Genomic DNA, 56,417 nt, shown 5'->3' on the forward strand with positions numbered 1-56,417 from the left:
GATCGTCCGCTCGTTGCCGGCCGAGCCGACCGACACCGTGTTCGGCGCGCTCGCAACCGAATGGGCGCCGAGCGCGACCGAGTTGTTGCCGGACGCCGACGCACCGTCGCCGATCGCGACGCTGTTCGCGCCGGACGCGACACTGCCGCTGCCCGCGGCGGTCGAGCCGATGCCGCTCGCCACCGGCGGCGTATAGGTCGACGGGTTGCCCGTGATCCACTGGCCCGACACGGTCTGCCCGGAGTTGTTGCCGTTGTTCCCCGAGTTCGACCCGTTCGTGATGTTCTGGATCGACTGGTTCAACTGCGCAATCGCGCCTTGCAGTTGGCCGACGTTCACCGCGTCCGTCGCCTGCGTGCCCGCCGCGACGTTGGTGATCTGGCGCAGCGATCCTTCGAGGCCGACCGATACCGCGCCGAATGCGGTCGTGAAGCTGCCGCCCGTGATCGGATCGGTGTACGTGCCGGCCGCGCGATTCGCGACCGACCCGGCGCCGAGCGCGACGCCGCCCGCGGCATTGACCGACGCGTTCGCGCCGAGCGCGAGCGAGCGGCCACCCGTCGCTTGCGCGCCGCTGCCGAGCGCGACGTCGCCGGCGACCGCCGGGTTGCCGCTCACGCCCGCCGTCGCGTTCGTGCCTTCGGCGATCGAGTCGTTGCCGTAGGCGAGCGCGGCCGGGCCGACCGCGACGCTGTCCGCGCCCGCCGCCGTCGAATCGGCCAAAGTCGAATTCGCGTGGAAGTACTTGATCCCGCCGCCGTTCACCGCGCTGTCGATCGTGCTCGCAACCGCATACAACTGGCTGCCGTTGACGGCGTCCGTCGACGTCGGCGTGATGCGCCCCGCCGCGACGTTCGTGATCTGGCGTTCGGCGCCGGGCGCGCCGACGCTGACGACGCTCGTCGGATTCGCGCCGGCAAAACCGGACAGCGTCAATTGACCGCCCGACGTCGTCGTGATCGTCGCGCTGCCGGTCGGGTTCGCCGCCGCGACCGCCGCGCCGTTGCCGAGCGCGACCGAGCCGTCGAGTCCCGAGCCGATCCGCACGTTGTTGCCGAGCACGAACGCGTTGTTCGCGTTGATCGTGTTGTTGTTGCCGAACGAATACGAGCCCGTGCCCGTAACTGTCGACGGATCGCCGAACGCGCCGGCGTTCGCGCCCGACACGACGTTGCCCGTGCCGATGCTGATCGACTGGCTGCCCGTCGCCTGCGCGCCGGAACCGACCGCGATTGCGTTGATGCCGCTCGCGCTCGCATAGCCGGACAGTGCGGTCGCGTCGTTGACGCTCGTCGCGCCGCCGATCGCCACCGCGCCCTGCGCGGTTGCTTCGGCGCCGCCGCCCACCGCGACCGCGCCCGCACCCGACGCCTTCGAATACGAGCCGAGCGCATTCGCGTAATAGGCGGACGACGCGGCGCCCTCGCCCAGCGCCACCGCGCCGCTCGCCGTCGCGACCGTGTAACCGCCGAACGCATTCGGCGCGGACACATGCAGCGGATCGCTGTTGTCGCCCTGCGCGAGCGCGCCCGCGCCGATCGCGATCGTGCCGATGTCTTCGCGGCCGGGGATCGACTGCCCCGTGTCCTTCAGCGCCTGCGCGTTCGTGCCGATCGCGATGCTGAAGTCCGGCAGCGCCCGCGCGCTGGCGCCGATCGCGGTGCCGCCGTCGCCGGCCGCTTCCGAATAGGCGCCGAGCGCGGTGCCGATGCGCCCCTGCGCCGTCGCGTGATCGCCGTAGGCCGAGCTGCCCTCGCCGTTCGCATACGCGTAGTTGCCGACCGCCGTGCCGTACAGCAGCGTGCCCGCGCTGAAGGCCGGGTTGTAGAACGCCCACGGGCCGGTATTGCTGCCGGGGCCAGCATAGGCGTTATAGCCCGCCGCATAGCTGACCTGCGCCGCGGCGTCAGTCGCCATCCAGCCCATCGCCGCGCTCACCGACAGCGACATCAGGCCGAGCTTCACCCACGACGGGCGCGACCGGCGGGAAGCCGCAACATGTGCGGCGACGCCAGGCGCCGCCCTGGCGACTCGCGTCGTCGAACCCTTGGCATTCGATCCGGAAAATTCGGAAACCGCAATCAATTGGCCTCGCACCCGACTCCAGACAACATTGTAGATTTTGTTCACTCAATATCCCCTGTGATTTCAATTCGCACGGGCCGTCAGCAGGGTCATTTCCGAGTGCGCAGTCCGCAGGACGTCGCCGTCGAATACGAAATCATGCATTGCGATTAAATGTCAAAATCATTTATACGATTTCCGGGACATCAATCGCGAACCCCAATCACGCCTCGCAGGCAGGGATATTAATAACTTTCCACCTTGGCAAACCTCAAATACTCAAAAACAGTAATCCATCGAACACTGACGAAAGAATGTGAAAAATGTAATCCAGACAACATTGCCTGAAATGCAATATAAGCGGATTCCTATTCATCAATAAATTTTTTAAACCGGCCATTAATAAATCCAGAAAACACGACTTATCGAATGCGCGCGGAGACACGCCGATGGCCAGCCGGCGCGGAACCGCCGGACGCATCGGCCGGCGTGCTCGATGCCGCCGTCCGGCCGCTTTCGGATGCACGCGCAAAAAAGCCCGGAATATCCGGGCTTTTTCTGCTGCACTACTGCCAAACGTTGCGAAAGCGCCGCGCTATGCCTCGAGTTTTTCGAGCACCTGCCCTTTCGTCTCGATGCCGACGAAGTGCACGGTCAGCGCAGCAATGAGCGGCACCACCGCGAGCAAGTAGAACGCCGGGCTCAGATCGCCGCCGACGATCGCGCGCGGCACCGCCATCGGCGCGACGAACGACGCGATCTTCAGCCACGCGCTGCCGAGTCCGCAGCCGGCCGCGCGGATGCTCGTCGGATACTGCTCGGGCGTGTACACATAGGACGTGATGAAGCCCGACGCCATCAGGCCGAGAGCGAACGAGCAGAACGTCGCGACCACGTACACCGACGACGCGTGAAAGAGCCCCGCGAACACGAGCGACAGCGCGCAAAGCACGAACGACCATACGATCACCGGCTTGCGGCCGACCACGTCGACGGCAAGCGCCGACACGAGCGAGCCCACGACGCCCATCACCGAGCCGATCACCGCAAGGTTCAACGCGAGCTGCAGCGGCGCGTGATAGAAGTTCTTGTAAATCGTCGGCAGCCAGGTCGACAGCCCGTACTGGATGAATCCACACGTCGCCCACAGCGTCGCGACCGCGAGCGTGCGCTTCAGATACGCGGGCCCGAACAGGTCGATCATCCGGCGCTTCGGATGGCTGCGCACGAGCGCGTCGAACTCGCTCGCATGCGCGACGGGCGGCAGCGGCTCCTTCGCCGCGGATTCGAACGCATGCAGCGCGTGCCCCGCTTCGTCGAGCCGCCCGCGCGACGCGAGCCAGCGCGGCGATTCCGGCACGAGCCGCGCAAGCACGAGCGCGAGCACGAGCGGCATCCCGCCGATGAAATACATCACCTCCCAGCCGAAGCGCGGCACGAGCCATGCGCCGAGCGCCATCGACGCGAGCAGGCCGATCGGAAACACGATCTCGTACAGCAGCACGAAGCGCCCGCGGCCGTGCGCGCGCGTGATTTCGTTGATGTAGGTCGCGGCGACCGGCAGCTCGCCGCCGAGGCCAAGCCCCTGCACGATCCGCAGCAGCACGAATGCTTCGAACGTCGAAGCGAATCCGCACGCGATGCTCGTCACGCCGATCACGGCCGAGCTCCACGCGATCGCGCGCACGCGGCCGTGCTTCTCCGCAAGCGCCGGGAACAGGAACGCACCGAGCAACTGGCCGATCGCGCCGGACGCGATCAGCATCCCGACCTGATTCGGCGACAGCCCCCACTTGTGGATCAGGAGCGGCAGCGTCGCCGCGATCGTGATCACGTCGAAGCCGTCGAAGAAGGTCGCGGCGCCGATCAGCACGCGTGCGCGGATCTGCATCGCGTTCGCGGGCAGCCGCTCGAGGCGCGCGATGATCGCGCCGGGTGTCGCGGCGCTCGCCGCCGTGTCGGCCGCGGGCGCGCCCGCGATCGCGGTTTCCAGTGTGCTCATGCGTGGGTTCTCCTCCATGTCGTCGTTCTCGTGGTCAGGCAAGCGCCTTCGTCGCGTCCGTCAGCGCGGCGACGTCGATTGCGCGCCCCTGATTCATCCATTTGCGCGCGAGCTTCAGGTCGCGCGCCGAGTTGATCGCGATCACGCCGCGCAGCGCGCCGTCCGTCACGAAGAACAGCGTCGCGCGTTTCGCGGCGATGTCGCCGCGCACGACGCGCTGCGCGTCGGCGGGCAGATCGCCGAGGATCTGCAGGTTCACGTCGTATTGATCGGACCAGAACCACGGAATCTCCGCATACGGCGCACGCACGCCAAGCACCGCCTTCGCGGCCGCGATTGCCTGGTTCTGCGCGTTCGCCCACGATTCGAGCCGCACGCGGCGCTTGAGCCACGCGTTCGGATGGTTCGCGACGTCGCCGCACGCGAAGATCGCCGGATCGCTCGTCGCTCCGTATTCGTCGACGACGATGCCGTCGTCGACGTGCAAGCCCGCTTCGGTCGCGAGCGACGTATTGAGCGCGAGGCCGACTCCCGCGACCGCGAAATCCGCGTCGACGGTCGCGCCGCCGGCGAGCGTCGCGCGTACGCGATTCGCGTCGTCCGGATGCGCGCCGAGCGACGCGAGCGACGCGTTCAGCCGCACGTCGACGCCGTTCGCGCGATGCAGATCGAGCAGGAAATCGGACACCTCGCCCGGCACCGAGCGCGCGCAAAGCCGCGGCGCACCCTCCACGACGACCGCGTCTACGCCGAGCTTGCGCGCGGTGGCCGCGACTTCCAGCCCGATCCAGCCGCCGCCGATCACGAGCACGCGGCGGCTCGCGCGCAGCCGCTCGCCGAGCGCGACTGCCTCGTCGAGCGTGCGCAGGTAGTGAAGATGAGGCGTCCCGACGATCGCATCCGGCAGACGTCGCGACGCGCCGCCCGTCGCGATCACGAGCCGGTCGTATTCGATCTCTCGGCCCGATGCGGTGCGCACGATGCGCCGCGCGCGATCGATCGACGCCGCGCGTTCGGGCTGCCACGCTTCGATGCCGAGCGCGCCGAATTCGTCCGGCTGCACGACGCGCACGGTCGAGATGTCGGCATCGCCCGCGAGCACCGCCTTCGACAGCGGAGGCCGCTCGTACGGCGGATGCGCTTCGTCCGCGATCATCACGATGCGTCCGGCGAAGCCCTCGCCGCGCAGCGTCTTCACCACCCAGCCCGCCGCCTGCCCGCCGCCGATCACGACGACGGTGCGCGGCGCGGCACCCGCGTCGGCGTTCGCATGCTCAGTCATCGTTGCGCTCCGTCATGAACCTGCCTTCCGGCGCCTGCGCGTTCTTCTGCCGGCGCGTATTGCCATCTAGGCCGCCGTCGATCGCCCACTCGGCGAACACGGTCGGGCCCGGCTCGAACTCGCGCGGCTGCCACGCGGGCGTCAGCATGTCCTCGTCCGCGTAATACTCGATGAGGCCGCCCGCCGGATTGCGGAAGTACCAGAAGTACGCGGACGACACCGGGTGCCGCCCCGGCCCGAGCTGCGTCTCCCAGCCGCAGCGGCTCACGTGCATCCCGCCGCCGAACACTTCGTGGATGTCGCGCACCGTGAACGCGACGTGGTTCAGGCCGCGCTTGGCCGTAGGCAGCGCGAGCAGGAACAGGTCGTGATGGCCGCCGTGCGGCGCGCAGCGCATGAACGCGCCGCGGCCGGGGTAGCGATCCGACGTCTCGAAGCCGAGCAGCTCGTGATAGAACGCCTCCTGCTCGGCGAGCCGGTTCGTGAAGAACACGACGTGGCCGACCTCGATCGGCTCCGCATGCTCGTAGATCGCGGCTGGCTGGTCGACGCGCAGCGTCTCGCCCCACACGTTCGGCAGCGAGCCCTTCACGTCGACCTGGCGCCTGCGCGTCACTTCGATGCGGATCGCCATGCCGTTCGGATCGATGCAGCCGATCGCGTCGTCGGTCTCGTAGTGGCCCGGCTGGCCCGCGAGCCGGCCGCGCAGCGCGTCGAGCTCCGCCCGCGCGCCGACGCCCCACGTGACCTCGCGCAACGTCGGGCCTTCCTCGAACGCGGGCGGCAGCGACGGATCGCGCGCGTCGACGACGCGCACCGTGCAGCCATTCATCGTCTCGAAGCTCACGTATGCTTCGCCGCGCGCGACTTCGTTGAGGCCCCAGTCCGCGAAGAAACGGCGGCACGTCGCGAGATCGGTCACGCCGTAGGTAATCTGTTCGATGCCGAGAATGCTCATGCGATGATCCTTTCCGTCAGTTCCGTCAGTTCCGTCAGTTCCGTCAGTTCCGTCAGTTCCGTCAGTTCCGTCAGTTCCGTCAGTTCCGTCAGTTCCGTCAGTTCGCCCACGGCAGCGGCGAATCGTTCAAGCCCCAGTAGAGGCTCTTCTGCTGCATGTACTCGCGAATCCCGAGGCTGCCCTTCTCGCGCCCCATCCCGCTTTCCTTGCGGCCCGAAAACGGCGTCGAGATCGAGAACTGCTTGTACGTGTTGATCCACACGGTGCCCGCGTCGAGCGCGCGCGCGACGCGCCATGCGCGCTTGTAGTCGCGCGTCCAGATGCCGGCCGCAAGCCCGAACACGCTGTCGTTCGCTTCGGCGACGAGCGCCGCCTCGTCGTCGAACGGCAGCGCGACGAGCACCGGCCCGAAGATTTCTTCCCGGCAAATGCGGGCCCGGTTCGACAGGCCGTCGAGAATCGTCGGCAGATAGAAGAAGCCCGCGTCGCGGCCTTCGCCCGTCGGCCGCTCGCCGCCGCACAGCACGCGGCCGCCTTCGTCGCGGCCGAGCGCGACGTAGCGCTCGACCGTGCCGCGATGCTGCGCGGTGATGAGCGGACCCATCTGCGTGCGCTCGCTCGCCGGATCGCCGACGCGCAGCTTGCGCGCCGCGTCGACGAGGCGCGCGACAAACGCGTCGTAGATCGCGCGCTGGACGAACACGCGCGAGCCCGCGATGCACGATTCGCCCGACGAGCTGAAGATCCCGAACAGCACGCCGTTGACCGCGTGATCGAGATCGGCGTCGTCGAACACGATCGTCGGCGACTTGCCGCCCAGCTCGAGCGACAGCGGCATCAGCTTCTCGGCCGCGAGCCGCGCGATCCCGCGGCCGACTTCGGTGCCGCCCGTGAACGACACCTTCTTCACGAGCGGATCGCGCACGAGCGCGTCGCCGATCACCGAGCCCTTGCCCGGCAGCACCGAGATCACGCCGGGCGGCACGCCCGCTTGCTCGCATAGGCGCGCGAGCGCGAGCGACGCGAGCGGCGTCACCTCGGCCGGCTTCAGCACGACCGCGTTGCCCGCCGCGAGCGCGGGGCCGAGCTTCTGCGCGTCGGACGCGATCGGCGAATTCCACGGCGTGATCGCCGCGACGACGCCGAGCGGCTCGTGCACGCTCATCGACAGATAGTCGCCGCGCGATGGCGTCAGCGCGTCGTCAAGCGTCTCCGCGCACGCGGCGAAATAGCGGAACGTGTTCGCCGCGCTCGCGACGAGCGCGCGCGTCTCGCTGATCGGCTTGCCGTTGTCGCGCCGCTGCAACTGCGCGAGCGCCTCGTGATTCGCGTGAATCAGATCGGCGATCCGGTGCAGCACGCCCGCGCGCTGATGCGGCTTCAGGCCCGACCAGTTCGCGCGGCGCCACGCGGCGTCGGCCACCTCGACCGCCTCGCGCGCGTCGGCCGCGTCGGCCATGTGAATCTCGGTGTTGAGCGAGCCGTCGGCCGGATAGAAGTTCGGCGTCGTCGCGCCGCGGCCGCGGCGCCACTCGCCGCCAATCAGGATGTCGCCCGACGGCACGAGCGATGAGTCGAATGCAGTCACGATGGTTGTCCTGACGTTGAGCAGTTCAGATCACGCAGCGCGACGCGCGGTTGCGCAGCGCGCGAATCGCGCTGAACGCCGTCAGCGCGGACGTCTTCGGGTTGTCCGGCAGCGGCTTGCCGCTCATCTCGATCGACATCTCGCCGAACGCGCCGCGCGCGACGATCCGGTGCACGTTGCGCGTAACGGCCGGATCGGCGATCAGGCGCACCTTCGTCGCGTCGAGGCCGACGCCCGCGAGCGCAACCGTCGCCGCGACGTTCGCGTTCTTCGGATAGCGCCGCGCCGCGTCGCGCGCGCTTCCTTCGAAGATCGTCTGCTCGGCCGTCATCGCGCGCAGATCGCAGATCGCCTCGGCCGGCGTGCCGAGCCAGCCGAGCGGCGGCTTGCGGCCGATGTACAGCACCTCGTCGAGGCCGCCCTGCTTCGCGGCCGCGAGCGCGTCGATGCCGCCGATCGCGCCCGACAGCAGCGTGAGCGTCGCGCCGCCTTCGTCGGCCGCGTCCGACAGCGCGCCGAGCAGCGCGAGGTCCGACAGCGCGCCGATCGATGCGACCGCGCAATCCGTGCCCGCCTTCAACAGCGGCACGACGTGGTCGGCAAGCGCGCCGTGCCCCGCGCACTCGAGCGCGAATTGCGGACGGTACGCGAGCGCGTCGACGGAGGACACGACGTCGACGCGCTCGCCGAGCGCGCCGCGCACCGCATCGCACTGATGCTCGGGCACGATCACGTGCGCGACGCGCAGCGCCGCGTCGTGCTCGACCGCGCGATAGACGGCCTCGCCGATCGCGCCGAAGCCGATCATCGCGACGTCGACGGGAGCGTGAGCGTTACGCATACTGGCGCTCCGCGGGCGTGTCCTTCTTGACGGGTGGGCCGGCGAACGCGGTCGCGAACGCGCCGACCGACAGCATGTCGACCTCGACGAGCACCGGGCCTTCGTGCGCGAGCCCTTCGCGAACGATGCGCTGCGCGTCGTCGAGCGACGTGAGTCGGTGATGCGCGAGCTTCAGGCTCGCGCAGAACTGCGCGAAATCCGGCTGATGCAGATCGACGTAGCAGCGGCGGCCGCCGTACTGCGCGTCCTGGATGTTGCGGATCACGCCGTAGCACTGGTCGTTCATCAGCACGATCATCACGTTCGCGTTCTCCTGCACGGCGGTCGCGAGCTCACCGACGTTCACCATCAGGCCGCCGTCGCCGACGAGGCACACCGTCTTCGCCGCCGCGCCCGCCAGCGCCGCGCCGATCGCCATCTGCATCCCCTGGCCGATTCCGCCGCCCAGCGCATGCACGCCCGCGCGCGGCTCGAAGATCCTGAGCAGGCGGTTGCCCCACGTGCTGTTCGAGATCGTCACGTCGCGCACCCAGTTGTAGTCGCGGCCGAGCGCCTGCTGCAGCGTGTCGACGAGGCGCTTGTACGGGCCGAGCCCCTTGCCGACGTCCTCGACGGCCGCCTCGCGCGCGGCCGCGAGATCGCCGGCGAAGCGCGGATCGGCGGCGAGCTTGCCTTCGAGCCGGTCCGCGAGCTCGGCGAGCACGCGCTTCGCGTCGCCGTGCACGAACAGGTCGTTGCGATAGCCGCGGTTGTCGGCGAGCGCGTCGGCATCGACGCGGAACAGCGGGCTCGGCAACGCGAGCTTGTACTTCAGCGTCTCGTTGCCGCGCAGCCGCGAGCCGACGACGACCACCGCGTCGCACGTCTTGTAGAAGCGCTCGACGGCCGCGTGCACGTTGAACGCGCCGAGCGTCGCCGGATGATCCTCGGGCAGCACGCCGCGGCCCTGCACGCTCGTGACCACGCCGAAGCCGAGTGCGACGAGCCGCTCGACTTCCGCGCGTGCGTGCCGCGCGCCGCCGCCGAGCCACAGCAGCGGCCGGCGCGCGCTCGCCAGACGCTCGGCGAGCTGCGCGACGCGCGCGCTGTCGTGCTCGCGTACCGCGACGTGCGGCGGCGCGAGGTCGTCCGGCCACTCGATCTCGGCCGCCTGGATGTCGATCGGAATCTCGACCGACACGGGGCCGCTCGGCGCGGTCATCGCGACACGCACTGCCTCGCGGATCGTCGGCAGCACGGATTCGACCGTGCGCACGCGATACGCGGCTTTCGAAATCGCATTGAGCATCGACAGTTGATCGGGCGCCTCGTGGATGTACGCGAGATCCTGATCGAGGTACGGCGTCTCGATCTGCCCGGTGACGTGCACGAGCGGGGTGCCGGCCGTCAGCGCCTCGACCATCGCGCCCGCCGCGTTGCCCGCCGCGGTGCCCGTGCTCGTGAACGCGACGCCGAGCCCGCCCGACACGCGCGCGAGGCCGTCGGCCATGTTGACGGCGCCCGCCTCGCCGCGCGCGCCGACATAGCGGATCTTGCCGCGCGTGTGGATCGCGTCGAGGATCGGCATGTTGTGAATCGAGATCACGCCGAAGGCGGTCTTCACGCCGCATTGTTCGAGGAAGGCGGCAATCAGCTCGCCGACCGTGGTCGTGGTTTTGTTAGACATGGCGTGCAAAGCCTCCTGATACGTCGATATGGCTGCCCGTCGTGTACGACGACAGATTCGTTGCGAGATAAAAGAGCGCCCACGCGGCCTCGTCGGGCCGGCCGAAGCGCGCAAGCGGAAGGTTCTTCTTCGCGGCGAGCGCGGCCGTCCACGCTTCCCACGATTCGCCCGGCGCGGCCTGCGCGTGGTAGCGCCGCCGCCACTGCCCCGATTCGACGACGCCGATCAGGATCGAGTTGACGCGGATGCGCTCGGGCGCGAGCTCGTTCGCGAGCGATTTGACGAGGCTCAGCACGCCCGCGCGCGCCGACGATGTCGCGACCATGTGCGGCTCCGGCTGCAGCGCGAGCAGCGAATTCACGCAGGTGATCGCCGGCGCGGCCGACGCGCGCAGCAGCGGCAGGAACGCGCGTGTCGGGCGGATGATGCTGAAGTACTTCAGATCGAGTTCGTCGCGCCACGCGTCGTCCGTCGTGTCCGCGAACGTCGACACGCGGCCTTGGCCCGCGTTGTTGACGAGCATGTCGGCGCCGCCGAAGCGCTCGGCCACGGCCTGCGCGAACGCAGTCACGTCGGCTTCGTCGAGCACGTCGCAGCGCGCGGCGAGCACGCGCTCGCTCGGGAACTGCTGCGCGAGCCGCGCATGCGCGCTCGCGAGCCGTTCGTCGCTGCGCCCGCATATCGCGACCGACGCGCCCGCGCGCAGAAAAAGCTCGGCGCAAGCGTAGCCGATGCCGGACGAGCCGCCCGTCACCACGGCGACCTGCCCGCTCAAATCGATCTGGATCATCGCAATCCCAATGCCTTCAAATAGGTGTTTTCGTCGTCGGCCCGGTAGTTGAGCCGCCGCGACAGTCCGTCCGCCGCGCGCACGACCTTCTCGATCAGCCCGTCGGCGACGAGCGCCGCATCGATCTCCGGCCGCGGCACCGTCACCGTGACGACCGCGACGATCCGGCTCGCCTCGTTGCGCACGGGCGCCGTGACGACCGAGATATCGCGCTCGAACGCCGAGTTGCCGATGCCGTAGCCGCGCCGCGCATCGGCGCGAATCACGTCGAAGAGCGCGTCGACAGTCTCGGGCGTCGCCTTCGTCACGCGTTCGAGCTCCCGCTCCGGATACAGCGCGCGCAACTCGGCGAGCGACAGGTCGCCCATCAGCACGTGGCCGTGCGTCGTCGCGTGCGCGGGCAGGCGCGTGCCGACGTTCACCCGCACCGAGCCGAACGCGTGCCCCGCGTTCTGCGCCTTCGCGACGAACACCACGTCGCGGCCGTCGCGAATCACGATGTGCGCCGTGAAGCCCGTCGCATCGCGCAAGCCTTCTATCACCGGCAAGCCGAGATCAGTCAGCTCGAGCGAGCTCAGGTATTCGAAGCCGAGGCGCAACACCGCGACGCCGAGGCGATAATTGCGATCCTTGTCCGCGCGCTCGAGAAAGCCGAGTGACTCGAGCGTCTGCAGCAGACGGAACACCGTCGTGCGCGGAATGCCGAGCCGCTTCGACAGCTCCGGCGCGCCGAGCACCGGCTCGCGCGGCGAGAACTCGGCCAGGACGCGCAGCCCGCGCTCGAGCCCCGGTACTACGTAGTTCGAATCATTCTTCGCGTTGTCGGCGTCTTTCAGCAGCGGTTCGCTCATGTCGCGCCTCGCGATCCGTCGCATTGACGGCAAAAAGCGTCGATCAACGCGCTGTACGCATCGGGCGCTTCAACGTAGCCGGCATGGCCCGCACGGGGAATCACCTGCAGCCCAACACGCGCCGCGCGCGCAATCCGCTCGCATGCGGCGGGCGGCGTGATCGCGTCGTCGCCGCCGACGGCGACCGCGACGCGGCCGCGGTAATGGACGAGATCGGACGCGAGATCCGCGTTCGCGAGCAGATGCGTCGCCTGCGCATAGCCGGCGGGCGCGATGCGCGCCATGTTCCAGTGCACCCACGCGCGCGCCGTGTCGCTCGCATGCGCGGACAACATGTTTGCGCTGCGCTCGTCGGCGAGCCCTTGCGGGCCGAGCGACGCGAGCAGTGCGAGACGGCTGTCGCGCCGCTCGGCCCGCACGTCGGCGGGCGCGCCGCCGTAGCCGCCGGCAGGAGAAATCAGCAGCAATCCCGCAAGCCGCTCGCTCGCGATCCGCGCGAACGCGCCGGCGACGATCGCGCCGAGCGAATGGCCGACGAGCACGCAGCGCTCGATGCGCAGCGCGTCGAGCCACGCGGCGAGCGACGCCGCGTAGTCGGCCGCGACAGGCGAGCCGGCCGCGACGCGTGACGATGCGCCATAGCCTGGCGCGTCCCACGCGAGCGCGCGACGCGTCGCGCCGAGCGCGTCGAGCTGGTGCACCCACGACGCCGCACCCGATCCGATCCCGTGCAGCAGCACGACGGGATCGCGCCCGGCTTGCTCAGTGCGCTCGCCGTACGATTCGCCCGCCTCGCGGTAGCCGATCGTGCCCGCGTCGCCCGCCGCCGCGTGTCGCTCAGCGAAGCGTTCGAGCAGCGCGGCGAAAGGCATCGCGCTCGCGCCGGCTGTCGTCGTGGAAATCGCGCTCATCGTCGTCGTCCGTGCATCAGCGCTTGATCTTCGAGAGCGGCGAATCCGGCGGATACGTCGGCGTGATCGGCTTCGGCGAGCCGAGCATCACGCACATCAGCGCGTCTTCGTCGCCGATGTTGATTTCGGTCCGATAGACGCCCGGCGGCACCGAGATCAGGTCGCGTTCGCCGAGCACCGCCTCCCACGTCTCGCCGTCGCGCTCGCAGATCACCTTCATCCTGCCGCGCAGCACGAAGAAGATTTCCTCGACGTCGATATGAATGTGGCTCGGGCCGACGTTGCCGGCCGGAATCACCATCGTCGAAAACGTGAAGCCGCCCGCGGGCACCGTGTTCGCATCCTTCGCGACGCCCGTGCCGCCCGTGCCCACGTAGCGCATTTGCGCGCGGCGGTATTTCGGATCGAAATCGGCCTGGAATTTCAGCGCGTCCCAGTCGTAACGGCGCGTCTCGAGGCGCGCGACGCGCCCGTCCATCCATTCGCCGAAGCTCTCGCCCGCCGTCTGGTCCCACGATTTACGCTCGATATCGGCGTCCGCCATCGTCATCTCCTTCAAGAGTGCTAAGTGCTAACAATTGGTCAATGCATCACGAAGCCGCCGTTCACGGGCAGCAACTGACCCGTGACGAAACGCGCGGCATCGGACAGCAGGAACAGCGCCGGCCCCGTCACGTCGGCCGGCACTTGCGCGCGCGGCAGTGCGCGGCCCTGCAAGTAGTATTGGCGGCGCTCGGCCGGCACGTATGCGGTCGCCTCGACCTCGGTCAGGCCCGGCGCGATCGCGTTGACCGTCACGCCCTGCTCGCCGAACTCGCGTGCGAGCGTGTGCGTCATCGCGATCACTGCGCCCTTGCTCGCCACGTAAGCGAGCAGCTTCGGCGCGCCCCACAACGCAGTGTCGGACGCGAGATTCACGATCGCGCCGCGGCCCGAGCGCGCGAGATGGCGCAACGCCGCGTTGCACGCGAGCCAGACGCCGCGCACGTTGACGTTCATCACCGCGTCCCACGTGTCGATCGAAAGCTCGGTCGCGCGCTTGCCGCCCGAGTTCGTGATCGCCGCGTTGTTCACGAGGCCGTCGATGCCGCCGAGCACCCGCGCGCCTTCGTCGACGAAAGCGGCGACGCTCGCCGGGTCCGCGAGGTCGAGCGCGACGAAGTGCGCGTCATGGCCCGAGTCGCGCAAGCGCTGCGCGAGCGCGCGGCCTTCGGCTTCGAGCACGTCGCCGAACGCGACTTTCGCGCCCGCCGCGACGAGCGCCTCGACGAACGCCGCGCCGAGCCCGCGCGCGCCGCCCGTGACGAGCACGCGGCGGCCGGCGAGCGCGATCGCCTGCACGGGCGCGCTCATGCGCGCTCCGTCGCGTGGGCCTGCGCCGCGCGATGCGCGCCGAGCGCGGCGAGATGCTCCTGCGCGCGCTGGCGCAGCATCCGCCGCACGCGCGTGATGCCGACGTCGTGCTGATACAGGTATTCGTGATCGCGCGCGTTCGGCGCCATGCTTTCGAGCACGTAGCGGTCTTGCTCGAGCACCGCCCAGTGCAGCCCTTCGAGACGGTTCCGATACAGGAAGCGCCACACGTCGCGCTGCCAGCCCGCAACCTTGCGGGTTCGCCAGAAATAGACCTGGCAGTGGTCGTCGTCGATCGGCGTCGCGAAGCCGACGATGCCGAAGCTGCCGCCCGGGCCGAACTTGCGCTGATACGGAATCGCGAGGCGCAGCCAGATGCAGCCCGTCTCGCCGAGCTCCACCCAGTCGAAGTTCACGTCGCGCTGGTTGACCTTCTCGAACATCAGGCCCGTCTCGGTCTTGTGCACGCGCATGTCGGCCTGCTTGTCGCCTTCGGCCATCGAATGCGACGTCGCGTGCAGATACGCGCCGTGCATCGGGTCCATCACGTTGTCGATCGCATACTGGTAATTGCAGGTCCAGTTCGACACGCAGACGAATTGCGCGTACTCGGGCCCGACGAGTTCGTCGGGCAGCACGAGCGGCGCGGGCTCGCGATGCGCGTCATCGCCGAACCACAGGAAGATCGCGCCCGCGCGCTCCTCGACCGGGTACGACTTCACGCACGACTGCCCTTCGAGCGGACAGTTCGACACGGCCGGCACCTTCGTCACGGTGCCGCCGCCGTTCACTTCGACGCCGTGATACCAGCACGCGACGCGATCGCCGAGATTCCAGCCGAGCGACAGGCGCGCGCCGCGATGCGGACAGCGGTCTTCGAGCGCGTGCACGTTGCCCTGCCGATCGCGCCACAGCACGATCTGTTCGGACAACCGAGTGATGCCGACGGGCGCGCTCGACACCTGCCAGCTCGGCGCGACGGGATACCAGTAGTTGCGGATGCCGCGGTCGAGATACGCGCGCACCGGATCGGCGCCGGGGTTCGTTTGGGCGGAAGACGTCATCTGTTTGCTCCGGAAGCGTTTGAGGGCGGCTGCGTCATTCGGCGAGCGCGGCGAGTTCCGCGCAGAAGCGCTCGGCCGTCCATTCGGCGCCGTCGGGCGCGCGAAAGCCGATGCGGTTCAGGCCCGCGACGACGTCGGCAAGCTCGGCCGCGCCGCCTTCGAACACACGTTCGAGCGCGTCGCCGAGATCGTTCTCGTACTGCGTCGGCTCGGCCTTGCGCGTCTGCCACACGAGATTCGGCATCTGCCCGGGGATCTCGATCTGCCCCTTGCCCGCGACGTTGTTCGGCTGCGGCGCGCGCCACGGCGTGAGGAACGGATTGAAGTTCACGGTCGTCTCGTTCATGTCATTCCACCTTGATCTGGATTTCCTCGCCGGCGAGCCGCACCGCGTACGTCTTCAGTGCGCGGCCGCCCGGCCCTTTCAGGCACTGGCCGGTCCTGATGTCGAACACGGCCTCGTGCAACGGGCACTCGACCGTGCCGTCGTCGACGAAGCCTTGCGTGAGAAGCGCATACGCGTGCGGGCAGACGTTCTCGAGCGCATGCAGCTCGTCGCCGACTCGGTAGATCCCGATCTCCACGCCGTCGGCGCGCTTGAACTCGATCGGCGAATCCTCGGACAACGCGCCGGCGTGTCCGGCGCAAACCCATTGTTCAGACATCTCACACCCTTTCTTCAGGTCGATCCGCTTGTTTGTTCCAAATACGGAACGTCAGTTTATGGATGGTGATTATAGGAGCGTGTTTCGAAGATCAAAATAAAAAGCTGCAACGCCTAGGGAAAATACCGAGACCGCGCTTCCGCCCGATGCGATCCAAGCCACGCGGGATGGGCATGGAGTGGAATTTTCGGGCTTTCCGTCGATCTTTCAATGCGTTATCGGCATGTCGTCGGACGAATCGCGGGCTTCGCGCCCATTCGAAAATTTATTTTGTTCCAGCCGATTTCCACCCCTATACTCGATTCCACCAAAGGTACGAAGTACCATATATGGAACAAAAGAAGACCCAATATTCATACGCGGGAACGCGCGCGATCGGCCGTTTCGCGCACGGGCCACCACCCGCGTCATTTGGAGCAAAGGTCAGGAGATCAGATGGTCAAGCATGCGGTAGCAGCATTGCTCGGCGCGGGCGCCGTCGCCGGCGCGTGGGCGCAGAGCAGCGTCACGCTGTACGGCAGCCTCGACGCCGGCGTCGCGTACGTGAACAACGTCGGCGGCGGCGCGAAGTGGTCGATGATTCAGGGCAACACGCAGCCCGATCGATGGGGATTGAAGGGCGTCGAGGATCTGGGCGGCGGCCTGAAGGCGATCTTCCAGCTCGAAAACGGCTTCTATACGAACAACGGCCAGATGGCGGCGGCGGGCACGATGTGGAACCGCCAGGCGTTCGTCGGCCTGAATTCGGACAGGCTCGGCACGCTGACGCTCGGCCATCAGACGCCGTTCAACTTCGACTGGCTCGACCCGCTGTCGACCGCGTTCCTCGCGCAGAGCTGGTACGCATTCCATCCGGGCAACCTCGACCAGCTCGCGGACACGAGCTCCGTGCCGTTCAACAACTCGGTCAAGTACCGGTCGCCGACCTACGCGGGCTTCACCGTGGGCGCGATGCTCGGCTTCGGCAACACGACGAACTTCTCGAACGGCCGGACGATGAGCTTCGGCGTCAACTACGCGAATGGCCCGCTCAAGGCCGCCGCCGTCTATTCGAACGAGCACGACCAGGCGTTCTCGATGGCGACCGTCGGCGGCATCGCCGGGCCGGGCGGCACGTTCCAGGGCATGCCCGTCGCGAGCTACGTCGCAAAGAAGGCGGAGAACATGGGCGCGGGCCTGTCGTATCGCTTCGGCCCGCTGCTCGTGCACGGCCTCTACACGCACGTGAAGCTGCAGGCGAATGGTCACTCGGACACGTTCCAGAGCTACGACGCCGGCGCGAACTACCAGAGCTCGCCGTTCAACGTGATCGCGGGCGGCGCGGCGAGCTCGACGCTCGCCGGCCGCCGCTGGACGCAGTTCGAGCTCGGCGACACGTATTCGCTGTCCAAGCGCACGCAGCTCTACGCGAACGTGCTGTACGAGCACGCGAGCGGCAACGCGAAGGCGGCGTTCTTCACGGCGGGCGCGTCGAGCACGGCGAATCAGGTGATCTTTCTGGCGGGGATTCACCACTCGTTCTGAGCGCGGCGCGGCGCGAACGCGCGCGCCGCATACCGCGTGCATCGATCGACGCGATCAGAACGCCTTCAGAACAACGCGACCTTGTGCCGCGCATGCGCGGCGGTCGGATCGCTGTCGAGCGGCCGATAGTTCAGGCGCTGCGACAGATCGACGGCCGCGCCGCACACGAGCTCGACGAGCCGCTCCTTTTCTTCGGCGGAGCCGATCTCCGAGCGCGGCACCGTCGCGGTGATTGCCGCGACGATCGAGCCGGAATGGTCGCGCACGGGCGCCGTCACCGCCGAGATCCCACTCTCGAACGCACCCTCGCTGAGCGCGTAGCCGAGACGCGCGTAATGGCGCACGCGCTCGTACAGCGCGTCGACGGTCGCGGGCGTATGCTCGGTGAACGCCTCGAGCCGCTTTTCCGGGTAGAGCTGGCGCATCGCGTCGCGCGTCAGGTCGCCCATCAGCACATGGCCGTGCACGGTCGCGTGCGCGGGCAGCCGCGTGCCCACGTGCACCTTCACCGAGCCGAACATCGGCGCGTTGCTCTGCGCCTTCGCGACGAACACGACGTCGCGGCGATCGCGGATCAGCAGATGCGTCGACAGCCCGGTCGCGTCGCGCAAGCGCTCGAGCACCGGCGCGCCGAGGTCGGTCAATTCGAGCGAGTTCAGATATTCGAAGCCGAGGCGCAGCACGCCGACGCCGAGCCGGAAATGGCGGTCGCCGTTCGCGCGCTCGATGAAGCCGAGCGCTTCGAGCGTCTGCAACAGGCGGAACGTCGTCGTGCGCGGGATGCCGATTCGCTTCGACAGCTCGGGCGCGCTCAACACCGGCTCACGCGCGGAAAATTCGGACAGGATGCGCAACCCGCGCTCGAGCCCGGGAACGAGATACGACGATGCGCCGCCCGCGGCTTCGTCGTCGGCCGCGTCAGGCGCGGCGAGCGCACCGGCCGGGGCGCGGCGCGGCTTGCCCGATGCGGCGCCGGCGGCATGCTTGCCCGCGGCTGTCGTAGTGGTTTTGGCCATGTCGGCTGCAGTGGACGGAAAGAAATCGAATCATAACGCGAAGGCCGCGCGGTTTCGACGCGCGGACGCGGCCCGCCTTCATCCGCGCGGACGCGGCCTCGCGCGGCGCGCGTCCGCGGGCGGCCCGCTCACCCAGCGAAACGTCAGGTTGATCCGCTCGCCCTGCACGGCGGGCTCCTTCGGCACGCGATGCCGCCACTCGCGTTGCGTGCGTCCGCGCATCACGAGCAGGCTGCCGTTCGTCAGCCGATACGCGTGCGCGACACCCGTTTCGTTGTGCCGCAGATCGAACACCCGCGTCGCGCCGAGGCTCAGCGACGCGATCACCGGCTCGGGACCGAGCTCCGGCTCGTCGTCCGCGTGCCAGCCCATGCTGTCGAAGCCATTGCGATAGCGGTTCAGCAGCACGCTGTTGAAGCGCGCGCGGCTCGCCGCCTCGACCATCCGCTTCAGCTCGAGCACGGCGGGCGTCCACGGCGCCGGCTCGTTGCGGATGCCCGAATACACGTAGACCGCGTCCGGCTCGCCCTGCCACGCGGTCAGGCGCGGCAGCGGCAACAGGCCGCGCGGCGTGTGCATCGTGTCCTGCCGCCACGCGACCTCGTCGACGAGGCGCGCATGGAACCGGTCTGCATCGGCGGGCGCGAGCCAGTCCGGACGCCAGTCGACATCGGGTTTCGGCAGGTTGTCGAACAAATCGAACATCATCGGTCAAAATCTCGGCATCCGGCTATCATCGCGGAATGGCGCGAACCGCAACCCGCGATCCGCGCCGCCCTGTTCAAATTCTAGCCGCGCGAACGCCAGACCGTTTGCGCGCTCATCCGGATCCCGACATGACTCTTTCCGATTCCGCTCTCGATCAAATTTTTCGCACCGCGCGCACGCACAACGCCTGGCAGCCGAAGCCCGTCGACGACGCGCTGCTCCATCAACTGATCGAGCTCGTCAAGTGCGGCCCGACGTCGGCGAACTCGAGCCCCGCGCGCTTCGTGTTCGTGAAGTCGCAGGAGGCGAAGGCGAGGCTCAAGCCCGCGCTGTCCGAAGGCAATCTCGCGAAGACGATGGCCGCGCCCGTCACCGTGATCGTCGGGATGGACATGGAATTCCACGAACATCTGCCGAAGCTCTTCCCGCACGCGGACGCGCGCAGTTGGTTCGCCGGCAACGACGCGCTGATCGAAGCGACCGCGTTCCGCAATTCGTCGCTGCAAGGCGCGTACCTGATCGTCGCCGCGCGCGCGCTCGGCCTCGATGCCGGCCCGATGTCCGGCTTCGACCAGGCAACCGTCGACGCCGCGTTCTTCGCCGGCACGTCGATCAAGTCGAACTTCCTCGTGAACCTCGGCTACGGCGATCCCGCCGGACTGTTCCCGCGCAGCCCCCGCTTCTCGTTCGACGAAATCGCGCGCATCGAATAAGCGCGCAACGGCGGCGCGTTCGCGCGCCGCCGCCCCTCGGCTTCCCCCTGTTTCCTTCCGCCCATGCGACGCGTTTCATCGTTTCTGTTGCGCCTGACGATCATCGGCGTGCTGCTGCATGTGTACGTCGGCTTCCGTCTCCTGCCCGACCTCGCGTCGCCCGCCGCCCGCTACGCGGGCGCGCTGTGGCTCGTCGCGTCGTGCCTCCTGATTCCGCCCGGCATGCTGTCGCGCATGTTCGAGCGGCAGCCGCTCGGCGATCGCGTCGCGTGGGCCGGGCTCCTCGCGATGGGTTTCTTCTCGTCGCTGCTCGTGCTCACGCTCGCGCGCGACGTGCTGCTCGCATCGCTCGTCACCATCGACGCGCTCGCGCCCCGCGCGGTGTCGCTCGCGCACTGGCGCACGCAGACGGCGGCCGGCGTGCCGCTCGCGGCGCTCGCGGTGAGCGTCATCGGCTTCGTCAATGCGCGACGCCGCGCGCGCGTCGTCGACGTCGCGGTGCCGATCGACGACCTGCCCGCCGCGCTCGACGGCTTCACGATCGTGCAGATCAGCGACATCCACGTCGGCCCGACGATCAAGCGCGGCTACGTCGAGGCGATCGTCGAGGCGGTCAACCGGCTCGAGCCGGACCTCGTCGCGGTGACGGGCGACGTCGTCGACGGCACCATCGCGCAGCTCGCGGGTCACGCGGCGCCGCTCGGCCGGCTGCGCGCGCGCCACGGCGCGTTCGTCGTGACGGGCAATCACGAGTACTACTCGGGCGCCGACGAATGGATCGCCGAGTTCCGCCGCCTCGGCCTCGAAGTCCTGCTCAACGAGCATCGGACAATCGACCACGGCGACGGCCAGCTCGTGATCGCGGGCGTCACCGACTACTCGGCGGGCCACTTCGACCCCGCGCATCGGAGCGATCCGGGCGCGGCGCTCGCGGGCGCGCCGGTCGACGTGCGCATCCGCGTGCTGCTCGCGCACCAGCCGCGCAGCGCGAGCGCCGCAGCCGACGCGGGCTTCACGCTGCAACTGTCCGGGCACACGCACGGCGGCCAGTTTTTCCCGTGGAATTTCTTCGTGCGACTGCAGCAGCCGTTCACCGCGGGACTCGCGCGGCTCGGCGGCCTGTGGGTCTATACGAGCCGCGGCACCGGCTACTGGGGGCCGCCGAAGCGGCTCGGCGCGCCGTCGGAGATCACGCGCGTGCGGCTCGTGCGCGACGGCGTCCGCCACGCTGAGCGCTGAACGCAACGTCGACGACGAACGCGCGATGCACCCGCGCGTTCGCCGCGGCCGCCCGCGGGTTGACTCGCGCGACGGGTCGCGCCTAGAATGCCCGCCATCCATTCTTTCAGGAACCGTCGTGGACAGTAGCAGCGCAACGTCCGCACGCCGCTTCGCCTGAACGCCTGCCGGCCGATTCGCCGCCGCGCGCGTTCGTCGGAACGCGTGCGATTTCCCGTTTCACACAATCGCATCGATTCGCGCGCTAAAGTGTCGCGCGAGTACGCAGATGCACGCGCGCCCGCAAGGGTCGCCCGCGCCGCCGCCCCCGTCGCGCGGCGCATTCGGCATGGCAGAACACCAATGACCTTCGAATTCGCACTTCGCCTCTTCACCGCGTTCGCCTGCGGGGTCGCCATCGGCCTCGAACGGCAGATCCGCCAGCGCACGGCCGGCTTGCGCACGATCACGCTCGTCGCGAGCGGCGCATGTCTGTTCGTCACGCTCGGCGTCCTGACGGGCAACGGAATCCCCGGCGTCACGCAAATCGCCGCGTACGTCGTCTCCGGCGTCGGCTTTCTCGGCGGCGGCGTCATCATGCGCGACAAGGGCTCGATCCAGGGCATCAACACCGCGGCGACCCTCTGGTGCTCGGCCGCGGTCGGCGTGCTGTCGGGCGCCGGCCACTACCTGCCCGCGCTCGCGGGCACGGGCGTCGTCCTGCTGACGAACACGCTGCTGCGCGGCGTGAGCCAGGCGATCAACGCGACGCCCGTGTCGAACGCCGATCTCGTGCGCGAATATCAGATCATGGTGATCTGCCTCGCATCGGACGAAGTGCACATCCGGACGCTGCTGTCGAACTCGATGTATGCGAAACCGCTGTCGTTCCAGAGCCTGACGAGCGAGGACGTGCCGCGCGAAGCCGATGCGCCCGAGCGCATCAAGGTCACGGCGACGCTGAAGCTGCACCCGAAGGATCAGCAGAAGCTCGAGCAGATCGCGAGCCGGATGAGCATGGAGAAAAGCATCTCGAGCGTGAGCTGGACCGCGAAGGAAGCCGAGCCGATGATGGAGTGACGCATCGCGCGCGGCGCGGCCGCGCCGCTCACGGCGCGTCGACGAGCCCCATCGCGATCGCCTTCACGACGGCCTGCACCTTGTTCGTCGCGCCGAGCTTGTCGAGGACGTTGTTGACGTGGAAGTTCACCGTGCGCTCGGAAATGCCGAGGATCTGGCCGATCTCGCACGCGGTCTTGCCTTCGCCCGTCCAGCACAGCACTTCCCGCTCGCGGTGCGTGAGCGCCACGCCCGATTCGGGCGCGAGCTTCGGCACGAGGAAGCGGCTCATCAGCGAGTGCGACATGTTCGCGAGCCAGTTCGTCTGCAGCGTCAGATGGTTGATCTCGGCGATCGTCAGGCGGTCCGTGTGCCGCGCGATCGTCAGGAGACCGAACACACCGCGCGATGCCCAGCTCGACTGCGCGACGCCCACCGCAAGCCCGTGATCGCGCGCGTCGCTCCACAGCGACGTCGCGTCGCAGGCGCTCGCCTCCGGCCAGACGATCATGTTCGAGCTGAGCGCGCCTTCGCGCACGGTCGGATCGACCTCCAGGTAGTTCATTTCCTGGTAGCGCTCCATCCAGCCGTTCGGATAGGTATCGAAGATCGCGACGACCGGCCTCGAGATCGGCAACGGCACGCGTATGCCATAGCAGCAATATTCGAAGCCGAGCCGCTTCGTATACGCTGCGATCTGTTGGAAGAGCTGCTGCTCGTTCTCCGCGGCGCTAAATTGAAGATAGGCATCTTGCCAGCGCAGTTCCATTCGTTCTCCAGCAGCTTCACGCTGTCATACTTGCTAGGTTTCAGCACGCGCGCGGACTGATACATTCCGCGGCATGAATTCACCATTGCTCCACCGCTTTCGCGGCCCATCCACCGACGGCTACGTGCGCCTTCCCGCGCACGCGTTCGCCGAGCTGCAACTCGTTCACGTATCGTCCGGAATCGATTCCGGACTGCTCGGCGAGCTGCGCGCGAGCGACATCGACGCCCGCATCGCCGGCTACACAGAGTGGGAGCGGCCGTCCGGCATGGGCGCGGCGCACCTCACAGTGGGCTGGGACTGGTACATCGACGGCGCCACGGGCGCATTCGTCATCGCATGGAGCGACGTGCGCAGCAACGTGATGGGCATCGACGACAACGGGCGCGACATCGGCATGGATTCGACGTCGGCCGCGCTGTCGCGCCGGCTCGCCCAGTTGAACTGGCCGTCCGCCGTCGCCGCCGCGATGCTTCGTCGCGGCGATTTTTCACATGCGGGCCCTACCCTGCAGTGATGCGCGTCGGCGCAATCGGTGCATATTGTCCAATTTTCCTCGAACATTGCGGATTGACAAGCAAATTATCGAATCTTTGCAGTCCGGCACTGCCGAAATCCATTCCCCCCTCACCCGCTTCGCTTTCCCGACCCTGTAAGGGTTAACAGTTACCTGTCCTCGGAGCGCGCGATGTAATGCGCCCATTCCAAAGCACACGCACGAGGACGACACCATGCGAACTTTCGTTCATGGCGACGGGCGCCTGCCGAGCGACTTGGCGGCTGATCTGGGCCTTTATCGGCACCGCGTTTTCGTCGAGCAGCTCGGCTGGAAACTGCCGTCGGCGAGCGAAGGGTTCGAGCGGGATCAGTACGATCGCGACGATACCGTCTACGTGTTCGCCCGCGACGACGACGGGGAAATCTGCGGCTGCGCCCGGCTGCTGCCGACGACCCGCCCCTACCTGCTGAAGGAGCTGTTCCCGACCCTGGTCGCGAACGACATGCCGCTGCCGCAGTCCACCGCCGTCTGGGAGCTGTCGCGCTTCGCCGCGAACGCCGAGGACCCGGCCGGAACCGGCAATCCGGCGTGGGCGGTGCGGCCGATGCTCGCCGCCGTCGTCGAGTGCGCGGCGCGGCGCGGCGCGAAGCAACTGATCGGCGTGACGTTTCTCAGCATGGAGCGCCTGTTCCGCCGGATCGGCGTGCACGCGCACCGGGCCGGGCCCGCGCAGCAGATCGACGGGCGCATGGTCGTCGCATGCTGGATCGACCTCGATGCGCAAACGCTCGCCGCGCTCGGTCTCGATCCGCTGCTGGGCGCGCCGCGCGCCGAGGCCGCCTGAGAGCGCGCCTGATCGACGGTCCGCGGAACCGGGCCGTTCGTCATCCAAGGAGACTTCTACACCGTGGACCATTCACCGGTATTTCGCGCGATGCTCCCTACGTTCGATGCCGGCGAAACCCGCATCGCCGTCGCGTTCCCGTCGTTCGCCGAACGCCTGCCGCTCGTGCGGCTCGGCAGACAGGGGCTCGTATTCCGCGCGCGCGGCGCGATGCCGCCCGTCTGCGGACTGCCGCGCTCCGCAACCCTGTATCTCGACGACGAGCCGCTCTGCACGCTGCGGCTCGTGATTCGCGAAGTCGAGCATTGCGACGACGGCGCGCATGATCTGACGATGCAGCCGTCCGCCGCGAACGGCGACGCGCTGCTCTGGCACGCGCTGCGCACGCGATGCCGGCGCGCGCACGCCCCGCTCGCGCAGCGCGCGCCGGGCGAGCGCACGGCAACGGCGGCGCAGGCGGCGAGTCGCCGGCACGACGCCGTGACGCGCTCCGAATCGGGCGCGCCGCATGCGGCCGGCACGGGCATGCGCGTGACGCGCAGCGCCGCGTTTCGCCTCGCGGATCGCGGTGATGCGCTCTTTTTCGCCGATTGGCTCGAATACCACTTCGACGAGTTGCGCGCGCTCGCGCAAGGCCTGTCGCCTCGGCTGCATCTGAACGAGCTCGAGCGGAACCTGGCGGGCGACGAAGTGGACGTGCACTTCGTCTACGACATCGACGGCCATGCGGACCGCCAGATGCTCACCGATTGCGCGCGGCAGGCATGCGACTGGATCGCGGCCGAGGTGCGCCACCGCTTCGATCTGCCGATCGCCGAGCAGCGCTTCGGCGCGCGCAAGCCACGCCGCGCGGCGCGCGCTATTCGTTTTCGTCGAAGTAATAGTGGCCGAACTTGAGCTGCTTCGTGCGAATGTAGCGCTCGTTCTCCTCGCGCACCGGCACGGCAAGCGCAACGCGCTCGCAGACCGGGATGCCATGCCGCGCGAGCGTGTCGAATTTCTTCGGATTGTTGCTCATTAAGCGCACGGACGTGACTTTCAGGATGCGCAGGATCGCGGCGGCGGAATCGTATTCGCGCGCGTCGTCGGGCAGCCCGAGATCGAGGTTCGCCTCGACGGTGTCGCGCCCCTGCTCCTGCAGCGCATACGCGCGGATCTTGTTGCTCAGGCCGATCCCGCGGCCTTCATGCCCGCGCAGATACAGCAATACGCCGCGCGCTTCGGCCGCGATGTAGCGCAGCGCGAGATCGAGCTGCTCGCCGCAATCGCATCGATATGAGCCAAACACGTCGCCCGTCAGGCATTCGGAATGAAGCCGCGTCAGCACCGACGGCTGCTCGGCGACATCACCCATCACGAGCGCCAGGTGCTCGGCATCGCCGCCCGCGACGCGAAACGCATACGACGTGAAGGTGCCGTAGCGGGTAGGAAGCGTCGCGGTGGCGACGAGCGTCACGCACTCGAGCGCGGCGCCGTCGCCGGGTTGCGGCGATTCGGGATGCGAAGACTTCATGGAATGCATCAAACGAAAGAATTAAGGAATGTTCTGGATGGCGAGTGCACGAAGTTTACCGCTAATCTGAGAACTGGACGCACCCGCCCGCGGACGCCGATCTATACTGGATTTTTAACCCGACGCGGCGGCCGCGCGCCGCTTTCCGTGAATCGCCCAGCCAAGGGAGACAGCGTATGAGCCTCACCGTCGCACAGATTCTCAGGTCGAAGCCCGATTCGGGACGCACGATTCACACGATCGAAAAGTCCGATTCCGTCTACAACGCGATCAAGCTGATGGCCGAAAGGAGCATAGGCGCGCTGCTCGTGATGGATGGCGCGAACATTGCCGGCATCGTGACGGAACGCGATTACGCGCGCAAGGTGGTGCTCCTCGACCGTTCGTCGAAAGCAACGCGCGTCGAGGAAATCATGACGGCGAAGGTGCGCTACGTCGAACCGACGCAAACCAGCGACGAGTGCATGGCGCTGATGACAGAGCACCGGATGCGTCACTTGCCCGTCCTCGACGACGGCAAGCTCATTGGTCTCGTGTCGATCGGCGATCTCGTGAAGAGCGTGATTGCCGACCAGCAGTTCACGATCGATCAACTGGAGCATTACATCCACGGAATTCCGGCCGCCGCGCATTTGCAGTAATCGCGCGCCGCGATGTCCATCAAAAAATGCCCAAACGCATCGCGTCTGGGCAAAGCCGCCTGAATGCGGCGACGGAGGTTCGGCTCCCGACCCGCGAGCCCTGCACATCGCGCGGGCTCGCGGTTTATGGAATCGACCTCTTCACGTTTGCTGGCGGACGCCCGGCGGCCCCGGGCGCCCATTCGGCCTGACGGCTCGATTCGGTCAGTTGCCGAAGTAGACCGAATGACCGAACGCCGGCGAAGTCGGCGACTTGCTCGCGCGGCCGCCGGATTCCGACGCGCCGGCCGGCTGGACGCCATAGCCGCTCGTGTCGGCGTGCGTGAGCGTCTGCTGCGCGGGTTGCATCCGTTGCGACGCCGCCTGCACGTTCGCCGGGTACTGGGTGTCGCCCGATTCGGGCTTGTAGCCGTTCTGTTCGAGCTGGACGAGTTCAGACTTCACTTGCTCGCGGGTGAGCGGCTGTTGTTGGTCGGCCTGCGCGAACGACGCAAGCGGCGCGGCGAGGATCGAAGCGGCAACGGCTGCGTAGACGAACGATTTCATGGTTGACCTCCGGAATGTTGTATTTGCGTCGCTCCAGGCATCCTTGCCGGAAGCGATTGATTCCAGTCTAGTCACCGGTATAACAAGGGGAAACCCCTAGTTTGAACATACAGCGTTGCGCCAACGACAAAAATAGCCAATTGCATCTCGACCGAAAGCCCGTTAAAAGCACCATATCGGCAACAATGGAGGAGCGCTTCGCAAAACCGCCTGTCGGCTGTCTGAACGGTCGTTTTGTTGTATATTTGTAAAGTTTATCCCGTCTTTCGCCATTCGTTTTATCGCCTCGCTCATGTGCACGCCGACCTTCCACGCCTTTCTTGCGCACCGCACGCGCGGTTCGCGCGCGGCCGTGGTCGCGGCGGCGGCGCGCTCCCTCCTTCGAAGCACGCTTGCAGCGCCGCTCGCCGCGGCCCGGCGCTTGATCTGACGGCAGCCCCATCCCGGAGCCGCGTCAGCCAGGCTCCGGGCGATCCCGCAGGTTGGCCACGCCACCCAAGCCGATCATTTGGAGACTGTCATGAGAAACAGGATTTACCAACTCACCGAACTCGACGTCGCACGCCTCGAAAAGCATGCGGAACGCAACCCGCGCTATCAGGAAATGCTCGACACGCTGCTCGAGCGCGCCGATATCGTCGAGCCGGACAAGATTCAGGCAAACGTCGTCACGATGAACTCGCAGATCAAGCTGCTCGACGAAAGCGCCGGCCAGGACATGATCTGGACCATCGTCTATCCGGACGCGGCCAATTTCGAGCAAGGCCGGTTGAACGTGTTTTCGCCGGTCGGCATGGCGCTTCTCGGCGCGCGCCGCGGCGAACGGGTGAAAGTGACGCTGCCGGGCGCCGCGGACGCGACGCTGAAGATCGTCGAGATCGTCTATCAACCGGAAGCGAGCGGCAATTACACGTACTGAGCCTGAACGACGGATCGGCTGATGCGGCAGGGTTGGCCGCCGAATGACCGTCAGCCCGCGTCGCCAGCCGCGCCCAAAAAGCGAGGATGCATGCGCAAGCCTCGCTTTTTTGTTTTCGTGCAATGTGCGTCGTGCTGGCACGGCGCATAAAAAAAGGCGCCCGAAGGCGCCTTTTCGAGACTGGACGAGCCAGCCGTCATGCTTAGAAGCGGTGACGCAGACCAACCGTTGCTGCGGTTTGGTTGATCGACGTGCTGAACGGCGTGCTGAGGTCGCCGTTGTAGATCGACGCATTCGCGTTCTTCGACGAACGCTGGTACACAGCTTGTGCGTACACGTCGGTGCGCTTCGACAGCGCGTAGTCGGCCTGGACGCCAACTTGGTTCCAGTGAGCGCTTTCGCCGTTCGCCTTCGCGTTCGTGTACGTGTAAGCAACGCCCAGACCCAGAGCCGGCGTCAGGTTGTACTTCACGTTCGCTTCGTAGTTGTCGGCACGAATGGTCGGCGTGCCGTTTGCCAGGTTGTCGAGACGCGATTGCGTCCAGAGCAGGCCGCCTTGCAGCGGGCCGTAAGCGTAGCTTGCGCCGGCACCGTACACGCGCGAACGGCCCTGGATGCTTGCTGCGTTCGTGCCGCCGATGTTGAAGCCGGTCAGCGGATCCGTTGCGCCCGTGGTGTTCGCGCCAGCGTTGTTAGCTTGCGAGTACGCCGCACCGACCTTCAGGCCTTGGAACTGGTACGAAGCGCCCGCGCTGTATGCACGGTTGTTCGCGAATTGCGAGTTGTTCGAGAACGAGTACGTGCCGCCGAATTGCAGGCCGGCGTAGTTCGCGCTCGTGAACTTGACCGTGTTGTTCACTGCAACGTCGCCGTTCGTGTTCAGGCGGTCGTTGTTGAGCGGGTGCGCGAAGTACGTGCCGCCCCAGGTGCCCGTTGCCGACAGCGGCGACAGGTAGTCTTGGGTTGCGTCGTACTGACGGCCCAGCGTGACGGTGCCATAGTTGCTCGACAGGCCGACGAACGCTTGACGGTTGAACATGCCGCCACCGTTGTTGAAGCGGCCGTTACCGATGTTGAAGCCGCTTTCCAACGTGAAGATCGCCTTCAGGCCGCCACCCAGGTCTTCCGAGCCGCGCAGACCGAAACGGCTTTGGTCGACGCCCGAGCCGACCGACCACAGCGACTTGCCCGAGCCCGACGGCGTCGCGACGTTGCTTTGGTACGTGATTCCCGCGTCGAGCACGCCGTACAGCGTGACGCTGCTTTGCGCGTGTGCGACGGTTGCGAACGATGCAGCAACTGCTGCAACAATCAGAGTCTTGTTCATGCGTGGAGCTCCCTTTTAAAAAAGGTAGGCCTTGCGACCTCGTTTCGATAAACGGTCCGCAACCGCCCGGAAGCGCCATATCGGTTTGCAAGACTACCTGCATGGCCGCGCCCGGATGGTTGCCCGTTCTGGGAACCGTGAGTTTAGGGGTGTACCCTAGGGCCGCCATTCGCGAATAAAGAAATAAGCTTTTCCAGAACTAGAAATAATAGAAATGCAATCCTCTTATAAGTATTTGTTTTGATAGACGTTTTTGACCTCTTGACAGGGTCTTTTTGGTGGGATCGACACGATCATTCTTCTGTGTCAGCGTCTTGACGGTTGCGTATAAACAACAAACAGCTTCGCGCGAACTCAGCGAAATCGGCATTTTTTACTTGTTCGATCGAGACCGCCGCCATGAATACGAAAGACTATCGGCAAACAGCCTCCATAGATTTCTTCCATCCCCACGCTCCACTCGACTGTCGGACGCCGTAACAGCCGTTACAGGATTCGTAACGATGGCCGACCACTCAGGGCGTTAACGTCGAACCTGTGCAGCCATATCAGCTCGCGCCGCTTTCGGCCCATCCTTTGGAGCAACCATGAATCGACGTCATTTTCTCCGCACGCTGTCGCTCGCCGGCGCCTCGCTTGCCGGCGGCCTCGGCTTCGGCCGCGATGCGACGGCTCAGCAGCCGCCCGGGCCGCCGCAATCGCCGCCCGGCTATCGACCGCCGATGCAGCCTCAGCCCGCCCGGCCGCCGTATCCCGGCCACCCGGACCGCCCGCCTCCGCCGCTTCGGCGCGAGCGCCGCCCCGCGCCGCCGCGTCCGCGCGGCTATGTCTGGACGAACGGCTATTGGGGCTGGCGCGGCGGCCGATACGCATGGATACCCGGCCGCTGGATCGCGCAACGCCCTGGCCACCGCTGGGTGCCCGGCTATTGGCAGCAGCGGGGAGGCGCGTGGATCTACATCGACGGACGCTGGAATTGAGCGCGTCGCGCGACGGTCCTTCACGGGCGTCGCTATCGCATCGATTGCCGGATTCAATCACCCCTAGTCAATAGAGTGTTGCTGTTTATATCGTCATTGGTCGATCTAAGCTTCGGGAAACGACGATTCGCGATTGCACCGCGCCGCCCATGACCTTCGATGCCGACGCCATTCACAAAGCGCTTGCCAGCCCCGTCCGCCGTGCGATCCTCGCGTGGCTCAAGGAGCCCGACAAGCATTTCCCCGCAGCGCACGCGGGGCCGTTTCCGCAAGGCGTCTGCGCAGGCCAGATCGACGCGCTGTGCGGATTGTCGCAATCGACCGTGTCCGCGCACCTCGCCACGCTCGAGCGCGCCGGGCTCGTCACGTCGACCCGCGTCGGCCAATGGGCGTTCTTCAAGCGCAACGACGCGGTAATTCAAGCATTTCTCGATTCACTGCAGCGCGGCCTTTGATTCCGCCCACTCGCCGCAAGGGCTTAGCCACACTCGAAGAGGTCCCCTCATATGCCTTCTCTGTTCGATCCGCTGACCATCGGCGACCTGACGCTTCCGAACCGCATCATCATGGCACCGTTGACCCGCGCCCGCGCCGGCGACACGCGCACGCCCAACGCGCTGATGGCGCGGTACTACGCGGAGCGCGCATCCGCCGGGCTCATCATCAGCGAGGCGACGTCGGTCACGCCGCAAGGCGTCGGCTACGCGAGCACGCCGGGCATCTGGTCGCCGGAACAGGTCGACGGCTGGCGGCTCGTGACGGACACCGTCCACGCCGCCGGCGGCCGCATCTTCCTGCAGCTCTGGCACGTCGGCCGCGTGTCGGATCCTGTGTTCCTCGACGGCGCGCTGCCCGTCGCGCCGAGCGCGATCGCACCCGGCGGCCACGTGAGCCTCGTGCGTCCGCAACGGCCCTACGCGACGCCGCGCGCGCTCGAGCTCGACGAAATCCCGGGCGTCGTCGCCGCGTTCCGCCGCGGCGCGGAAAACGCGCGCGCGGCCGGCTTCGACGGCGTCGAGGTGCACGGCGCGAACGGCTATCTGCTCGATCAGTTCCTGCAGGACAGCTCGAACCGCCGCACCGATGCATACGGCGGCTCGATCGAGAATCGCGCGCGCCTCTTGCTCGAAGTGGTCGACGAAGCGATCGACGTCTGGGGCGCGGCGCGCGTCGGCGTGCATCTCGCGCCGCGCGGCGATGCGCATACGATGGGCGATTCAGACCCTGCCGCGACGTTCGGCTACGTCGCGCGCGAACTCGGCCGCCGCCGCATCGCCTTCCTGTTCGCGCGCGAATCGTTCGGCGCCGATTCCATCGGCCCGCAGCTAAAGGCGGCGTTCGGCGGGCCGTTCATCGCGAACGAGCAGTTCACGCTCGACAGCGCTCAGGCGGCGCTCGACGCCGGACAGGCGGATGCGGTCGCATGGGGCAAGCTTTTTATCGCGAATCCGGATCTGCCGCGCCGCTTCGAGCTGAAGGCGCCGCTCAACGAGCCGAATTCCGCCACGTTCTACGCTGAAGGCGAAGCGGGATATACGGACTATCCGGCGCTGGAAAGCGCGGCGTGAGGGGGTGTCGGGACCGGGGCGTTGCCGTTCGGGGGCGGGTCGGTCCCGGGCCTCGGGCCTCGGCGTCCGGCAAACAATGCCAAGTTCCAGCGCCGGCTCAGACGCTATTCGCAGATCACGCGCGCCATGAACACGCGCTGCGATTCGTCGAGCCCGTGCGCGACATGTGCTGCGCGTATCGCCGCCAACGCGGGATCGAGCGTATCGTCGTCGAGATCGACGAAGCCAAGGCGACGATAATACGGCGCATTCCACGGCACCTGCCGGAACGTCGACAGCACGACCTGCCTCGCGCCCGCTGCGCGAGCGCGCGCCACGACGGCCTCGATCAGCGCGGAACCGATCCGCCGCCCCGCGTGCTCGGGCGCCACGTCGATCTCCTCGAGATAGAGACGCGACGCATCGAGCATCCTGTATATCGCAAAGCCGACGATGCGCGCGTCGTCGGCATCCAAGGCATCGAAGGCGACGAGCGCGCGATCGTCGCCGATCCGCTCGCGCAGATCGGCGAGATCGGTCGGCGGGCTCGACGCGATGTGCGGCATGCCGATGCCGTCGAAGCGGCGCGCGGCGGCGGCTTCGACGGCGGCCATCAGCGGCGCTTCGTCGGCGCGGGCGGCACGGATGCGGATCGGGGATGGTTGCGTGGCGGGGTCGTGTGCGGTCACGGTCGAATGGCAATCGGTCGGATGCGAATGCGAGTCGCCGCTACTATAATCAATTCCTCATATCGATCGCCATCGCGAATCGCACCGGGAGAGTCGACATGTCGCTGTCCAGCCTCGCCATCTTCGCCGCCGCACTGCTGATCGCCGCCGGCTCGCCCGGCCCGAGCATCGCTGCGCTGGTCGCGCGCGTACTGACGAACGGATTCCGAGACGTATTGCCGTTCCTCGCGGCGATGTGGCTCGGCGAAGTGATCTGGCTCACGTGCGCGGTAGCCGGGCTCGCGGTGGTCGCGCACACATTCGCGGTCGGCTTTCTCGTGCTGAAGTTCGCGGGGATCGCCTATCTGCTGTTTCTCGCGTGGAAGATGTGGTTCGCGCCTGCCGATGCGCCGTCCGGCAACCTCCCGAGCGGACAGTCGCCGTTGCGCATGTTTCTGGCCGGCCTCGCGGTGACGCTCGGCAACCCGAAGATCATGATCTTCTACGTCGCGCTGCTGCCGACGATGGTCGACCTGTCGCGGGTGGGCGGTGTCGCGTGGCTCGAATTGACGTTGACGCTGCTGGCCGTGTTGATCGCGGTCGACTGCGCATGGGCGTTGCTCGCGGCACGCGCCCGCAAGCTGCTGACGAGCCGCCGCGCGGTGAAGGCAGCCAATCGCGCGAGCGCGGCCGCGATGGCGGGCGCGGCCGTCGCGATCGCAACGCGTTAGCCGGCCCTGCGGCAACGCGGCGCGAACGCGCGGCCGGCCGCATCGGCGGCCGCGCAGCGGCCACCTGTCCGGCGAGCGCCAGCAATCGACGAGCCGGCCCGCGCCCCTGATACGTCGGCAGCGCCGCGACGTTCTCGATTGGCGAGGGTCGTCATTCAGCAGCAGGTCGATCGGCGCGACCGGAGCGTCGTCGAGATCCTCGGCATAGACATTGCGCGGCGCGCGCCGTAACGCAGCCAGGACACTTTGCCCCGCCGAGCAAACGATTCCGGCCTTGCGGCACGTCAGAAATCCACCTTCACCCCCGCTATCACCGCGAGTTGCCGGTTCGAATCGCTGTTCGCCAATACGGGAATCTGCGCGTAATTCGCGGGATTGCCGTTCGAGTCGCTGCCGAGCCCGCGCCCCGACGCGATCTGTCCGATCGCGACCGCATACAGCGCGGTCCGTTTCGACACACTGTAGTTCGCGCCGACGTTCAGTTGATGAAAGCGCGTTGTCCCCCGGCTATCGGCCTTCGCGTTGTTGAAGATGTAAGCAACGCCGCCACGCAGCATCGGCGTGAACGCGTATGTCGCGTTCAGTTCGGCAATGTCGAACCCGATCGACGCTCGCTGCGGATGCGCGGCGGTCGCGAAATACGCGCTGTCGTCGAGGCGGGTGTGCGTATAGGTCAGCGCGACGGTCGCGTCGCCGAGCGCAACCGATCCGCCGACGCCAAACGCCTTCATCGACACCGCATCCTGCAACAGGCAGTACATCGCGCCCGCGTTGCTGCACGCGAAATCGCCGACGTATCCGTTCGCGCCGCCGAGCGCCGCGTCGAGCGGCTGCCGCAGGTTCAGATAGCCGATGCCGAGCGAAATCGGCGCACGGCTGTAGGCGGCGGCGACCGAATAGCCGCGACGCGCGGAGAAATCCCCCGCCTGCCCCCCGAAGCTGAACGTGCCGCCGAACGTCAGCCCCTGGAAATCGGCGCTCGTGAACTTGACCGCGTTGTTGAAGTTCAATGCCGCATTCAGATTGTCGACGTCGCCGAGATGCGAGCCATACGGCGTCGCCCAGCCGTTGCTCGACACGTACGCGCCGAGCGTATCGGTGTACGAATCGTATTGGCGCCCGACGCCGAGCGTGCCGTATGCGTCGTGGCGCAGGCCGATCCACGCCTGGCGGCTGAACGCCGCGCCGCCCTGCAACGCCTGGCCGCTCGCCGACAGGAATTGCTGCTCGAGCGCGAACACCGCCTTCAATCCTCCGCCGAGCGCCTCCGCGCCCTGCAATCCCCACCGCGAAGGCACCAGGTTTCCGCCGCCCATCTGCCACGCATGGCCGCCGCTCACGCCGCCGTCCGCATGCGTGACCTGCTGGTTCGTCGAATAGATGACGCCTGTATCCACCGTGCCGTACAACGTGACGCTGCTTTGCGCGCAAGCAGGCGCGACGGCTGCGCCGGCGACGCCGGCCGCGATCCAGATTCCGACTTTCATGCTCCACCCACTCCCGTCATTGATTTGGATTGCAATCGATCGGCCGAACCACCTCGATCGGCAGCAGTGGAGGAACTCTATCCAGCGAAAATTTTGGCCCTGTATCCCAAATCGGCAAATGCGTCAGCGCCGCGCGCAACGCATTCAGGATCGCGAACGAACCCGTCGCTTCGCGCGTGCGGCGCGCAACGCACGGGCTTCACGGCAGGACATGCGCGATGCCGGCACTCAGGACAGACGGCGCGTCTGTGACGGCAGCTCGCCGAACAGGCCGCGATACTCGCGCGCGAAATAGCCGAGATGCGTGAAGCCCCAGCGCGCCGCGGCCTCGCCGACGCCCAGCGCATCGGCGGACGTCGTGCGCAGCAGACGGCGCACGGCGTTCAGACGGATCGTGCGCAAGTACGTGACGGGCGTCACGTCGGCGACGCGCTGGAAGCTCGTCTGCAGCGTGCGCCGGCTGCAGCGCAGCGCACGGCACAGCTCGAGCACCGTCACGGGCTCTTCGGGGCGCGCCCACAGATAGCGCTCGCAACGTCCGACGATGTCGCTGTACGTCGCGTGCGTGATGTCGCGCCGTTCGTCGCCGACCGCGCCCGCGAGCGCATCGAGGAACACGCCGAGCATCGCGTCGCGAAACATCTTGCGGGTTGCGTCGTATTCGAGCCACGCCGGGTTGCGCTGCGCATCGTCGATATGCGACGACAGGCGCGCGCCGAGTGCCGCGCCCTGCTCGTCCGTCAGCCGGATCACATGCCGCGGCGCGCGATTGTCGCGCGTGCCGAATTCGGCTTCGCACAGCTCGTCGATCATGTCCGGCGCGGCGCTGATGCCGACGAGCCGCATCCCTTCGGGCGTGTGGAACTCGAAGTCCTCGCCGGGGCGCAGCGCGAGCAGCGCGTAGCCGTCGACATGCCGCCGCTGGAACGTCCCGGACAGCGGCGCGAGCACCGGCACCGCAAGCGACGTGCGTCCCTCCGGGGACACGCCCGTCTGCGCGACGCGACGGTTCGTCGTTTCGCGGAAGAAATGGAAATCGTCGTACAAGACCTGCGTGACCGTGCCCTTGAAGCGGCCGGGCGTCATCTGCCGGTAGACCTGCCGCCAGCCGGCGATGGCGAGCCCGTGATCGTGGACGTCTTCGAGCGAACGCGACTGGAACAACATGGATGCCTCCAGAGAATTCCGATGCGGCGCGACGGCCGGAGCCCGCGGCAACGCGGCGCGGCCGCCGGCCGCTCGTGCGGCGTCAATCGCCCGGCGGCAGGCGCGCAAGCGCGGCCTCGAAGCCGGCGAACGCCGCGCGCAGCGCGTCGCGCTGCGTATCGGCAAGACGCACGTAACGCCGAAACGACGGCATCCTGCCGGCCACTTCGCTGCCGCCGAACGGCGCGATGCGCAGCGTCCAGCATGGGCCGCGCGCGACGATCACACAGTATGTCAGATCGAGCGCCGCCAGCGGCGCGCCGAGCGCGGGCGCGGCGAGCAGCGCCGGGACGAGCGCGCCGAATCGCGCGTCGGCATTGCGCTCGACCGCCGCGACGGCCGGCCCGCGACGCACCCAGCCGCTCGCGGCGATCGATGCCAAGCCGTGCGCGTCGGGCCCCGCGAGCGTCCGTTCCAGTTGCACGCTGACCGTATGCAGCAGAAATTGCCGGTCGACGCGCTCGGTCGCACGCAACTCGACGCCGTCGTCGAGCGCCATTCGCGCGGCCCCGCCGTCGTCCGCCGCAGCGAGCGCCGCGCCCAGATCCGCGGCGACGCGCGCGAGCGTCGCGCCGCGCCGATAGCCGGGCGCGGCCTCCGGCGCGAACCGGCGCCGCCATCCGGCCATCGATGCCACCATCGATGCAACGCGGCCGATGGCCGTCGATCGCCCGCTCATCGCACGTGCTCGTTGCGCAGCACCTCTTCGACGGGCACCGGCCGGAACGGATGCTTGCGCTGCACGACCACCGTCCAGAACAGCGCATAGAGCGCAGTGAGCCCGAGCATCGTGCCGAACGGCACGTAGATGTCGCGGCTGTTCATCCCCGGCGGCGCGATGTACCAGATCGCGAGCACGATGCCGACGCTCGACACGATCTGCGGCAGCGGAAACCAGGGCGACCGGTACGGCCGCGGCAGGTCCGGGCGGCGAATCCTGAGCATCACGACGGACAGCGTGACAAGCAGGTACGCGGTGCCCCACGCGCAGGTCGCGGCGAGCACGAGGTGCATGATGCTGTCGAGATCGCCGTGGATGATCCACGCGTGCGCGATCGGCACGACGGCCGCCGCAACGATGCCGACGACAGGCGTGCGAAAGCGCGGATGCAAATACGCGAAGCATTTAGGCAGCGCGCCGTCGACGGCCATGCCATACAGGATCCGCGGCAGTCCGGCCATCAGCGTGTTGATCGTCGCCGCGCCGGCGAACAGGAACGCGACGCCGAACCACACGCGCCCGAACGGGCCGAGCACCTGCAGCGCGAACGCGGGAATCGCGCCGGGCGTATCGAGCAGATGCGTGAGGCCGTCGGCCGTCACCGCGACGTTCGGCACCTGGCGCTTGATCGCCGCGCCGTAGAGAAACATGCAGACCGCAACGCCCGCGAGCCCGAGCGCCATCGCGCGCGGAATCGTCTTGCCAGGCGCCTTCATTTCCGGCGCGAGCGGCGTGACGAACTCGCAGCCGACGAACATGAACATCGCCATCCCGACGAGCGACAGCACGGCGGGCGCCGACGCGCCGGCCTCCGAGCGTCCGAACCAGCCGTCGAGCTGCACGGCGGGCGCGGCCGCGAGCCCGAGCACGCCGAACGTCATCAGCGACAGCCACATGCCGATCGTCAGCACGATCTCGAGCTTGCTGAACACCTTGATGCCGATGATGTTGGTGAACGCGAAGGTCGCGACGAGGCCGACGCCGACGAGCCACGCGCTGTTGTGCCGCTCGAACGCCGCGTTCAGCGATTCGAAGTTGACGAGCGCCATGATGCCGCTCAGGATCGTCTCCGCCGTGCCGGCGAACACGTGGACGAGGAAGTACGCGGAGATCGTGCCCGTGATCGCCCAGAAGCGGCCGAGCCCGCACGACAGGTAGTCGTAGACCGAGCCGGCCGTCGGCAGCATCGCCGCCGCCTCGGAAAACGTCGTCGCCTGCGCCTGCATCATCACGAACGCGATGACCATGGCGACCGCGAACGCCCAGCCGCCCATCCCGAAGCCGGACGTCGCGGTCAGGATCACCGGGCTCGCCATGATGAGGCCGACCGCGCTCGCGAGCGCGGTTGGAAAGCCCACCGCGCCCGCCGCCAGCGCGGGCCGGCCGTTCGCGTCGCCGGGCGGCGTTCCCGCCTGCGCATTCGAATACTCCGACCAATCCGACATCCTCGTCTCCTTTGCGATGCGTCAATGTCGAGAAAATACGGAGGCCAAAATTCCCGCATGTAGCGCAAATCGGCAAAACGGCCGGGGCCGCGCGCATGCCGCCCCGGCCGTCAGCCGTTCCGCAAAAGTTCGTCAGGCATTCGTCAGCGGATCTTCAGCCGCGCGTCATCGGCCGCCCGGAAACGGCGTCGCGTCAAAGCCGGCCTCGAGGCCCGCAACGATCCGGTCGATCTGCTCGCGACGGATCACGAGCGGCGGCGACAGGATGATCTTCGTGCCGACCGGCCGCACCAGCACGCCGTTTTCTCGCGCGACTTCGGCGACCGCGTTCGCGTAGCCCGACATCGGATCGATCGGCGTGCGCGTCGCCTTGTCGGCGACGAGGTCGAGCGCGACCATCAGCCCCTTGCCGCGCACTTCGCCAACCGCGTCGAAGCGCTCGACGAACGGCCGCAGCGCGTCGATCAGATGCGCGCCCTGCTTCGCCGCGTTCGCGGGCAGGTCTTCGCGCAGCACGATGTCGAGGCTCGCGAGCGCCGCCGCGCACGCGACCGGGTGCCCCGAGTACGTGTAGCCGTGCATGATCGCGCCGCTGAAGTCCGCGTTCGACGCGAACGCGTCCTCGATCCGCGCGTTCACCGCGGTCGCGCCAAGCGGCACGTAGCCGGACGAGATGCCTTTCGCGAGGCACATGATGTCGGGCTTCACGCCCCAGCCGCGGCTGCCGAACAGGCTCCCGCTGCGCCCGAAGCCCGTCACGACTTCGTCGGCGATCAACAGCACGCCGTAGCGGTCGCAGACTTCGCGCACGAGCGGCCAGTAGTTCGCGGGCGGCACGATCACGCCGCCCGCGCCCTGGATCGGCTCGGCGATGAATGCGGCGACCGTGTCCGGGCTCTGGAACAGGATCTCGCGCTCGAGCAGCTCCGCGCAGATGCGGCCAAGCGCTTCGGGATCCTGCGTGAACGGGTTGCGGTAGAGCCACGGCGTCTCGACATGGAAGCAGCCTGGCAGGTTCGGTTCGTAGTTGCGCCTGAACACCGTGTTGCCGTTCACCGACGCGCCGCCGAAATGCGTGCCGTGGTAGCCCTGCTTCAGCGAGATGAACTTCGTGCGGTCGGCCTGCCCGCGCACTTTCCAGTACTGGCGCGCGATCTTGAGCGCGGTCTCGACCGAATCCGAGCCGCCCGAGCTGTACAGCACGCGGCGCATGCCTTCGGGCTCCATCATGTCGATCAGCTTCTTCGACAGCTCCTCGGCGCGCGGATGCGTGACGCCGTCGAACAACTGGAAGTATTCGAGCTCGTCGAGCTGGCGCACGATCGCTTCCTTGACCTCGGCGCGATTGTGGCCGACGTTGACGTTCCACAAGCCCGCGACGCCGTCGACGAGCTGACGCCCGCGCTCGTCGTACACGTGGCAGCCGTCGCCGCGCACGATGCGGATCGGCGCGCGGCGCTTCATGTCGTTCGGGTGCAGCATCGGGTGCCAGAAACGGGAATCGTTGTAGCTCATTGCATTGCTCCGGGGAAAAATCGAACGGTCCGCGCGTTCAGTGCGCGATGCAGACGGATTTGGTTTCGGTGAAGCCTTCGATCGCGTATTGGCCGAACTCGCGGCCGATGCCCGATTGCTTGTAGCCGCCGAACGGCATCGACGGATCGAGCGGAATGTGGCAATTGACCCAAACGGTGCCCGCCTCGATCCGCGGCACGAGATCCAACACCGCCTTCAGGTCGTTGCTCCACAGGCTCGCGGCGAGCCCATACGGCGACGCGTTCGCGAGCCGCACCGCGTCGGCCGGATCGTCGAACGGCAGCACGACGACGACCGGCCCGAACACTTCGTCGCGCACGATCGCGCTGTCGTGCGCCGCATCGGCGATCACGGCCGGGCGCACGAAGTAGCCGGGCAGATCGTCGACGCGCGTGCCGCCCGCGAGGAACGTGAGGCCGTCGCGGCGCGCTTCTTCGATGTGCTGCATGACCTTGTCGCGATGGTGCGCGGACACGAGCGGGTTGATCTGCGCGGCCGGGTCGAGCCCCGGGCCGAGCCGCATGGCCGAGGCGACGCCGGCGAGCCCGTCCGCGAGCCGGCGGAACTTGCTGCGGTGCACGTAGATGCGCGACGCGGCCGCGCACACTTGCCCCTGATTGAAGAACGCCCCCGCCGCGACGCCGCCGAGCGCCGCGTCGACGTCGACGTCCTCGAGCATCACGATCGGATTCTTGCCGCCGAGCTCGAGCGAGAAGCGCGTCATGTTCTGCACGGCGGCCGCGCCGACGAGCTTGCCCGTGGCGGTCGAGCCGGTAAACGAGATCTTGCGCACCGATGGATGGCTCGCGAGCGCGGCGCCGCACTCGCGCCCGCCCGTCACGACGTTGAACACCCCCGCCGGCACGCCCGCTTCGAGCGCGAGCTCGGCGAGCCTGAACGCGGTGAGCGGCGTCTCGGGCGACGGCTTGAGCACGACCGTGCAGCCCGCCGCGAGCGCCGGCACGAGCTTCCAGACGGCGATCATCAGCGGAAAATTCCACGGCACGATCGCGGCGACGACGCCGACCGGCTCCTTGCGCGTGTAAGCGGTGTAGCGCGCGCCGGGCGGAAACGGAATCGACACGTCGAGCGTCTGCCCGGTGATCTTCGTCGCCCAGCCCGCCATGTAGCGGACGTATTCGATCGTCGCGCCGACCTCGACGCCGCGCGACACGAGAATCGACTTGCCCTGATTCAGCGTTTCGAGCTGCGCGAGCGCTTCGGCATGCGCTTCGAGCAGGTCGGCGAGCTTCAGCAGGATGCGCTCGCGATCGGCCGGCCGCAGCCCGCTCCATGCGCGCGAGTCGAATGCGCGCTTCGCGCTCGCGACGGCGGCCTCGACGTCGTGCGCATCGGCGTCTGGCACGCGCGAAAGACGCTCGCCGGTGGCGGGATCGAATACGTCGAGCCGGCGCGGCGAATGCGCGGCGCGCATCGCGCCGTCGATGAAGATGCCGAATTCGCGTTCGGTGAACGTGCGCACCGTGTCGGCCACGGCGACGAGGTCGGTCTGTGTCATGTGCGTCTCGTGTTGGGATGTGATCGTTCATGTGATCGCTCGGCCCGCGCCGGACGATGGCGGCGCGGATCGGTCGCACCACTGTAGCGACGCGGTTTCGCGGCGGGTTAGCGCAAATTGGCAGCTTGGCGGGCGGGACCGGCGCGCGGCGGCGTCGCCCGCCCGTCACAGGAACAGCACGCCGACGAGTTCGGTCCGGTTCGACACGCCGAGCTTGCGAAACATCCGCAGCAGATGTGTCTTGACGGTCGGCTGGCCAAGCGCGAGATCGCGCGCGATCGCCTTGTTCGACCGCCCGTCGCGCACGAGCCGCGCGATCTGCTCCTCGCGATGCGTGAGCCGCGCGTCGCACGCGATCCGGCGAATTCCGCGCACCGCGCGCAGCGGCGGCAGCAGCGCGACCTCGACGACCGGCTGGACCGCATGCAGCGCCGCGATCTCGGCCGCCGAGTAGCGGCCGTCGCCCGCCAGACGCAGCAGCGAGAACGCGGCGACCGCCGCGCCGCAGTCGCGCAGCAGCACCTCGACGACATCGGCGACGCCGTGCCGCCGCAGGAAGCCCGTCCAGTACGACGACGCGTCGCGCCGCTCGTCCGGCAACTGCGACGCGAGCGTGACGACCGCGCCCGGCTGCGACGCGCAGCGCGACGGGTGCAGCGGATCGAGCGGCCGGTAACGGCTCACATACGCGCGATGCATCGCGGCCGTCATCCCGAACAGCTCGAAATCGACCGGCTCGCCGCTTGCGTCGATCCGGTAGAACACCGTGGCCGTCGGCCGCGCGAGCGCCTGCAGCGACGTCACGCAGGTTCGCAGCGCGTGCGCATACGACGCGGGATCGGCGTCGGCATCGGGTCTGGCTGGGTCGTGCGTCATGGCGGCGGGCATCTCGATCGCGAGCGGGCGGCCCCGGCAGCGTAGCCGCGCCGCCGACGCCGCGATGAGCCCGAATCGGCAAATCGTGCAGACGCCCATTCAGCCGAACGGCCGATACCGCGACGAACGCGCGGCCCGTACACTCGCTCTGCATCCCCATGCCGGACGCCGATGGACGGCTTCGGCGCGGCAGCCGGCGCGCCGGCTTCCATGCCGGCCCCGCTATCCGGTCGCCGCCGCGGTCTCCGGCAGCGTCGCGCCGCCGTCGACGACGATCGTCTGCCCGGTGATATAGCCCGCCGCGTCGGACGCGAGGAACAGCATCGCGGCCGCGATGTCCTCCGGCTCGCCGAGGCGGCCGAGCGGCACGCCGCGCGCGATCCGCTCGCCGTGCGCCGCATCGCCGAGATTGCCGGCGGCCGGCGTGCGGATCATCCCCGGCTCGACGCCGTTGACGGTCACGTTCCGCTGCGCGAGTTCGAGCGCCGCCGCGCGAATGAAGCCGTTCACGCCGGCCTTCGACGCCGCGTAGTGCGCAAGCCCCGGGTACGCGACGCGCGGCCCCGTCACCGACGACGTCGCGAGCACACGCCCCTGCCCCGCGCGCTCGAACGCCGGCAACGCCGCCTGCGTGAGCCAGAACAACGCGGACAGATTGACGGCGAGCGTGCGCTCGAGCACGTCGGGCGCGATCGCGTCGAACGGCGTCAGCGGGAAGTACGCCGCGTTGTGAACGACGATGTCGAGCCGCCCGGTATCCGCCTCGACCTGCGCCACGAGCGCGAACAGTTCGTCGCGCCGCGCGGCGTCGACCCGGTGCGCACGCACCGTTTGCCCGCCGGCGGTGCCGCGTGCGGCCAGTCGCGCGGCGAACGCGGCGGCCGCGTCGCCCTGCAAGTCTGCGATCGCGACGCTCGCGCCGGCGGCGGCGAACGCATCGGCGATCGCCGCGCCGATGCCTTGCGCGCCGCCCGTCACGAGCGCCGTGCGGCCGCGAAAATCGGCGACGAGCCGGCCGCTCGGCGGCGCCGCGCGCGTCGAACCGGCGCCGTTCATCGCGCGAGCGGATGCACGGTTTCGTTCAGCACCTGGGCATGAGCGCCGATCGGGAAATTCGACAGCGCGCCGAAATCGCCCTCGCGGTAGCCGAAGATCTTGCCGTCCGTCCTGCACCGGTCGAGATCGATCAGCACGACGCCGAGCGTCGGCACGATCTTCTCGCGCCAGACGAACAGGTACAGCGCGTCGGCGAGCTTGAAGCAATGGCAGCGGTCGACGTCCGCGAGCCCGCGCTCGACGCCGGCGAGGCAATGCCACGCGTAGAACTCGTCGTTCAGGTAGATGTGCTCGTAGCACTCGGTCGCGCTGTAGCGGTACATCGTCCGCTTGCCGACCAGCTCGCGCGTCGGCGCGTGCAGCGGGCCGGGCGCGGCCGCGCCCACGATCGCGCCGTGACGGAACGTCGCGTCGACGCCCGTCAACGGCAAGCCGCGGGCGACGCGCGAAAACGAATCGACGCGCACGTCGTCTTCAGCCGGCAGCACGCCTTCGACCGACGTCCAGACGCCCCGCGGCAAATCGAGCACGAGGCTGACCGATGTCGCGCGCCGGGTCGGATCGACGTAGTCGACGAAATAGATGCCGTCGCGCAGTTGCGTCGCGCGGTACGCGGCCTCGCCGCTCGCGCCCCCCGCCGCTTGCCGCTCGCGCCAGCGCAGCGTCGATCGATCGGCGAACGTGTACTCGCGCGTCGCGCCGTCTGTCGCGGCGAGCGCGAGCGTGCGTCCCGCGAGATCGTCGACGGGCGCGAGTATGTGGCTGCCGGGCGCGAAACCTTCGGCCAGCGCGCCGACTTGAATGAAAACCGGATCTGCTCCCATGCTTTCCTCCGATTGGGCGACGGCGCGAACGAGCGCAATCGCGAAACAGGCGTCATGGTGCCCGCGCGCCGGACCGCGCGGTATCGACCGAAAGGTTGAATGGCGTCGGCGAGATCGGACGCGAACGTCCACTCCGCACGGGCGGCGTGGATGCGACGCGGAAAACGCTCCCGCTTACGGCGCGCTCGCGTCGTCGAGCTGCCGGATGTCGTCCGCGTCGAGCTGCAGCCGGATCGCCGCACCGAGCGCGCTCAACTGCTCGATCGACGTCGCGCTCGCGATCGGCGCGGTGATGCTCGGCCGCGCGATCTGCCAGGCGAGCGCGACCGATGTCTGCGTCGAAGCGTGCTTCGCCGCGACCGCATCGAGCGCCGCGAGAATCCGCAAGCCGCGCGGGTTCAGATATTGCTCGACGCGCCCGCCGCGCGCACTCTTCTTCAGGTCCGCCTCGGACCGGTACTTGCCCGACAGGAAGCCGCTCGCGAGCGCGTAATAGGTGACGACGCCGAGCTTCAGCTCGGTCGCCACCGGCTCGAGATCGCGCTCGTATTCCTCGCGGTCGTACAGGTTGTATTCGGGCTGGATCACCTGATACGCGGGCAGGCCGGTGCGCCGGCTCAGTTCAGCCGCCTCGCGCAGCCGCGCGCCGCTGTAGTTCGACGCGCCGATGATCCGCACCTTGCCCTGCTCGATCAGCGTCTGATACGCGCCGAGCGTTTCCTCGAGCGGCGCGGTGTCGGCGAGATCGCGGTGCGAGAAATAGAGATCGATGTAGTCGGTCTGCAGGCGCCGCAGCGAATCGTCGGCGGCCTTCAGGATGTTCTCGCGCGACAGGCCGGCCCGCGCTTCGAGCAGCCCGACCTTCGTCGCGATCACGACCTGGTCGCGCTTGCCCGAGCGCTTGAGCCACTTGCCGATGATCGTCTCCGATTCGCCCCCCTGGTTGCCGGGCGCCCATGCCGAATAGACGTCGGCCGTGTCGATGAAATTGATGCCGGTATCGGCGAGCGCGTCGAGCAACGAGAACGACGTGTTCTCGTCGGCGGTCCAGCCGAACACGTTGCCGCCGAACACGAGCGGCGAAACTTGAATCGCCGAGGTGCCGAGTGAGCGTAGTGCCATCTTTTCTCTCCGTTCGATGATGAGCGTCCGGCCGGCGCGCGTGGCGCGTGGCGCGTGGATTCAATCGTCGATGCTAACGCGCGGCCGGCGCGGCTCAAACCGATTAAACCTGATTTCGAAAGACCCTGCGCCGACCAGGGGCCGGCAAGCTGACGGCGGCCGCCGTCACGCGGCGTCGCCCGCCCACGGCGGCGCCGGCGTGAAGCGCTCGACGAGCGCGTCCACCGTCACGCGCACCTTAGGCGCGAGCGCGCGCGAATGCGGCCACAGCACGTTGATCGGCATGTCGTCGACCACGCGCTCCGCCAGCACGGTTTCGAGCCGCCCGGCGCGCAATGCGTCGGCCGCGAGCCACGTCGACAGATACGCGATGCCCAGGCCCGCGACAGCCGCGTCGAGCAGCGCGTCGCCGTGGCCGATCGTGTGCGCGGCCCGCACCGCCGCCGCCAGCGGGCTGCCGTTGTCGTCGGCGAGCAGCCACGGCGCGACGCGGCCGTCGCGCGCGAACACGATGCAATCGTGCTCGCGCAGTTGCTCGGGCGTTCGCGGCCGGCCGCGCCGCGCGAAATACGCGGGCGACGCGCACGGCACCGAGCGCTGCCGGCCCAGGCCGCGGCACGCGAGGCTCGCGCTGTCGCCCGGGTCGCCGATCCGCACCGCGAGATCGATCCCTTCGTCGACGAGATCGACCGGCCGATCGGTGAACGACAGATCGAGCCGCAGCAACGGATGCCGTTCGGCGACGTCGAGCAGCACGGGCAGCACCCAACGCCGCCCGAACGACACGGGCAGGCTCACGCGCAGCGGGCCGCTCGCCTGCTGGCGGCGGTGCGCGAGCGCGGATTCCGCGTGCGCGAGTTCGTCGAGGATCTTCGCGCAGCTCGCGTAATAGAGACTGCCTTCCGTCGTCAGGCCGAGCGAGCGCGTCGTCCGGTCGAGCAGGCGCACGCCGAGCTGCGCCTCGAGCTTCGCGACGCTCTTGCCCACCGCCGATTTCGACACGCCCATCCGCGCAGCCGCGGCGGTGAAGCTGCCCGCACTCACCGCATGAACGAAGGCCAGCATGCCTTGCAAATGATTCAGCCGCGTGATGTTCATCCGGTATCCGATTGGAGACTTTGGAGATCCAGTGTTGCGAAAACATAGCGCAACTGGAGCGCAGATGTCCTCAATAGAATGCGTCATCGCGACTCGCCTCGCGGCGAGCCCATTCAATCGATCCAGCGAGGGGAACATGACGGACACCATGCGCGTATGGCAATTGCCCGAATTCGGCATCGACAGGCTCGAACAGGCCGAGCGCCCGATTCCGTCGCCAGGCGCGGGGCAACTGCTCGTGCGCGTCGCCGCCGTATCGCTGAACTACCGCGACAAGCTCGTCGCGAACGGCGAGTTGCTGCCGCAGCGGCCGCCGATGCCGTTCGTGCCCGCATCCGACATGTGCGGCGAGGTGGTGGCGACAGGCGCGCGCGTCGCGCGCTTTCGCGCGGGCGACCGCGTGATCGGCAACTTCTGGACGCAATGGCTCGACGGCGCGCCGCCCGCCGAGATGCGCGAGCACGGCCTGTCGCTCGGCGGGCCGCTGCCCGGCGTGCTCGCCGACTACGTCTTGCTGCACGAGTCCGCGGCGGTGCGCGCGCCCGACACGCTGTCCGACCTCGACGCGTCGACGCTGCCGATCGCCGCGCTGACCGCGTGGGTCGCGCTCGCCGAGGACGGCGCGTTGCAGCCGGATCAGACGGTGCTGGTTCAGGGCACGGGCGGCGTCGCGCTGTTCGGCTTGCAGATCGCCGCCGCGCTCGGCGCGCGCGTGATCGTCACGTCGCGCGATGCGGCGAAGCTCGCGCGCGCCGAAGCGCTCGGCGCGTGGGCGACGATCGACACGGCCCGCACGCCGGCGTGGGCCGAACGCGCGCTCGAGCTGACGCGCGGCCGCGGCGTCGACCACGTGATTGAGCTGATCGGCGGCGATAACGTCCGGCAGTCGGTCCGCGCGCTCGCGGACGGCGGCCGGATCACGCAGGTCGGGCTGCTCGCGTCGCCGGAGATTCGGCTCGACGCGGTGCCGCTGATGTTGCGGCGCGCGACGCTGCACGGAATTTCAGTCGGCAGCCGGCGCGCGCTCGAAGCGCTCGTTGCGGCCATCGACGCGCATCGGCTGAAGCCGGTCATCGATACGGTCTACGCGTTCGGCGACGCGCGGCGCGCGTTCGCGCATCTCGAGCGCGGGCCGTTCGGCAAGATCGTCGTCCGCGTGCGCGACTGAGCGGATGTCGCCCGCGTCGGCGCGCCGGCCCTCGGGCGGGGCGGCGAACAGCCGATCAGGCAATCGGCCGACTACCCGACGCCCGACGCCCGCGTCAAGCCTCCCGCAGCACGCGCTCGACCGCCGCGACGGCCGCCTGCGCGCCGCCGTACAGGGTCGCACCGTGCAGCACGTAGCCGCGCTCGCCCACCGTCAGCAGCAATTGCGGCACGCCTGACGCGCCGAGCCGCTGCATCGCCTGCTGCGTGCGGGCGATGCGTTCGGCCGTCGCGCTCGCGAGCGCGGCGTCGGTGTCGATCCGGCGCGCGAGCGCGTCGGCGTCGATCGTCGCTCCGCCCGCCCGCGCCGCGACGTCCGCCGCGACGCGCGCGAGCACGTCCGGGCGCGCGGTGTCGAGGCCGTCGACGTAGCGCGCGAACTGGATCGCCTCGAGCAGCGGCCGCTCGAGCCGCGCGTCGATGCCCCCCAGCGCGGTCAATGCGCGGTTCGCGGGCCCGGAATCGAAACGCACGCCGCCGCGCTGCAGCACCTGCTCGCGATACGCGTGCGTGAAGCGCTGGCCCGTCATCTGCGCGATGCGCTGATCGTTGCGCCACGCGTACTCGCCCCATTCGGGTGTCAGCTCGCGCGCGCCTTCGCCGGTGAAGAGCCCCGACGGCATCAGCTCGAGCACGCCGGGGTGCGCGGCGTCGAGCCCGGCGAGCGCGGGCGCGCTCGCATAGCACCAGCCGCACAGCGGATCGAAGAAATACTGAAGCTGGAATTGGTTCATCGCGGTCGCTCGTTTGCCAAGACAAGGAAAGTGGAGCGAGTCTATTCGATATCCATTCGATCAAATAGAATGTACGAGTCGACAATTTGTTGCATGGATTGAGCGAATATGGACCGAATCACCGCGATGCAGGTGTTCGTCGAAACGGCCGAGCGCGGCAGCGTATCGGCCGCCGCGCAGCATCTGGACATGTCGCGCGCGATGGCGTCGCGCTACGTCGCGTTCATCGAACAATGGACGGGCGCGCGGCTGCTGCACCGGACGACGCGGCGCCTGACGCTGACCGCGGCGGGCGCGCAGATGCTGCCGCTCTGCCGCGACATGCTCGGGCTCGCCGATCACGTCGCGACCGTCGTCGCGGAGCCGGGCGACGCGCCGCGCGGCGCGCTGAGGATCACCGCGAGCGCGATCTTCGCGCAGACGCACGTGACCGACGCGGTGCTCGACTACCTGGCCCGCTACCCGGCCGTGTCGGTCGATCTGCTCGTCACCGACCGCACCACCGATCTCGTCGACGAACGGATCGATCTGGCCATCCGGATCACGAACGAGGTCGACCCGAGCCTGATCGCGCGGCGGCTCGGCACGTGCCGCTCGGTGCTGTGCGCGTCGCCCGGCTACCTGGCCGAGCACGGCGCGCCGAAGCGGCCGCACGATCTCGCGCGGCACAACTGCCTGACGTATGCCTATTTCGGGCAGAGCCTGTGGCACCTGACGCGCGACGGCGAGCCGGCGACGGTGCCCGTGCAGGGCAATCTGAGCGCGAACGACGCGCTCGTGCTGTTGCGCGCGGCGATCAAGGGCGGCGGCGTCGCGCTGCTGCCGACGTTCGCGGCGGCCGAGCCGGTCCGCGCGGGCGCGCTCGTGCGCGTGCTGCCCGACTGCGCGGCGCCCGATCTCGGCATCTACGCGGTCTACGCGTCGCGCAAGCAGATGCCGCTCGCGATGCGCACGATGATCGATTTCCTCGCCGAGCGTTTCGGCGACACGCCCGCGTGGGACGCGTAGACGCACGGCACCGCGTCCCGGCGATACGGCGGCGTGAAGCGGCAAGGTGACGCGGCAACGTGAAGCGGGACGAATCATCGCGAGCCGGGCAAGCGCCGACGCAAGGCCCGGCCGCGTCCGCACGGCGTCGGAGCATCGACAAAACGCGCGACGACACCAAAACGAAAAACGGCGGCCACGCGCACTACCGCCGCGCGTGGCCGCCGCCGAGACGAGACGCCAAGGCTCGCACCGCGCGAACCCCGGTCTTCCCGCAGGAGCGCAGTACACCGGGCCTTGCCCGCCGCGCCCCCGTTCGCGTCACTTGTTGTTCGCGAGCGCGCCCGAGCTGTTCGCGCCGCCGAACAGTTGCGTCAGATAGTTGGTGTTCTGCTGCATCCGCGCCATCAGCGCGTCGAGCGCGGTGAACTGCGCCTTGTACTGCGCGGTCAACTGCGTGGCGTAGGTCTCGAGCCGCGCCTGCCGCTGCGCGATGCTCTTCATGTCGCGGTCGATCGCATTCGAGCGGATGTCGAACGAACCGTCCTTGCGCAAATGCGCGTCGAGCGCCTTCGTGACCTGCGCGCCGATGCCGTTCGTCTTGTTGAAGAGCGCCTCCACCGCCTGCGGATCGTTCTGCAGCGCTTCGTTCAGCTTGGCCTTGTCGACGATCAGCGAACCTTCCGGCTGCTTGTCGCCGGGGCGCGCGAACGTGATGCCGAGCGCCGCGAGCGACGCGCGCTTGTTGTCGCCGTGCGGCACGCCGCCGCCGACGATGTGCGCAAGCGAATTGCGAATGCCGTTGAGCATCGAATCGCCGATCATCGGGCCGCCCTGCTGCCCCGGCTTCGCCGTCTTGTCGAACGACGTGAGCTGCCCCATCGTGCCGATCATCGAGTTGTACAGGTCGACGAAGTTCGTCACCGTGCGCGCCTGGCCGTCGATGTCGCGGGCGATCGACAGCGTCTGCGGCGCGCCGATCGCCTCCTCGGTCACGTTGATCGTCACGCCCGCGATCACGCCCTTGACCGCGTTGTCCGCGCTGCGCGCGGTGATCACGCCGCCCACCGTGACGATCGCATCCTGCGCGAAGTCGCTTTGCTTCCATGCGTCGCCCGCCGACGTGATCGCCGACTTGCCGCCCTTGCCGTCGGCCGTCGACTGGACCGCGAGCCCCGACAGGCCCGCGTCGTCCTTCACGTTCGCCACGCTCACGTTGATCACGTTCGCGCTGCCCGACGCGCTCGAGCGCAGCACGAGGTGCGCGCCGTCGGTGCCCGTCACGACCGTCGCGGTCACGCCGGGGTTGTTCTTCGCCGAGTTGATCGCGGCCGCGATGCCGGCGGGGGTGTTGTTCGCCGCGTCGATGTCGATCGACGTCGAGCGGTCGCCGACCTTGAGCGTCAGCGTGCCTGAGCCGAGCTGCTGCTTCGGATCGAAGCCGGCCGACACGAGCGTCTGCGAGCGCGCGATCTGCTTGACCTCGACCTGATAGCTGCCGGCGACCATGCCCTTGTCCATCGTCGCGGCGAGCCCCTTGCCGCTCGCCTTCGACGTGAATTGCTGCGCGAGCATGCCGTCGGACAGCGGCTCGACGCCCGTCTTCAGGTTGCTGAGCGCGAGCTTGAGCGCACCGAGCGCCGAGATCTGCGTGCTGTTCCAGGCCGCCTGGTTCTTGATCTCCGCGGCCTGGCCCGCCGTCTTCGCGTTGACGAGCACCGACACGAGCCCGCTCACGTCCATTGCCGTCTTGCCCGTGGCGCCGTTGATCAGCGACTGCGCGGCATCCTGTATTTGCGACCAGACATCGCTTTGCGTACTGGCCGCCAGCAGCGCATTGGTCCCCGTTTGGGTGATCGCCATCGAATTACCCCCGTTTGTGTGGTTGGTTTATTTCATGGTCATTCGTAATATGAAAGCATATCGCAATTATTGGAATCAGTTTGTGAAGATTGTTGTAAGCGTTGATTCAGGCGGTCACCGCGCCGCATCGCTTGCCCCCGGGTTCGCGCGCGCGCCGGCGGGCGACGATGCGGCGGCGTCCCGATCGGGCGTCGGCGGGGATGAGGGACGAGCGCCCGGCGCATCGCTGGCCGCCCGGGATTCCGGCGCAGACCTCGTTCGAAGCCCCGGCGACGACTCCGTCGGCCCGGTCGACTCGCGCGTCTGCGTCTGTGCCTCCGTCTGCGCCTGCGCTTCGCCCCCGCCGCCCCGCCCCGGCTCCGCCATCCGGTAGCGAAAATCGCAATGCGTGCCGCCCTGCATCAGCGTGCGCGTGCGCGTCAGCTCGATGCGCGGGTCGTAGCCCTCGATGAACACGCTGTCGCGCGCGCAGCTCAGCAGATGCCCGATCTCGGCGAGGCCCATCTCGCGATACATCTGCGCATACGCACAGCGGCGCACGTCGTAGTCGTAATGCGTGTCGTCCGCGTGGCGCACGTCGACGTCGAGCGCATCGTCCTTCTCCCACAGCGCCTGCAGCGCGGCGAACGACGCGATGCTCGTGCCGCCCAGCTCCTTCGCGGCGAACGCGCGACCCGCGTCGAGCGCCGCGCCGCGCACCGCCTCCGCGATCACCGCCTGCGCGCGCTCGACGCCGAACTCGCGCTTCATGATCTCGTAGATCGGCTTGATGATCTCCGCCTCGATGCGCCGCCGCGCGAGGATGCCGAGCGGCTCGCCGTCCGCCGCGCCGCCCGCGGCCGGATGGATGGGAATGATCGTCATCGGTGTGTCTCCTGGATTGCCGTCATTTCGATGCGTTCGCGACTTTCGTCGAGCCCGCCGAGCCCGTCGAACCGGACGAGCCCGATTGCGCGCCGCCCGCAGCGTTGCCGTTCGCGCCGACGCCGCCCAGCACATCGACCGCCACCCACTTGCCGCCGCCCGCGCGATAGATCGTGAACGCCGGGTCGCGCAGATTGCCTTCGGCGTCGAACGCGATCGCGCCGCCGTTCGCGTCCACGCTCTTCACGAACCGATCCGCGAGCCCCGCGCCGAACGCGGTGCGCTCGTCGATCACGGCGATCCGTTTCACGCCCAGCGTCTTCACGACGTCCGCGCCCGCATACGCGCCGCTCGCGTCGTCATGGCCGACGATCCGGAGCGCGGTCGGATAGCCTTGCCGCGTGTACTGGTGCCCCGACGACGCCGATCACCCGCCGCTCGACGATCTGCTGCGCGACCGTCACCGCAGCGCGCGGGTCGGACTGGTCGTCGGCGGCGACGAGCCGGTACACGACCGGCTTGCCGCCGAGCGTCGGATGGCGGCTGTTCGCGTCGTCGAGCGCGAGCTGTGCGCCGTTCTGCAGATCCTTGCCGATACGCGCCGGCGGGCCGGTCAGCGGCGCGGCGAGGCCGATCAGCACCGTCTGCGGCGCGAGCCGGCCGACCTCGCCGGATTCAGCGGATTCGGCTGCGCGGGCAGGCGCTTGCGCTTGCGCGGCGGACGCGGAAAAGACGGCGGCGCCCCAAAGCGCGACGCCGAGCGGCAACATGGCGGGAAATTTCATCTGGGAGCGGAACCTGGAGATCGAAGAGAAATAAGAAGAGCGCGCACCACACATGAAAAATATTAAATATCTGGAATCAATGGCCGCAAATATTCAATTGTTCGGTATTTATGCCGATACCGCGCCGGCACATTAAGACATTGTATTCAAGCCAGTTTTTTTCATTTTCGCAACGAAAGACGTTTCGATAAAATTCGATACATGAAAAATATCGAACGATTGACCAATGATCCGCCATTGCGCGCCGTGCGCGCGTTCGAGGCGTTCGCGCGGGTCGGCTCGGTCACGGCTGCGGCGGCCGAGCTCGACATCACGCCGTCCGCGGTCAGCCACCAGTTGCAGTTGCTGGAGACTTTCGTGCAGACGCCGCTCACGCTGCGCGACGGCCGCACGCTCAGGCTCACCGACGAAGGGCGCGCCTACTACCGGTCGATCAGCGCCGCGTTCTCGGTGCTGCGCAGCGCGACCGGCTCCGTTCGCGACCGCTCGTCGCTGCGGCAGATCACGATCAGCCTGATTCCGCTATTCGGGACCGGCTGGTTCGTCCCGCGCCTGCACGCGTTTCTCGCGGAGAACCAGGACGTCGACGTGACGGTGCTGTACGCGCACCACCGCAACTACCTGAGTGACGCGTCGGACCTGTCGATCCGCGTCGGCGTCGGCGACTGGCGCGGCTATCGGTGCGAGCGGCTGGTGTCGGGCGCGGTCGTGCCCGTATGCAGCCCCGCGTTCGCGCGCCGCCAAGGGCCGTTCAGGCGGCCCGCCGACCTCGCCGCCGCACCGCTCGTGCACGACGAGGATCGCAATACGTGGGTCAACTGGTTCCAGCGCGCGGGCGTGAAACACGTCACGCGCACGGTCGGCCCCCTGTTCGAGGATGGTCAGTTGACGCTCGCCGCAGCGCGCGCGGGGCTCGGCGCGGCGCTTTTGCGCGTGCCGCTGATCGAGCGGGAACTGGCGAACGGCGAACTCGTCACGCTGTTCGACCACACGCTCGACGACGGCCGCGACTACTATCTGTGCACGCGCGCGAATGCGGACCTGCCGGACGGCGCGCAGCGGCTCGCCGACTGGTTGAGGCAATCGCTGGGAAAGCGCGAAGCGGGTTGAGACGCCGGGCAGCTCGAACGATGCCGCGCATGCCGCACATGCCGCACGATGGGCGATCCGCGCGGCCGTCGCGTCAGCTCAGCCGCCACCAGCGCGGCAGCAGCAGCCGCACTTCGCCGCGCCGGAAGCGGTCGTCGATCAGATGCAGCACGCCCTCGTCGTGCTCGGTGCGAATCACCCGCCCCGCCGCCTGCACGACCTTGCGCAAGCCCGGAAACAGGTAGACGTAGTCGTAGCCGCGGCCGAAGCGCGCACCCATCGCGCGCCGCATCTCCTCGTTGACGTCGTTGACCTGCGGCAGCCCGAGCGTCGCGACGAACGCGCCGATCAGCCTGTCGCCGGCAAGATCGACGCCCTCCGAGAACGCGCCGCCCAGCACCGCGAAGCCGATGCCCTGCCCGTTCGGCTCGAAGCGCGCGAGAAACGCGTCGCGCGCGGCCTCGTCCATGCCGGGCGCCTGCTCCCAGACGGGCAGCGCCGGATGGCGCTCGCGCAGCCGCGCGACGACCTGCTGCAGATACTCGAAGCTGCTCAGGAATCCGAGATAGTTGCCCGGCCGCGCCGCGTACTGCGCGGCGATCAGCTCGACGATCGGCTCGAGCGAGCGCTCGCGGTCGCGCCAGCGCGTCGACACGTGCGACGCGACCTTCACCGTCAGTTGCTCGGCGCGAAACGGCCCGTCGACGTCGAGCGTGCCGGTGTCGTCCGGCAACCCGAGCGTGTCGCGGTAGAAATCGAACGGGCTCAGCGTGCCCGAGAACATCACGGTCGCGCGCGCGGCTTCGTGGCGCGGCGCGAGGAAGTCGGCGGGAATCACGTTGCGCACGCAGAGGATCGACGCGTTGCCGCCGCGGCGCGGCGCCGGCGCGCGCACGCGCGTCGCATCGAAGATCGAATGCGTGCCGAACTGCTCGGCGAGCGCGACGAAATGAATCGCGTCGAAACAGAAGCGCAGCACCGCATCGTCGAGCGCGAGCGGCACTTGCGCCGCGAGCTCCGAGAAGCGCCCGATCAGGTTCTGCGCGGCCGACAGCACGCGCGGCGGCACGTCCGGATGCACGGCGTACGCGCCCGCCTGCTCGCGATTGAGCGCATTCCATTCGCGGTTCAGGCGCTCGAGCGCCTTCGCGAGCGGCGCGGGCGCGAGCTTGCGCACGCCGGCGAGCTCGCGCTGGTCGAGCGCCGCGCTGTACATCCCGCGTGCGCGGTCGAGCAGGTTGTGCGCCTCGTCGACGAGCACGCCGATGCGCCACTGGTTCTGCTGCGCGAGCGCATGCAGCAACGCGCTGCCGTCGTAGTAATAGTTGTAGTCGCCGACGACGACGTCGCACCAGCGCGCGAGCTCCTGCGCGAGATAGTACGGGCAGATATCGTGCGCGAGCGCGGCCGCGCGCACGGTCGCGCGATCGAGCCGGCCATGTTCGAGCGCGGCGGCGCGCGCGGCCGCGAGCCGATCGTAGAAGCCGCGCGCGAGCGGGCACGATTCGCCGTGACACGCGGCGTCCGGATGCTCGCACGCCTTGTCGCGCGCGACGAGCTCCAGCACGCGCAGCGGCAGCGCGCCGTCCGCGGCAGCGCGCAGCGTGTCGGCCGCGTCGAGCGCGAGCGCGCGGCCGGGCGTCTTCGCGGTCAGGAAGAAGAGCCGGTCCAGATGCGCTTCCCCGCACGCCTTCAGCAGCGGAAACAGCGCGCCGAGCGTCTTGCCGATGCCCGTCGGCGCCTGCGCGAGCAGCGCGCGGCCGTCGCGCGCGGCGCGATAGGCGGCGACCGCGAGCTCGCGCTGGCCGCTGCGAAAGCGCGCGTGCGGAAACGCGAGCGCGCGCAGCGCCGCATCGCGCGCGACGCGATGCGCGTCCTCGCGCGCCGCCCAGTCGACGAAACGCTCGCATTGCTCGGCGAAGCACGCGTTCAGCGTCGCGGCCGTGTGCGTTTCGGTCAGCACCGTCTCGCGCAGCGTCCCGACATCGAAATAGACGAGCGCGACGCTCAGCTCCGCGAGCCCGCGCGATTCGCACAGCAGATGCCCGTACACGCGCGCCTGCGCCCAATGCAGCGCGCGCTGGTTCGCGGGCATCCTCGCGAGATCGCCGCGATGCGTCTTGATTTCCTCGACGCGGTTCAGCGCCGGATCGTAGCCGTCCGCGCGGCCGCGCACCGTGAGGCCGCGATGCTCGCCCGACAGCGCGATCTCCTTCTCGTAGCCGGCGCCGCGCCGCGCCGCGACCGTCGCATGCCCGGCGATGCCTTCGAGCGCGCTCGGCGCGGGTGTGAAGCGCAGATCGAGATCGCCCTCGCGCGCGGTGAATTCGCACATCGCGCGCACCGCGACGACGTAGCTCACGCGAGCGCCTCCTCGTCCCGCGACGACGCTTGCGCGTCGCCGCTCCAGCGCACGTCGATCACGCGCACCGGCATTCGGTGCCGCACGCAGTAGTCGAGCCAGCGAATCTGATTGTCCTGCAGCCGGTCGCCCGGGCCCTTCACTTCGATCAGCTCGTAGCGGCGCTCGGCGGGCCAGAAGCGCACGAGGTCGGGCAGCCCCGAGCGGTTGCCGCGCACGTCGTCGAGCAGCCGCTCGAACCACAGCCGCAGGTGCTCGGCGGGCAGGCACGCGAGCGCGTGCTCGAGCAGCGTGCCGTCGAGCACGCCCCAGAACACGAACGGCGACTGCACGCCCATCTTCTGCCTGTAGTGCCGACGGATCGTGTCGCGGTATCGCGC

53 protein-coding genes and 2 pseudogenes (2 of these 55 cut by a window edge) are annotated in these 56,417 nt (G+C 68.3%); 16 read left to right on the forward strand and 39 right to left on the reverse strand.

Annotated features, from left to right (window positions below; translation table 11 throughout):
- From WS92_RS09880 to WS92_RS09950, 15 genes are all read right to left on the reverse strand, one after another.
- Positions 1-2,097 carry the 5' portion of a YadA family autotransporter adhesin gene (locus WS92_RS09880; RefSeq protein ID WP_051139229.1) on the reverse strand. It extends 357 nt beyond the left edge of the window, so only the first 2,097 of its 2,454 coding nucleotides appear in the window; it begins with the start codon at positions 2,095-2,097; its stop codon lies off the left edge, out of view.
- Between the two features lie 562 nt (positions 2,098-2,659).
- A complete protein-coding gene (locus tag WS92_RS09885) occupies positions 2,660-4,066 on the reverse strand; it encodes an MFS transporter (protein ID WP_059930311.1) in 1,407 nt (468 codons plus the stop codon).
- Between the two features lie 34 nt (positions 4,067-4,100).
- Positions 4,101-5,348, reverse strand: coding sequence for an NAD(P)/FAD-dependent oxidoreductase (locus tag WS92_RS09890; RefSeq protein WP_059930024.1), 1,248 nt, complete (start codon positions 5,346-5,348; stop codon positions 4,101-4,103).
- Complete coding sequence (locus WS92_RS09895; RefSeq protein WP_059930026.1) at positions 5,341-6,306, reverse strand: VOC family protein; 966 nt, start codon at positions 6,304-6,306, stop codon at positions 5,341-5,343. Before WS92_RS09895 ends, WS92_RS09890 begins: the two co-directional genes overlap by 8 nt.
- A gap of 97 nt (positions 6,307-6,403) precedes the next feature.
- Positions 6,404-7,894 (reverse strand): aldehyde dehydrogenase, encoded by a 1,491-nt coding sequence (locus WS92_RS09900; protein ID WP_059930028.1) that lies wholly within the window; start codon positions 7,892-7,894, stop codon positions 6,404-6,406.
- Positions 7,895-7,919: 25 nt separating this feature from the next.
- Entirely contained in the window at positions 7,920-8,735 is an 816-nt protein-coding gene (locus tag WS92_RS09905) for an aspartate dehydrogenase (protein WP_059930030.1), read from the reverse strand.
- Positions 8,728-10,401 (reverse strand): thiamine pyrophosphate-binding protein, encoded by a 1,674-nt coding sequence (locus WS92_RS09910; RefSeq protein ID WP_059930032.1) that lies wholly within the window; start codon positions 10,399-10,401, stop codon positions 8,728-8,730. The genes WS92_RS09905 and WS92_RS09910 overlap by 8 nt, the downstream gene beginning before the upstream one ends.
- The gene (locus WS92_RS09915; RefSeq protein ID WP_059930035.1) at positions 10,394-11,191 is read right to left on the reverse strand and encodes an SDR family oxidoreductase; all 798 of its coding nucleotides are present in this window, start codon (positions 11,189-11,191) and stop codon (positions 10,394-10,396) included. The genes WS92_RS09910 and WS92_RS09915 overlap by 8 nt, the downstream gene beginning before the upstream one ends.
- Positions 11,188-12,042, reverse strand: a complete 855-nt coding sequence (locus tag WS92_RS09920) for an IclR family transcriptional regulator (protein ID WP_059930313.1) — start codon at positions 12,040-12,042, stop codon at positions 11,188-11,190. The genes WS92_RS09915 and WS92_RS09920 overlap by 4 nt, the downstream gene beginning before the upstream one ends.
- Positions 12,039-12,953 (reverse strand): alpha/beta fold hydrolase, encoded by a 915-nt coding sequence (locus WS92_RS09925; RefSeq protein ID WP_059930037.1) that lies wholly within the window; start codon positions 12,951-12,953, stop codon positions 12,039-12,041. Before WS92_RS09925 ends, WS92_RS09920 begins: the two co-directional genes overlap by 4 nt.
- 16 nt (positions 12,954-12,969) lie before the next feature.
- Positions 12,970-13,497, reverse strand: a complete 528-nt coding sequence (locus WS92_RS09930) for a cupin domain-containing protein (RefSeq protein WP_059930315.1) — start codon at positions 13,495-13,497, stop codon at positions 12,970-12,972.
- 38 nt (positions 13,498-13,535) lie between these two features.
- Positions 13,536-14,306, reverse strand: coding sequence for an SDR family oxidoreductase (locus WS92_RS09935; RefSeq protein ID WP_059930039.1), 771 nt, complete (start codon positions 14,304-14,306; stop codon positions 13,536-13,538).
- On the reverse strand, positions 14,303-15,370 hold the full coding sequence (locus tag WS92_RS09940; protein ID WP_059930042.1) for an aromatic ring-hydroxylating dioxygenase subunit alpha: 1,068 nt from the start codon (positions 15,368-15,370) through the stop codon (positions 14,303-14,305). Before WS92_RS09940 ends, WS92_RS09935 begins: the two co-directional genes overlap by 4 nt.
- A 34-nt stretch (positions 15,371-15,404) precedes the next feature.
- Complete coding sequence (locus WS92_RS09945; protein ID WP_059930043.1) at positions 15,405-15,716, reverse strand: recombinase-like helix-turn-helix domain-containing protein; 312 nt, start codon at positions 15,714-15,716, stop codon at positions 15,405-15,407.
- Between the two features lies 1 nt (position 15,717).
- Positions 15,718-16,035 carry a non-heme iron oxygenase ferredoxin subunit gene (locus WS92_RS09950; RefSeq protein ID WP_009914826.1) on the reverse strand — a complete coding sequence of 106 codons (318 nt, stop codon included), beginning with the start codon at positions 16,033-16,035 and terminating at the stop codon, positions 15,718-15,720.
- A 435-nt stretch (positions 16,036-16,470) separates the two neighbouring features.
- Between WS92_RS09950 and WS92_RS09955 the strand changes: the two genes are divergently transcribed.
- Positions 16,471-17,559, forward strand: a complete 1,089-nt coding sequence (locus tag WS92_RS09955) for a porin (RefSeq protein WP_009914825.1) — start codon at positions 16,471-16,473, stop codon at positions 17,557-17,559.
- Between the two features lie 65 nt (positions 17,560-17,624).
- Here the strand turns inward: WS92_RS09955 and WS92_RS09960 are convergent, their stop codons facing one another.
- Positions 17,625-18,575 carry an IclR family transcriptional regulator gene (locus tag WS92_RS09960; protein ID WP_059930046.1) on the reverse strand — a complete coding sequence of 317 codons (951 nt, stop codon included), beginning with the start codon at positions 18,573-18,575 and terminating at the stop codon, positions 17,625-17,627.
- 78 nt (positions 18,576-18,653) lie between these two features.
- Positions 18,654-19,280 carry an alpha-ketoglutarate-dependent dioxygenase AlkB family protein gene (locus WS92_RS09965; RefSeq protein ID WP_059930317.1) on the reverse strand — a complete coding sequence of 209 codons (627 nt, stop codon included), beginning with the start codon at positions 19,278-19,280 and terminating at the stop codon, positions 18,654-18,656.
- A 131-nt stretch (positions 19,281-19,411) separates the two neighbouring features.
- On the opposite strand from WS92_RS09965, the gene WS92_RS09970 reads away from it, so the two are divergent.
- The 3 genes from WS92_RS09970 to WS92_RS09985 all read left to right on the forward strand — a co-directional run bounded on the left by WS92_RS09970 (position 19,412) and on the right by WS92_RS09985 (position 22,294).
- Positions 19,412-19,996: a malonic semialdehyde reductase gene (locus WS92_RS09970; protein ID WP_009914821.1), complete on the forward strand. Its 585-nt coding sequence runs from the start codon at positions 19,412-19,414 to the stop codon at positions 19,994-19,996.
- A 63-nt stretch (positions 19,997-20,059) separates the two neighbouring features.
- On the forward strand, positions 20,060-21,235 hold the full coding sequence (locus tag WS92_RS09975) for a metallophosphoesterase (RefSeq protein WP_059930048.1): 1,176 nt from the start codon (positions 20,060-20,062) through the stop codon (positions 21,233-21,235).
- Between the two features lie 342 nt (positions 21,236-21,577).
- Entirely contained in the window at positions 21,578-22,294 is a 717-nt protein-coding gene (locus WS92_RS09985) for an MgtC/SapB family protein (RefSeq protein ID WP_009914820.1), read from the forward strand.
- Between the two features lie 28 nt (positions 22,295-22,322).
- Here the strand turns inward: WS92_RS09985 and bpsR are convergent, their stop codons facing one another.
- A complete protein-coding gene (bpsR, locus tag WS92_RS09990; protein WP_006027435.1) occupies positions 22,323-23,042 on the reverse strand; it encodes an autoinducer-binding transcriptional regulator BpsR in 720 nt (239 codons plus the stop codon).
- Positions 23,043-23,115: 73 nt separating this feature from the next.
- On the opposite strand from bpsR, the gene WS92_RS09995 reads away from it, so the two are divergent.
- The 3 genes from WS92_RS09995 (at position 23,116) to WS92_RS10005 (ending at position 25,282) form a co-directional block, all read left to right on the forward strand.
- Positions 23,116-23,559, forward strand: a complete 444-nt coding sequence (locus WS92_RS09995; RefSeq protein WP_015603338.1) for a DUF4902 domain-containing protein — start codon at positions 23,116-23,118, stop codon at positions 23,557-23,559.
- 214 nt (positions 23,560-23,773) lie between these two features.
- Entirely contained in the window at positions 23,774-24,385 is a 612-nt protein-coding gene (gene bspI1 / locus WS92_RS10000) for an N-acylhomoserine lactone synthase BspI1 (RefSeq protein ID WP_006027437.1), read from the forward strand.
- A gap of 90 nt (positions 24,386-24,475) precedes the next feature.
- A complete protein-coding gene (locus tag WS92_RS10005; protein ID WP_059930050.1) occupies positions 24,476-25,282 on the forward strand; it encodes a hydroxymethylglutaryl-coenzyme A reductase in 807 nt (268 codons plus the stop codon).
- Here the strand turns inward: WS92_RS10005 and ribA are convergent.
- Entirely contained in the window at positions 25,245-25,898 is a 654-nt protein-coding gene (gene ribA / locus WS92_RS10010) for a GTP cyclohydrolase II (RefSeq protein WP_006027439.1), read from the reverse strand. The two genes, WS92_RS10005 and ribA, sit on opposite strands and share 38 nt — an antisense overlap.
- A 176-nt stretch (positions 25,899-26,074) precedes the next feature.
- On the opposite strand from ribA, the gene WS92_RS10015 reads away from it, so the two are divergent.
- A complete protein-coding gene (locus WS92_RS10015; protein WP_006027440.1) occupies positions 26,075-26,539 on the forward strand; it encodes a CBS domain-containing protein in 465 nt (154 codons plus the stop codon).
- 204 nt (positions 26,540-26,743) lie between these two features.
- On the opposite strand, the gene WS92_RS10020 is transcribed toward WS92_RS10015, so the two are convergent.
- Positions 26,744-27,085, reverse strand: a complete 342-nt coding sequence (locus WS92_RS10020; RefSeq protein WP_015603005.1) for a DUF4148 domain-containing protein — start codon at positions 27,083-27,085, stop codon at positions 26,744-26,746.
- Positions 27,086-27,605: 520 nt separating this feature from the next.
- Between WS92_RS10020 and WS92_RS10025 the strand changes: the two genes are divergently transcribed.
- On the forward strand, positions 27,606-28,004 hold the full coding sequence (locus tag WS92_RS10025) for a GreA/GreB family elongation factor (RefSeq protein WP_006027442.1): 399 nt from the start codon (positions 27,606-27,608) through the stop codon (positions 28,002-28,004).
- A 202-nt stretch (positions 28,005-28,206) separates the two neighbouring features.
- Here WS92_RS10025 and omp38 read toward each other — a convergent pair whose 3' ends face one another.
- Positions 28,207-29,331: a porin Omp38 gene (gene omp38 / locus WS92_RS10030; RefSeq protein ID WP_006027443.1), complete on the reverse strand. Its 1,125-nt coding sequence runs from the start codon at positions 29,329-29,331 to the stop codon at positions 28,207-28,209.
- A 587-nt stretch (positions 29,332-29,918) separates the two neighbouring features.
- Between omp38 and WS92_RS10035 the strand changes: the two genes are divergently transcribed.
- From WS92_RS10035 to WS92_RS10045, 3 genes are all read left to right on the forward strand, one after another.
- A complete protein-coding gene (locus WS92_RS10035; protein ID WP_059930052.1) occupies positions 29,919-30,311 on the forward strand; it encodes a twin-arginine translocation signal domain-containing protein in 393 nt (130 codons plus the stop codon).
- 149 nt (positions 30,312-30,460) lie between these two features.
- Positions 30,461-30,766: an ArsR/SmtB family transcription factor gene (locus tag WS92_RS10040; RefSeq protein ID WP_006027445.1), complete on the forward strand. Its 306-nt coding sequence runs from the start codon at positions 30,461-30,463 to the stop codon at positions 30,764-30,766.
- A 51-nt stretch (positions 30,767-30,817) separates the two neighbouring features.
- The gene (locus WS92_RS10045) at positions 30,818-31,879 is read left to right on the forward strand and encodes an alkene reductase (RefSeq protein ID WP_015602739.1); all 1,062 of its coding nucleotides are present in this window, start codon (positions 30,818-30,820) and stop codon (positions 31,877-31,879) included.
- A gap of 104 nt (positions 31,880-31,983) precedes the next feature.
- Here WS92_RS10045 and WS92_RS10050 read toward each other — a convergent pair whose 3' ends face one another.
- Positions 31,984-32,547, reverse strand: coding sequence for a GNAT family N-acetyltransferase (locus WS92_RS10050; RefSeq protein ID WP_059930054.1), 564 nt, complete (start codon positions 32,545-32,547; stop codon positions 31,984-31,986).
- 98 nt (positions 32,548-32,645) lie between these two features.
- Here WS92_RS10050 and WS92_RS10055 point away from each other — a divergent pair, with 98 nt between their 5' ends.
- Positions 32,646-33,257 (forward strand): LysE family translocator, encoded by a 612-nt coding sequence (locus tag WS92_RS10055; RefSeq protein WP_059930056.1) that lies wholly within the window; start codon positions 32,646-32,648, stop codon positions 33,255-33,257.
- A 284-nt stretch (positions 33,258-33,541) separates the two neighbouring features.
- Here the strand turns inward: WS92_RS10055 and WS92_RS10060 are convergent, their stop codons facing one another.
- From WS92_RS10060 to WS92_RS10110, 11 genes are all read right to left on the reverse strand, one after another.
- A complete protein-coding gene (locus WS92_RS10060; protein WP_059930058.1) occupies positions 33,542-34,744 on the reverse strand; it encodes a porin in 1,203 nt (400 codons plus the stop codon).
- Between the two features lie 228 nt (positions 34,745-34,972).
- A complete protein-coding gene (locus WS92_RS10065) occupies positions 34,973-35,911 on the reverse strand; it encodes a helix-turn-helix domain-containing protein (protein WP_009914811.1) in 939 nt (312 codons plus the stop codon).
- A gap of 82 nt (positions 35,912-35,993) precedes the next feature.
- Complete coding sequence (locus WS92_RS10070; RefSeq protein ID WP_059930060.1) at positions 35,994-36,629, reverse strand: DUF3156 family protein; 636 nt, start codon at positions 36,627-36,629, stop codon at positions 35,994-35,996.
- Positions 36,626-38,116: an APC family permease gene (locus WS92_RS10075; protein WP_006027452.1), complete on the reverse strand. Its 1,491-nt coding sequence runs from the start codon at positions 38,114-38,116 to the stop codon at positions 36,626-36,628. The genes WS92_RS10070 and WS92_RS10075 overlap by 4 nt, the downstream gene beginning before the upstream one ends.
- Before the next feature lie 165 nt (positions 38,117-38,281).
- Complete coding sequence (locus WS92_RS10080; protein ID WP_059930062.1) at positions 38,282-39,631, reverse strand: aspartate aminotransferase family protein; 1,350 nt, start codon at positions 39,629-39,631, stop codon at positions 38,282-38,284.
- A gap of 37 nt (positions 39,632-39,668) precedes the next feature.
- Positions 39,669-41,171, reverse strand: a complete 1,503-nt coding sequence (locus tag WS92_RS10085; RefSeq protein WP_015603524.1) for an aldehyde dehydrogenase family protein — start codon at positions 41,169-41,171, stop codon at positions 39,669-39,671.
- 165 nt (positions 41,172-41,336) lie between these two features.
- A complete protein-coding gene (locus tag WS92_RS10090) occupies positions 41,337-42,047 on the reverse strand; it encodes a response regulator transcription factor (protein WP_059930320.1) in 711 nt (236 codons plus the stop codon).
- Between the two features lie 222 nt (positions 42,048-42,269).
- Entirely contained in the window at positions 42,270-43,103 is an 834-nt protein-coding gene (locus tag WS92_RS10095) for an SDR family oxidoreductase (RefSeq protein WP_006027456.1), read from the reverse strand.
- Positions 43,100-43,927, reverse strand: a complete 828-nt coding sequence (locus WS92_RS10100) for a molybdenum cofactor biosynthesis F family protein (RefSeq protein WP_059930063.1) — start codon at positions 43,925-43,927, stop codon at positions 43,100-43,102. The genes WS92_RS10095 and WS92_RS10100 overlap by 4 nt, the downstream gene beginning before the upstream one ends.
- Before the next feature lie 174 nt (positions 43,928-44,101).
- Positions 44,102-45,049, reverse strand: coding sequence for an aldo/keto reductase (locus tag WS92_RS10105; RefSeq protein ID WP_059930065.1), 948 nt, complete (start codon positions 45,047-45,049; stop codon positions 44,102-44,104).
- Positions 45,050-45,214: 165 nt separating this feature from the next.
- A complete protein-coding gene (locus WS92_RS10110; protein ID WP_059930067.1) occupies positions 45,215-46,147 on the reverse strand; it encodes a LysR family transcriptional regulator in 933 nt (310 codons plus the stop codon).
- A 136-nt stretch (positions 46,148-46,283) separates the two neighbouring features.
- Here WS92_RS10110 and WS92_RS10115 point away from each other — a divergent pair, with 136 nt between their 5' ends.
- Positions 46,284-47,315, forward strand: a complete 1,032-nt coding sequence (locus WS92_RS10115; RefSeq protein WP_059930069.1) for a zinc-dependent alcohol dehydrogenase family protein — start codon at positions 46,284-46,286, stop codon at positions 47,313-47,315.
- Positions 47,316-47,409: 94 nt separating this feature from the next.
- Here the strand turns inward: WS92_RS10115 and WS92_RS10120 are convergent, their stop codons facing one another.
- A complete protein-coding gene (locus WS92_RS10120) occupies positions 47,410-48,087 on the reverse strand; it encodes a DsbA family protein (RefSeq protein WP_059930072.1) in 678 nt (225 codons plus the stop codon).
- Positions 48,088-48,195: 108 nt separating this feature from the next.
- On the opposite strand from WS92_RS10120, the gene WS92_RS10125 reads away from it, so the two are divergent.
- The gene (locus WS92_RS10125; protein WP_059930074.1) at positions 48,196-49,095 is read left to right on the forward strand and encodes a LysR family transcriptional regulator; all 900 of its coding nucleotides are present in this window, start codon (positions 48,196-48,198) and stop codon (positions 49,093-49,095) included.
- A 300-nt stretch (positions 49,096-49,395) separates the two neighbouring features.
- Here WS92_RS10125 and fliD read toward each other — a convergent pair whose 3' ends face one another.
- The 3 genes and pseudogenes from fliD to WS92_RS31740 all read right to left on the reverse strand — a co-directional run.
- A complete protein-coding gene (fliD, locus tag WS92_RS10130; RefSeq protein WP_059930076.1) occupies positions 49,396-50,937 on the reverse strand; it encodes a flagellar filament capping protein FliD in 1,542 nt (513 codons plus the stop codon).
- Between the two features lie 114 nt (positions 50,938-51,051).
- Positions 51,052-52,024: pseudogene (locus WS92_RS10135) on the reverse strand (L-2-amino-thiazoline-4-carboxylic acid hydrolase); the annotation flags it as partial.
- Positions 52,016-52,568, reverse strand: a pseudogene (locus tag WS92_RS31740) (ABC transporter substrate-binding protein); the annotation flags it as partial. The pseudogenes WS92_RS31740 and WS92_RS10135, both read right to left, overlap by 9 nt.
- Before the next feature lie 219 nt (positions 52,569-52,787).
- Here WS92_RS31740 and WS92_RS10150 point away from each other — a divergent pair.
- On the forward strand, positions 52,788-53,696 hold the full coding sequence (locus WS92_RS10150) for a LysR substrate-binding domain-containing protein (RefSeq protein WP_059930082.1): 909 nt from the start codon (positions 52,788-52,790) through the stop codon (positions 53,694-53,696).
- A 73-nt stretch (positions 53,697-53,769) separates the two neighbouring features.
- On the opposite strand, the gene WS92_RS10155 is transcribed toward WS92_RS10150, so the two are convergent.
- Together WS92_RS10155 and WS92_RS10160 are read right to left on the reverse strand one after the other, a co-directional pair.
- Positions 53,770-56,037, reverse strand: a complete 2,268-nt coding sequence (locus WS92_RS10155; RefSeq protein WP_059930083.1) for an ATP-dependent DNA helicase — start codon at positions 56,035-56,037, stop codon at positions 53,770-53,772.
- Positions 56,034-56,417, reverse strand: partial view of a VRR-NUC domain-containing protein gene (locus WS92_RS10160; RefSeq protein ID WP_059930085.1) — the 3' portion only. Its footprint extends 1,311 nt past the window's final position; only the last 384 of its 1,695 coding nucleotides appear in the window; its start codon lies off the right edge, out of view; its stop codon occupies positions 56,034-56,036. The genes WS92_RS10155 and WS92_RS10160 overlap by 4 nt, the downstream gene beginning before the upstream one ends.

This window comes from Burkholderia sp. MSMB1588 (genome assembly GCF_001546925.1).
GTDB lineage: Bacteria > Pseudomonadota > Gammaproteobacteria > Burkholderiales > Burkholderiaceae > Burkholderia > Burkholderia humptydooensis.

Bases quoted from the DNA above. Each gene is read 5' to 3' on its own strand.
- WS92_RS09885 (WP_059930311.1), bottom strand. From the start codon at position 4,066: ATGAGCACACTGGAAACCGCGATCGCGGGCGCGCCCGCGGCCGACACG.
- WS92_RS09890 (WP_059930024.1), bottom strand. From the start codon at position 5,348: ATGACTGAGCATGCGAACGCCGACGCGGGTGCCGCGCCGCGCACCGTC.
- WS92_RS09895 (WP_059930026.1), bottom strand. From the start codon at position 6,306: ATGAGCATTCTCGGCATCGAACAGATTACCTACGGCGTGACCGATCTC.
- WS92_RS09905 (WP_059930030.1), bottom strand. From the start codon at position 8,735: ATGCGTAACGCTCACGCTCCCGTCGACGTCGCGATGATCGGCTTCGGC.
- WS92_RS09910 (WP_059930032.1), bottom strand. From the start codon at position 10,401: ATGTCTAACAAAACCACGACCACGGTCGGCGAGCTGATTGCCGCCTTC.
- WS92_RS09915 (WP_059930035.1), bottom strand. From the start codon at position 11,191: ATGATCCAGATCGATTTGAGCGGGCAGGTCGCCGTGGTGACGGGCGGC.
- WS92_RS09920 (WP_059930313.1), bottom strand. From the start codon at position 12,042: ATGAGCGAACCGCTGCTGAAAGACGCCGACAACGCGAAGAATGATTCG.
- WS92_RS09925 (WP_059930037.1), bottom strand. From the start codon at position 12,953: ATGAGCGCGATTTCCACGACGACAGCCGGCGCGAGCGCGATGCCTTTC.
- WS92_RS09930 (WP_059930315.1), bottom strand. From the start codon at position 13,497: ATGGCGGACGCCGATATCGAGCGTAAATCGTGGGACCAGACGGCGGGC.
- WS92_RS09935 (WP_059930039.1), bottom strand. From the start codon at position 14,306: ATGAGCGCGCCCGTGCAGGCGATCGCGCTCGCCGGCCGCCGCGTGCTC.
- WS92_RS09940 (WP_059930042.1), bottom strand. From the start codon at position 15,370: ATGACGTCTTCCGCCCAAACGAACCCCGGCGCCGATCCGGTGCGCGCG.
- WS92_RS09945 (WP_059930043.1), bottom strand. From the start codon at position 15,716: ATGAACGAGACGACCGTGAACTTCAATCCGTTCCTCACGCCGTGGCGC.
- WS92_RS09950 (WP_009914826.1), bottom strand. From the start codon at position 16,035: ATGTCTGAACAATGGGTTTGCGCCGGACACGCCGGCGCGTTGTCCGAG.
- WS92_RS09955 (WP_009914825.1), top strand. From the start codon at position 16,471: ATGGTCAAGCATGCGGTAGCAGCATTGCTCGGCGCGGGCGCCGTCGCC.
- WS92_RS09960 (WP_059930046.1), bottom strand. From the start codon at position 18,575: ATGGCCAAAACCACTACGACAGCCGCGGGCAAGCATGCCGCCGGCGCC.
- WS92_RS09965 (WP_059930317.1), bottom strand. From the start codon at position 19,280: ATGTTCGATTTGTTCGACAACCTGCCGAAACCCGATGTCGACTGGCGT.
- WS92_RS09970 (WP_009914821.1), top strand. From the start codon at position 19,412: ATGACTCTTTCCGATTCCGCTCTCGATCAAATTTTTCGCACCGCGCGC.
- WS92_RS09975 (WP_059930048.1), top strand. From the start codon at position 20,060: ATGCGACGCGTTTCATCGTTTCTGTTGCGCCTGACGATCATCGGCGTG.
- WS92_RS09985 (WP_009914820.1), top strand. From the start codon at position 21,578: ATGACCTTCGAATTCGCACTTCGCCTCTTCACCGCGTTCGCCTGCGGG.
- bpsR (WP_006027435.1), bottom strand. From the start codon at position 23,042: ATGGAACTGCGCTGGCAAGATGCCTATCTTCAATTTAGCGCCGCGGAG.
- WS92_RS09995 (WP_015603338.1), top strand. From the start codon at position 23,116: ATGAATTCACCATTGCTCCACCGCTTTCGCGGCCCATCCACCGACGGC.
- bspI1 (WP_006027437.1), top strand. From the start codon at position 23,774: ATGCGAACTTTCGTTCATGGCGACGGGCGCCTGCCGAGCGACTTGGCG.
- WS92_RS10005 (WP_059930050.1), top strand. From the start codon at position 24,476: ATGCTCCCTACGTTCGATGCCGGCGAAACCCGCATCGCCGTCGCGTTC.
- ribA (WP_006027439.1), bottom strand. From the start codon at position 25,898: ATGAAGTCTTCGCATCCCGAATCGCCGCAACCCGGCGACGGCGCCGCG.
- WS92_RS10015 (WP_006027440.1), top strand. From the start codon at position 26,075: ATGAGCCTCACCGTCGCACAGATTCTCAGGTCGAAGCCCGATTCGGGA.
- WS92_RS10020 (WP_015603005.1), bottom strand. From the start codon at position 27,085: ATGAAATCGTTCGTCTACGCAGCCGTTGCCGCTTCGATCCTCGCCGCG.
- WS92_RS10025 (WP_006027442.1), top strand. From the start codon at position 27,606: ATGAGAAACAGGATTTACCAACTCACCGAACTCGACGTCGCACGCCTC.
- omp38 (WP_006027443.1), bottom strand. From the start codon at position 29,331: ATGAACAAGACTCTGATTGTTGCAGCAGTTGCTGCATCGTTCGCAACC.
- WS92_RS10035 (WP_059930052.1), top strand. From the start codon at position 29,919: ATGAATCGACGTCATTTTCTCCGCACGCTGTCGCTCGCCGGCGCCTCG.
- WS92_RS10040 (WP_006027445.1), top strand. From the start codon at position 30,461: ATGACCTTCGATGCCGACGCCATTCACAAAGCGCTTGCCAGCCCCGTC.
- WS92_RS10045 (WP_015602739.1), top strand. From the start codon at position 30,818: ATGCCTTCTCTGTTCGATCCGCTGACCATCGGCGACCTGACGCTTCCG.
- WS92_RS10055 (WP_059930056.1), top strand. From the start codon at position 32,646: ATGTCGCTGTCCAGCCTCGCCATCTTCGCCGCCGCACTGCTGATCGCC.
- WS92_RS10060 (WP_059930058.1), bottom strand. From the start codon at position 34,744: ATGAAAGTCGGAATCTGGATCGCGGCCGGCGTCGCCGGCGCAGCCGTC.
- WS92_RS10065 (WP_009914811.1), bottom strand. From the start codon at position 35,911: ATGTTGTTCCAGTCGCGTTCGCTCGAAGACGTCCACGATCACGGGCTC.
- WS92_RS10070 (WP_059930060.1), bottom strand. From the start codon at position 36,629: ATGAGCGGGCGATCGACGGCCATCGGCCGCGTTGCATCGATGGTGGCA.
- WS92_RS10075 (WP_006027452.1), bottom strand. From the start codon at position 38,116: ATGTCGGATTGGTCGGAGTATTCGAATGCGCAGGCGGGAACGCCGCCC.
- WS92_RS10080 (WP_059930062.1), bottom strand. From the start codon at position 39,631: ATGAGCTACAACGATTCCCGTTTCTGGCACCCGATGCTGCACCCGAAC.
- WS92_RS10085 (WP_015603524.1), bottom strand. From the start codon at position 41,171: ATGACACAGACCGACCTCGTCGCCGTGGCCGACACGGTGCGCACGTTC.
- WS92_RS10090 (WP_059930320.1), bottom strand. From the start codon at position 42,047: ATGACGCACGACCCAGCCAGACCCGATGCCGACGCCGATCCCGCGTCG.
- WS92_RS10095 (WP_006027456.1), bottom strand. From the start codon at position 43,103: ATGAACGGCGCCGGTTCGACGCGCGCGGCGCCGCCGAGCGGCCGGCTC.
- WS92_RS10100 (WP_059930063.1), bottom strand. From the start codon at position 43,927: ATGGGAGCAGATCCGGTTTTCATTCAAGTCGGCGCGCTGGCCGAAGGT.
- WS92_RS10105 (WP_059930065.1), bottom strand. From the start codon at position 45,049: ATGGCACTACGCTCACTCGGCACCTCGGCGATTCAAGTTTCGCCGCTC.
- WS92_RS10110 (WP_059930067.1), bottom strand. From the start codon at position 46,147: ATGAACATCACGCGGCTGAATCATTTGCAAGGCATGCTGGCCTTCGTT.
- WS92_RS10115 (WP_059930069.1), top strand. From the start codon at position 46,284: ATGACGGACACCATGCGCGTATGGCAATTGCCCGAATTCGGCATCGAC.
- WS92_RS10120 (WP_059930072.1), bottom strand. From the start codon at position 48,087: ATGAACCAATTCCAGCTTCAGTATTTCTTCGATCCGCTGTGCGGCTGG.
- WS92_RS10125 (WP_059930074.1), top strand. From the start codon at position 48,196: ATGGACCGAATCACCGCGATGCAGGTGTTCGTCGAAACGGCCGAGCGC.
- fliD (WP_059930076.1), bottom strand. From the start codon at position 50,937: ATGGCGATCACCCAAACGGGGACCAATGCGCTGCTGGCGGCCAGTACG.
- WS92_RS10150 (WP_059930082.1), top strand. From the start codon at position 52,788: ATGAAAAATATCGAACGATTGACCAATGATCCGCCATTGCGCGCCGTG.